Source organism: Undibacterium sp. Xuan67W, assembly GCF_049340165.1.
GTDB lineage: Bacteria > Pseudomonadota > Gammaproteobacteria > Burkholderiales > Burkholderiaceae_D > Undibacterium.
This window is the reverse complement of the sequence record NZ_JBMPPN010000012.1, coordinates 57672-115342: the sequence shown is the minus strand read 5'-3', so window position 1 is coordinate 115342 and position 57671 is coordinate 57672. Positions and strand designations below refer to the sequence as shown.

At 49.0% G+C, this 57671-nt stretch carries 56 protein-coding genes and 1 tRNA gene (2 of these 57 cut by a window edge); 37 read left to right on the top strand and 20 right to left on the bottom strand.

Features of this window, described 5'->3' with window-relative positions; genetic code table 11:
- Together ACO0LE_RS12550 and ACO0LE_RS12545 are read right to left on the bottom strand one after the other, a co-directional pair.
- On the bottom strand, positions 1-2545 hold the 5' portion of the coding sequence (locus ACO0LE_RS12550; protein ID WP_422960687.1) for a PAS domain S-box protein. The gene continues 170 nt to the left of window position 1, outside the view; only the first 2545 of its 2715 coding nucleotides appear in the window; it begins with the start codon at positions 2543-2545; its stop codon lies off the left edge, out of view.
- A gap of 222 nt (positions 2546-2767) precedes the next feature.
- Entirely contained in the window at positions 2768-3487 is a 720-nt protein-coding gene (locus tag ACO0LE_RS12545; RefSeq protein WP_422960686.1) for a Crp/Fnr family transcriptional regulator, read from the bottom strand.
- A gap of 325 nt (positions 3488-3812) precedes the next feature.
- Here ACO0LE_RS12545 and ACO0LE_RS12540 point away from each other — a divergent pair, with 325 nt between their 5' ends.
- The 8 genes from ACO0LE_RS12540 (at position 3813) to ACO0LE_RS12505 (ending at position 8812) form a co-directional block, all read left to right on the top strand.
- Positions 3813-4376 (top strand): DUF1003 domain-containing protein, encoded by a 564-nt coding sequence (locus ACO0LE_RS12540; RefSeq protein WP_422960685.1) that lies wholly within the window; start codon positions 3813-3815, stop codon positions 4374-4376.
- Positions 4377-4593: 217 nt separating this feature from the next.
- Positions 4594-4905, top strand: a complete 312-nt coding sequence (locus ACO0LE_RS12535) for a BON domain-containing protein (protein ID WP_422960684.1) — start codon at positions 4594-4596, stop codon at positions 4903-4905.
- Positions 4906-5002: 97 nt separating this feature from the next.
- Positions 5003-5224, top strand: coding sequence for a glycine zipper 2TM domain-containing protein (locus tag ACO0LE_RS12530; RefSeq protein ID WP_422960683.1), 222 nt, complete (start codon positions 5003-5005; stop codon positions 5222-5224).
- Positions 5225-5508: 284 nt separating this feature from the next.
- Positions 5509-5655, top strand: coding sequence for a lmo0937 family membrane protein (locus ACO0LE_RS12525; RefSeq protein ID WP_422960682.1), 147 nt, complete (start codon positions 5509-5511; stop codon positions 5653-5655).
- 263 nt (positions 5656-5918) lie between these two features.
- The gene (locus ACO0LE_RS12520; RefSeq protein WP_422960681.1) at positions 5919-6134 is read left to right on the top strand and encodes a CsbD family protein; all 216 of its coding nucleotides are present in this window, start codon (positions 5919-5921) and stop codon (positions 6132-6134) included.
- A 79-nt stretch (positions 6135-6213) separates the two neighbouring features.
- Complete coding sequence (locus tag ACO0LE_RS12515) at positions 6214-6777, top strand: hypothetical protein (RefSeq protein ID WP_422960680.1); 564 nt, start codon at positions 6214-6216, stop codon at positions 6775-6777.
- 200 nt (positions 6778-6977) lie between these two features.
- Positions 6978-7289, top strand: coding sequence for a BON domain-containing protein (locus ACO0LE_RS12510; RefSeq protein WP_422960679.1), 312 nt, complete (start codon positions 6978-6980; stop codon positions 7287-7289).
- Between the two features lie 380 nt (positions 7290-7669).
- The gene (locus ACO0LE_RS12505; protein ID WP_422960711.1) at positions 7670-8812 is read left to right on the top strand and encodes an AI-2E family transporter; all 1143 of its coding nucleotides are present in this window, start codon (positions 7670-7672) and stop codon (positions 8810-8812) included.
- Positions 8813-9173: 361 nt separating this feature from the next.
- Here ACO0LE_RS12505 and ACO0LE_RS12500 read toward each other — a convergent pair whose 3' ends face one another.
- A complete protein-coding gene (locus ACO0LE_RS12500; RefSeq protein ID WP_422960678.1) occupies positions 9174-9563 on the bottom strand; it encodes a hypothetical protein in 390 nt (129 codons plus the stop codon).
- Positions 9564-9811: 248 nt separating this feature from the next.
- On the opposite strand from ACO0LE_RS12500, the gene ACO0LE_RS12495 reads away from it, so the two are divergent.
- Complete coding sequence (locus ACO0LE_RS12495) at positions 9812-11131, top strand: aspartate aminotransferase family protein (protein ID WP_422960710.1); 1320 nt, start codon at positions 9812-9814, stop codon at positions 11129-11131.
- 401 nt (positions 11132-11532) lie between these two features.
- Positions 11533-12732, top strand: coding sequence for an acyltransferase family protein (locus tag ACO0LE_RS12490; RefSeq protein WP_422960677.1), 1200 nt, complete (start codon positions 11533-11535; stop codon positions 12730-12732).
- A 79-nt stretch (positions 12733-12811) separates the two neighbouring features.
- Here the strand turns inward: ACO0LE_RS12490 and yegQ are convergent, their stop codons facing one another.
- The 11 genes from yegQ to ACO0LE_RS12435 form a co-directional block, all read right to left on the bottom strand.
- Complete coding sequence (gene yegQ, locus ACO0LE_RS12485) at positions 12812-14203, bottom strand: tRNA 5-hydroxyuridine modification protein YegQ (protein WP_422960676.1); 1392 nt, start codon at positions 14201-14203, stop codon at positions 12812-12814.
- Positions 14204-14292: 89 nt separating this feature from the next.
- Positions 14293-15156: a DMT family transporter gene (locus tag ACO0LE_RS12480; RefSeq protein WP_422960675.1), complete on the bottom strand. Its 864-nt coding sequence runs from the start codon at positions 15154-15156 to the stop codon at positions 14293-14295.
- Positions 15157-15282: 126 nt separating this feature from the next.
- Positions 15283-17121, bottom strand: coding sequence for a translational GTPase TypA (gene typA, locus ACO0LE_RS12475; RefSeq protein ID WP_422956348.1), 1839 nt, complete (start codon positions 17119-17121; stop codon positions 15283-15285).
- A 171-nt stretch (positions 17122-17292) separates the two neighbouring features.
- The gene (gene truB / locus ACO0LE_RS12470; protein WP_422960674.1) at positions 17293-18231 is read right to left on the bottom strand and encodes a tRNA pseudouridine(55) synthase TruB; all 939 of its coding nucleotides are present in this window, start codon (positions 18229-18231) and stop codon (positions 17293-17295) included.
- Between the two features lie 73 nt (positions 18232-18304).
- On the bottom strand, positions 18305-18694 hold the full coding sequence (rbfA, locus tag ACO0LE_RS12465; protein WP_422960673.1) for a 30S ribosome-binding factor RbfA: 390 nt from the start codon (positions 18692-18694) through the stop codon (positions 18305-18307).
- Positions 18695-18829: 135 nt separating this feature from the next.
- On the bottom strand, positions 18830-21688 hold the full coding sequence (gene infB / locus ACO0LE_RS12460; RefSeq protein WP_422960672.1) for a translation initiation factor IF-2: 2859 nt from the start codon (positions 21686-21688) through the stop codon (positions 18830-18832).
- A gap of 58 nt (positions 21689-21746) precedes the next feature.
- The gene (nusA, locus tag ACO0LE_RS12455) at positions 21747-23306 is read right to left on the bottom strand and encodes a transcription termination factor NusA (protein WP_422960671.1); all 1560 of its coding nucleotides are present in this window, start codon (positions 23304-23306) and stop codon (positions 21747-21749) included.
- Positions 23303-23788: a ribosome maturation factor RimP gene (gene rimP / locus ACO0LE_RS12450; RefSeq protein WP_422960709.1), complete on the bottom strand. Its 486-nt coding sequence runs from the start codon at positions 23786-23788 to the stop codon at positions 23303-23305. The genes nusA and rimP overlap by 4 nt, the downstream gene beginning before the upstream one ends.
- 227 nt (positions 23789-24015) lie before the next feature.
- Complete coding sequence (locus ACO0LE_RS12445; protein ID WP_422960670.1) at positions 24016-25617, bottom strand: pseudouridine synthase; 1602 nt, start codon at positions 25615-25617, stop codon at positions 24016-24018.
- Positions 25604-26455: an SMC-Scp complex subunit ScpB gene (scpB, locus tag ACO0LE_RS12440; protein WP_422960669.1), complete on the bottom strand. Its 852-nt coding sequence runs from the start codon at positions 26453-26455 to the stop codon at positions 25604-25606. The genes ACO0LE_RS12445 and scpB overlap by 14 nt, the downstream gene beginning before the upstream one ends.
- A gap of 369 nt (positions 26456-26824) precedes the next feature.
- Positions 26825-26901: transfer RNA gene (locus ACO0LE_RS12435), tRNA-Met, on the bottom strand.
- Between the two features lie 253 nt (positions 26902-27154).
- Here ACO0LE_RS12435 and ACO0LE_RS12430 point away from each other — a divergent pair.
- Both ACO0LE_RS12430 and ACO0LE_RS12425 read left to right on the top strand, forming a co-directional pair.
- Positions 27155-27721 (top strand): NUDIX hydrolase, encoded by a 567-nt coding sequence (locus ACO0LE_RS12430; protein ID WP_422960668.1) that lies wholly within the window; start codon positions 27155-27157, stop codon positions 27719-27721.
- A 44-nt stretch (positions 27722-27765) separates the two neighbouring features.
- A complete protein-coding gene (locus tag ACO0LE_RS12425; protein ID WP_422960667.1) occupies positions 27766-28953 on the top strand; it encodes a YbfB/YjiJ family MFS transporter in 1188 nt (395 codons plus the stop codon).
- Between the two features lie 69 nt (positions 28954-29022).
- Here the strand turns inward: ACO0LE_RS12425 and ACO0LE_RS12420 are convergent, their stop codons facing one another.
- A complete protein-coding gene (locus tag ACO0LE_RS12420) occupies positions 29023-30225 on the bottom strand; it encodes an ammonium transporter (RefSeq protein WP_422960666.1) in 1203 nt (400 codons plus the stop codon).
- A gap of 194 nt (positions 30226-30419) precedes the next feature.
- Between ACO0LE_RS12420 and aat the strand changes: the two genes are divergently transcribed.
- The 11 genes from aat to ACO0LE_RS12365 all read left to right on the top strand — a co-directional run bounded on the left by aat (position 30420) and on the right by ACO0LE_RS12365 (position 40082).
- The gene (gene aat, locus ACO0LE_RS12415) at positions 30420-31136 is read left to right on the top strand and encodes a leucyl/phenylalanyl-tRNA--protein transferase (RefSeq protein ID WP_422960665.1); all 717 of its coding nucleotides are present in this window, start codon (positions 30420-30422) and stop codon (positions 31134-31136) included.
- Positions 31136-31858 carry an arginyltransferase gene (locus ACO0LE_RS12410; RefSeq protein WP_422960664.1) on the top strand — a complete coding sequence of 241 codons (723 nt, stop codon included), beginning with the start codon at positions 31136-31138 and terminating at the stop codon, positions 31856-31858. The genes aat and ACO0LE_RS12410 overlap by 1 nt, the downstream gene beginning before the upstream one ends.
- A 168-nt stretch (positions 31859-32026) precedes the next feature.
- Positions 32027-33070 (top strand): quinone-dependent dihydroorotate dehydrogenase, encoded by a 1044-nt coding sequence (locus tag ACO0LE_RS12405; RefSeq protein ID WP_422960663.1) that lies wholly within the window; start codon positions 32027-32029, stop codon positions 33068-33070.
- 82 nt (positions 33071-33152) lie between these two features.
- Positions 33153-34196: an aldo/keto reductase gene (locus tag ACO0LE_RS12400; protein WP_422960662.1), complete on the top strand. Its 1044-nt coding sequence runs from the start codon at positions 33153-33155 to the stop codon at positions 34194-34196.
- Positions 34197-34500: 304 nt separating this feature from the next.
- The gene (locus ACO0LE_RS12395) at positions 34501-35028 is read left to right on the top strand and encodes a GbsR/MarR family transcriptional regulator (RefSeq protein ID WP_354334858.1); all 528 of its coding nucleotides are present in this window, start codon (positions 34501-34503) and stop codon (positions 35026-35028) included.
- 76 nt (positions 35029-35104) lie between these two features.
- Positions 35105-35527: a thiol-disulfide oxidoreductase DCC family protein gene (locus ACO0LE_RS12390; RefSeq protein ID WP_422960661.1), complete on the top strand. Its 423-nt coding sequence runs from the start codon at positions 35105-35107 to the stop codon at positions 35525-35527.
- A gap of 88 nt (positions 35528-35615) precedes the next feature.
- Positions 35616-36104 carry a cell division protein gene (locus ACO0LE_RS12385; protein WP_422960660.1) on the top strand — a complete coding sequence of 163 codons (489 nt, stop codon included), beginning with the start codon at positions 35616-35618 and terminating at the stop codon, positions 36102-36104.
- Positions 36101-36640, top strand: a complete 540-nt coding sequence (locus ACO0LE_RS12380; RefSeq protein WP_422960659.1) for a hypothetical protein — start codon at positions 36101-36103, stop codon at positions 36638-36640. The genes ACO0LE_RS12385 and ACO0LE_RS12380 overlap by 4 nt, the downstream gene beginning before the upstream one ends.
- Positions 36637-37962, top strand: coding sequence for an SDR family oxidoreductase (locus tag ACO0LE_RS12375; protein WP_422960658.1), 1326 nt, complete (start codon positions 36637-36639; stop codon positions 37960-37962). The genes ACO0LE_RS12380 and ACO0LE_RS12375 overlap by 4 nt, the downstream gene beginning before the upstream one ends.
- A gap of 1 nt (position 37963) precedes the next feature.
- Positions 37964-38428: a DUF2269 family protein gene (locus ACO0LE_RS12370; protein WP_422960657.1), complete on the top strand. Its 465-nt coding sequence runs from the start codon at positions 37964-37966 to the stop codon at positions 38426-38428.
- Positions 38429-38696: 268 nt separating this feature from the next.
- Positions 38697-40082 carry a M48 family metallopeptidase gene (locus ACO0LE_RS12365; RefSeq protein WP_422960656.1) on the top strand — a complete coding sequence of 462 codons (1386 nt, stop codon included), beginning with the start codon at positions 38697-38699 and terminating at the stop codon, positions 40080-40082.
- Between the two features lie 186 nt (positions 40083-40268).
- Here ACO0LE_RS12365 and ACO0LE_RS12360 read toward each other — a convergent pair whose 3' ends face one another.
- Positions 40269-41246, bottom strand: a complete 978-nt coding sequence (locus tag ACO0LE_RS12360) for a peptidylprolyl isomerase (RefSeq protein ID WP_422960655.1) — start codon at positions 41244-41246, stop codon at positions 40269-40271.
- 198 nt (positions 41247-41444) lie between these two features.
- Here ACO0LE_RS12360 and ACO0LE_RS12355 point away from each other — a divergent pair, with 198 nt between their 5' ends.
- Positions 41445-41936 (top strand): pilin, encoded by a 492-nt coding sequence (locus ACO0LE_RS12355; protein WP_422960654.1) that lies wholly within the window; start codon positions 41445-41447, stop codon positions 41934-41936.
- Positions 41937-42243: 307 nt separating this feature from the next.
- Here the strand turns inward: ACO0LE_RS12355 and ACO0LE_RS12350 are convergent, their stop codons facing one another.
- Positions 42244-42474, bottom strand: coding sequence for a hypothetical protein (locus tag ACO0LE_RS12350; protein WP_422960653.1), 231 nt, complete (start codon positions 42472-42474; stop codon positions 42244-42246).
- Between the two features lie 298 nt (positions 42475-42772).
- Between ACO0LE_RS12350 and ACO0LE_RS12345 the strand changes: the two genes are divergently transcribed.
- From ACO0LE_RS12345 to cobA, 8 genes are all read left to right on the top strand, one after another.
- Entirely contained in the window at positions 42773-43135 is a 363-nt protein-coding gene (locus tag ACO0LE_RS12345) for an antibiotic biosynthesis monooxygenase family protein (RefSeq protein ID WP_422960652.1), read from the top strand.
- A 446-nt stretch (positions 43136-43581) separates the two neighbouring features.
- On the top strand, positions 43582-44355 hold the full coding sequence (locus ACO0LE_RS12340) for a sulfite exporter TauE/SafE family protein (protein ID WP_422960651.1): 774 nt from the start codon (positions 43582-43584) through the stop codon (positions 44353-44355).
- 76 nt (positions 44356-44431) lie between these two features.
- The gene (locus tag ACO0LE_RS12335) at positions 44432-46138 is read left to right on the top strand and encodes a nitrite/sulfite reductase (protein WP_422960650.1); all 1707 of its coding nucleotides are present in this window, start codon (positions 44432-44434) and stop codon (positions 46136-46138) included.
- A gap of 35 nt (positions 46139-46173) precedes the next feature.
- Complete coding sequence (locus ACO0LE_RS12330; protein WP_422960649.1) at positions 46174-46695, top strand: DUF934 domain-containing protein; 522 nt, start codon at positions 46174-46176, stop codon at positions 46693-46695.
- A complete protein-coding gene (locus ACO0LE_RS12325; protein WP_422960648.1) occupies positions 46692-47405 on the top strand; it encodes a phosphoadenylyl-sulfate reductase in 714 nt (237 codons plus the stop codon). The genes ACO0LE_RS12330 and ACO0LE_RS12325 overlap by 4 nt, the downstream gene beginning before the upstream one ends.
- Before the next feature lie 13 nt (positions 47406-47418).
- A complete protein-coding gene (gene cysD, locus ACO0LE_RS12320; protein ID WP_422960647.1) occupies positions 47419-48354 on the top strand; it encodes a sulfate adenylyltransferase subunit CysD in 936 nt (311 codons plus the stop codon).
- Positions 48354-49679, top strand: coding sequence for a sulfate adenylyltransferase subunit 1 (locus ACO0LE_RS12315; protein ID WP_422960646.1), 1326 nt, complete (start codon positions 48354-48356; stop codon positions 49677-49679). Before cysD ends, ACO0LE_RS12315 begins: the two co-directional genes overlap by 1 nt.
- A 13-nt stretch (positions 49680-49692) precedes the next feature.
- Positions 49693-50412, top strand: a complete 720-nt coding sequence (cobA, locus tag ACO0LE_RS12310; protein WP_422960645.1) for a uroporphyrinogen-III C-methyltransferase — start codon at positions 49693-49695, stop codon at positions 50410-50412.
- Between the two features lie 34 nt (positions 50413-50446).
- On the opposite strand, the gene ACO0LE_RS12305 is transcribed toward cobA, so the two are convergent.
- The 3 genes from ACO0LE_RS12305 to lptF are packed head-to-tail and all read right to left on the bottom strand — an operon-like array spanning position 50447 to position 53094.
- Positions 50447-50815 carry a sirohydrochlorin chelatase gene (locus ACO0LE_RS12305; protein WP_422956325.1) on the bottom strand — a complete coding sequence of 123 codons (369 nt, stop codon included), beginning with the start codon at positions 50813-50815 and terminating at the stop codon, positions 50447-50449.
- 9 nt (positions 50816-50824) lie between these two features.
- Positions 50825-51955, bottom strand: coding sequence for an LPS export ABC transporter permease LptG (lptG, locus tag ACO0LE_RS12300; RefSeq protein WP_422960644.1), 1131 nt, complete (start codon positions 51953-51955; stop codon positions 50825-50827).
- Positions 51952-53094, bottom strand: coding sequence for an LPS export ABC transporter permease LptF (gene lptF, locus ACO0LE_RS12295; protein WP_422960643.1), 1143 nt, complete (start codon positions 53092-53094; stop codon positions 51952-51954). The genes lptG and lptF overlap by 4 nt, the downstream gene beginning before the upstream one ends.
- Positions 53095-53142: 48 nt before the next feature.
- Between lptF and ACO0LE_RS12290 the strand changes: the two genes are divergently transcribed.
- From ACO0LE_RS12290 to ACO0LE_RS12270, 5 genes are all read left to right on the top strand, one after another.
- Positions 53143-54642: a leucyl aminopeptidase gene (locus tag ACO0LE_RS12290; RefSeq protein ID WP_422960642.1), complete on the top strand. Its 1500-nt coding sequence runs from the start codon at positions 53143-53145 to the stop codon at positions 54640-54642.
- Between the two features lie 179 nt (positions 54643-54821).
- A complete protein-coding gene (gene xth, locus ACO0LE_RS12285) occupies positions 54822-55586 on the top strand; it encodes an exodeoxyribonuclease III (protein WP_422960641.1) in 765 nt (254 codons plus the stop codon).
- 41 nt (positions 55587-55627) lie between these two features.
- On the top strand, positions 55628-55819 hold the full coding sequence (locus ACO0LE_RS12280) for a hypothetical protein (protein ID WP_422960640.1): 192 nt from the start codon (positions 55628-55630) through the stop codon (positions 55817-55819).
- A gap of 36 nt (positions 55820-55855) precedes the next feature.
- Entirely contained in the window at positions 55856-56212 is a 357-nt protein-coding gene (locus ACO0LE_RS12275; protein ID WP_422960639.1) for a hypothetical protein, read from the top strand.
- Between the two features lie 450 nt (positions 56213-56662).
- Positions 56663-57671 carry the 5' end (the start) of a two-component regulator propeller domain-containing protein gene (locus ACO0LE_RS12270; RefSeq protein WP_422960638.1) on the top strand. Its footprint extends 2225 nt past the window's final position, so 1009 of the gene's 3234 nt are visible here — the first part of the coding sequence; it begins with the start codon at positions 56663-56665; the stop codon falls past the right edge of the window.

Genomic DNA, 57671 nt, shown 5'->3' with positions numbered 1-57671 from the left:
TGACGGGGATATGTGCCGTATCCGGGTCCTCATGCAAGATTTTCAGTGCGCCATAACCACTTAACCCGGGTAAATTAATATCCATCAAAATCACATCCGGCTGGTAGGTACGCGCCAATTGGATGCCCAGATGCGCATCGGTTGCTGTTAACAATTTAAGGTCTTTACGACGCTCTATCAATTGTTTGATCAAGGCCATATTGGCAGGATTGTCCTCGACATAAAGCAAAGTGCGCTGAACAGGCGTAGCGTCACAGGCTAACGATTCTGGTGTGGGCGCGGCATGGCTACCCTCTCCCATTTCACCAAACACAAGCTTAGGCGCACTCGATGCAGCCAGTTCAAACCAGAATGTACACCCGACGCCAACCGTACTATCAACACCGATCGTACCGCCCATCAGTTCAACTAACTGCTTTGTCACCACTAGGCCGATGCCTGTACCCTCTTCACCACCTGATTCTTTTCCGAGACGATTAAACGGTTGAAACAATTGCGTAAGTTGACTAGGCTCCAAACCCATACCGGTATCACGTACGCTGACACGGATTCTGTTTTCACCATTGAGCTGGCATTGGATAATGACGGCACCGTGGTCACGATTATATTTAATCGCATTGGATAAAAGATTGATCAGCACCTGCTTGACCCTGGTACGGTCTGCATGTACATAAAACATATTCTCAATACTGGGAAAGGTCATCTGGATATGGCGTTTCTGGGCCTGCGTCTCCATCATAGAACGGCAATCCTGCAATACATCCGTAAGTGACATTGACTCGTGGGACATGGTGACTTTGCCAGATTCAATCATCGCCAGATCCAGGATTTCATTGATCAGGCGAAGCAAATACCAGCCCGCCTGTAAGATCTGATCAATCGATATTTTTTGGGCAGGCGTCGGTGACGGCGTCTCGGACTCCATCAATTGTGCGAACCCGAGCACGGCATTAAGCGGCGTGCGCAACTCATGACTCATGCTGGAGAGAAACTCAGACTTGGCAAGATTCGCCTTCTCGGCGGCGGCCCTGGCATTTTCTAGTTCTACATTATTTTCTTGAAGGGTATATTCAAATTGCTTACGCTCAGTGACATCGCGAGCAGCAGCAAATACCCCTTGCAAATTGCGGTCACGATCGTAGAAAGTAGTCGCGTTGTAGGATACTACGGTTTCTTTTCCGTCTTTTGAATGGGCGGTCAATTCATAATTCGTTACTTTACCCTCACTGAGAACGCGGGTGATTGCCGCTTGTGCTCGCTCGGGATCAGTAAAATAATTCTTGAATGGTACACCGATCAATTCATCTCTAGTACAGCCGGTCAACGCTTCCATCTGCTGATTGACGTCACTGATAATGCCTTTCAGATCTGTCGCCATCAGTGCATCAATATTGGATTCAACTAAGGAACGGGTATAAAACTGCTGATCACGCAGGCGTTGATCCAGCAATGCTTGCTCGGCTTCGACTTTCTTGCGTGCTGTATTGTCCGTACCAATCAGGAGGTAGCCTATCACCTTGTCAGCCTCATCCCGCAATGCAGATACTGAAACGATCGCTGGAAAACGGCTATGATCCTTGCGGATAAAAGTCATTTCGTAAATATCTTCGATTCCCCTTGATGCCTTAAAAACCAGCGCTTCAAAACCGGGAGAAATCGAGGTCTCCGATGCAGCACTCAAGGCCGCAGCGCGGGCAATCACTTCGTTCTCGTCAGATATATTGGAAGGTGTAATCTGGTTCACAACGTCAATTGCCTGATAGCCGAGCATATGCTCAGCGCCGACATTGAAAATCTGAATCACGCCTTGTGCGTCGGTCGCAATGACAGAAAAATTCGCACTATTAAAAATCGCATTTTGCAGCGCCTCTGCTTTTAGCAAAGGCTGGCGACCATCCAGTATTGCTCGCTCCATGGCCGAACGTCCACGCGCTGCACTTCGGACACGCAATGCAAGCAGGGGCAAGAATATAAGTAACAACACCACGCTGACAATCATCATTTTGAGACGGAATAATTCGCTGCCTTTACGGGCGGCCAACAATGTCTGCTCTTCTGACATCGCTTCAGCAGTCAAGGTACGAAAATGTGTTGAAGCGTTACGTGTTGTTTTAAACAATTCTGGTGCTATCGCGAGGCCTTGCGCATCAAACATGGCTTGATTTTCGCTAAGCATCCGTACACGTTGATCTAATAAAAGAGCTAACTGCTTAATTCGAACTTGTTGTCCGCCATTATCACTTGTCAGGTTTCCTAGCTGAGTAATGATTGAGGTCAGTTGTGTCACAGCGACGTCACGGTCGACAAGAAAGCTTTTTTCCTTTGTCAAAAAATAAGCCCACTGCCCGTTCTCAGCACGATCAATTTCCGAGCCAAGCTTATTGAGTTTAGACACTACTTCACGTGTATGTTCTGCCGAGGAATAAGACGCAATTGGCGAAGCGATGTTCCACGCAATACCCTCGATGAAGATAAGCACCGCGAGTGTTATTCCGATACCAATCAGCATGAGCCGTTCGACCGATATTTTATTGAAAGCGACCATACATCCTGACGTTGAAAACTATGTTAGAACTCTCCATCGTGCTAGACAAGAATACTAACGAGAGCGCTAACCTGGCTCAAACAAGGTGACGGCAACGCCGTAACGCCAGCAAGGCGCTTAAATCAAAATCTGTAGTACGTACTTTTAATCCGTGCCTTACCATGTAAGCGATCGCAACAGGTTATTGTTAGCATCAGTCTGATGACAATCAATCTATTACCATCAACGTTGCTTTACGTCCGATAACAAGCGGGCAAACTCTTTTTTAACAACCTCATAGCACTCGCATACTTTGTCCTCTAGTCCATCTCGGTCCACTACGGTAATATGACCACGGCGATAACTGATATAGCCACCATGCTGTAATTTACCCGCTGCTTCGGTAATTCCCTCACGCCTAACACCCAAGGTATTCGCAATCAGCTCTTGCGTAATGGTGAGTTCATTCGACGGTACGCGATCCAATGTCAGTAATAACCAGCGACATAATTGCTGCTCTACCGAGTGGTGTCGGTTACATACCGAGGTTTGCGACATCTGGGTAATCAAGGCCTGGGTATAGCGTAGCAACAAGCGCAATACAGGGCCGGCACGATTAAATTCTTCCATCAAGATCGGTGATTTCAGGCGATAAGCATGACCACTGGTCTGGACTACGGCACGACTTGGGGTTGAATTACCGCCCATGAACAGAGAAATTCCCAGAACGCCCTCATTACCGACGCCAGCAATCTCCGATGAACCACCGTCTTCTAACAAATAATGCAGCGAGATAATCGAGGTCGTCGGAAAATACACGTGCTGCATCTTACCGCCGGACTCATAGAGTACATCGCCGAGCAACATCGGAACTAACTCAAGATGTGGCGATAGGCGATCATATTCGGCATCAAGCAATGCCGCTAACAAATGGTTTTGATTGGGATCGTGCGCACTGGGCATAGGGAAATTCTGTTTCCAGTCATAAGAGGAAATGGAGAAGCAAGATGTGGCGGGAGGATGACACAGTGATAGTGCCAATCAGACACGGCAACACATCCCATGTACATCTCTTCACTATATTCTCCGTATGGCAATATGATCTGTGCGTTAGCGCACATAAGAGATCGGCACGCCCAATTAGTCAAAATATCTCTTGACTGAAAACTCTTTTTTATTATGGCATCCGGCTCAGATCAAACGATCTGAATGTACGCCAGCGAACCTACATCCGCTTCAACTATAGCTACAATCCTGCGCCTGAACCAACAGCCCAAGGTGAGTTGTCATGCAAAAATTAGATGAAATCGCGAAAAAATTATTAGGAAAATCCTACTCAGAGCTAGATGAGCGTAGTCAAAAAGTAACACGTCATGTCGCCGAACGCAAACATATTGCGATAGATACAACGCAACAATTTGAGGGAAAAATCACACGAGGTCAGCGTGCCGCCGATGCGGTAGCGAAGTTTGGCGGGTCTTGGACGTTCATCAGTATTTTTGGTGCAGTGATGGTGATCTGGGTGGTGCTGAATTCTTTTATTCTGATTAGATACAAAAGTGGTTTTGATCCCTACCCTTACATTCTACTCAATCTATTTTTATCAATGCTGGCGTCCATTCAGGCACCAATCATTCTGATGTCGCAAAATCGCCATGCCGAAAAAGACAGGCTTGATGCTGAACATGATTATGAAGTTAATTTGAAAGCAGAATTGGAAATCATGCTGCTGCATGAAAAAATCGATTTACTGCGCGACGTTCAATGGAATGAACTGCTCGTCATCCAGGAACAGCAACTGCAAATGATCAAAACTCTGATCGGTAAAAAGACGATGGCGACACCTGAATAGCGGCCAAATCAAATACAACATAAAACTAATGTGTGTGCGTTGGCGTACAGAACCAATGTTATCTATGCCTCATTCTAGGTTTATCGCTTCACCGCATATCGATCTGTGACAGCGATGTAACGACTATGTTTCGTCATTTCGCTTAACCAAGACAGCACATCAGTTCACTCACCAAACTACTCTCATTGACATATTCTACTTAAGGAAATTTTCTATCATGAAAAACATTACCTCCGCCTCCACATTGATCGCAGCCCTGTTTCTTACCACTATCGTCGGTTGTGCAGCAACATCGAAACAGGAAAGTACAGGTCAATATGTAGACGATACCGTCATCACCAGCGCAGTAAAGGCATCGATTTTAAATGAGCCAACATTGAAGGTGAATGAAATCAATGTAGAAACCTACAAAGGCGTAGTTCAATTAAGCGGCTTCGTGCGCTCCGAGGACAATATCGCTACTGCGATCAGAATAGCGCGCGGCGTCAGTGGTGTAACCGCCGTAAAAAATGCGATGCGTTTGAAATAAATCACATTATGTACAAGTTGTTGCGAGCAGCATTTTAGGGCTGTACTCAATCAACAATCATGTCAAATTTCAACTCAATAGAGACCAAGGAGTCACAATGAATAGCTTCAATCACATCATCACAATGTCAGCAGCAATCACACTCGTAATCAGCATGAGTGCTTGTTCTAACATGTCGACTAAAGATAAAAATACCGCCGTTGGTGCCGGTGCCGGTGCCGTCGTCGGTGCCGTACTCACCGGTGGTAGCGCAGCCGGCACCGTGGGTGGTGCAGCTGTTGGCGGCGTAATCGGCAATCAGGTTAATCCCAAAAAATAACTTGCGCCGTACGGATCTCGCCAGCGCCATCAATATCACCATCCGCCCTTAATTGATTTCAATCAAATAAGGGCCTTTTCATTTCACAACGATTTTCATCTCTGCTCCAACTATTTCTGATGGCGTCGTTATTGACACCGCCACTCTGTACGTCAGCGCACAGAACTCCTTTGTTATTCCTTAGATACTCATTTCCACGATGTCATTAGAACTGGTTAGGCACCCAAAAAATCCTGACCTGATATCGAGACGACTCATCCATTTGATTCAATAAGGAGACCATCATGCTCTATACCATCGCTGTCGTTTTACTCATTTTATGGCTACTCGGCTTAGTCACGTCTTATACGATGGGCGGCTTCATTCACATCTTGCTTGTGATCGCAGTCATCATGATTTTATTGCGCTTGATTAGCGGGCGGGGAGTTTAGTTTTTCTGGAAATTAAATCAGCGAATGTGCACCAACGAACAGAATAGTGATCGCCCGCAACGTAAAGTGAACTCATCTGAGCAGATTAATGTTTGTCTTGAAATCGAGTTTGTAAGAATTATTGTGAATGTTGTAGCCCCCAAATATGGTGACAACATCAAAAATTCAAAAGAAAAAAAGACAAATCATCTGTATCCATATTTAAGAACTGCGGCGGTCTCGCCGCCACTTTTTTCGATGAATTGCTTCACAAGGAGATGATGATGAACTGGGACGTAATTGAGGGAAATTGGCTCCAATACAAAGGCCATGTTAAAGCACAATGGGGCAAGCTGACGAATGACCATATCGACGTGATTGCAGGTAAGCGCGATCAGTTACTTGGCTCAATTCAAGAGTCTTATGGAATAGACAAAGACGAAGCGGAAAAACAGGTCGCCGCCTTTCAGAAATTTTTAAAAGAAAGCCGGACTTCCTGATATTCAAAATTCTTCATTCAATTTTTTTACCTACATTTTCTACATACGGGTAACTAGTACATCACTTATAAGGCATAAAATGAACATCATTAAACTTAACAACATTATTGCAACAGTCCTGATCGGCACCGCCACAATCGCGTGCAGCACCTATGCTAATGCAGCAACAGACGAAGCAAAGGCGACATATAAGTCGACTAAGGAATCGGCAGAAGCGGATTACAAAGTAGCACGCGAAAAATGTAATACGCAGTCCGGCAATCCTAAAGATGTCTGCATAGCAGAAGCAGAGTCTATGCAAAAGCATACGAAAGCCAAAGCAGAAGCTGAATACAAAAATACGAATAGCGCACGTACCGATGCTCGCAAGGCGATGGCAAATGCTGACTATGATGTCGCAAAAACCAAGTGTAATGCCAGCACAGGAAACGTAAAAGATGTCTGTATCAAAGAAGCAAAAGCCGCGATGGTCGCCTCCAAAGCGGACGCCAAGGCAGACAAAAAAGTGGTGGCAGCTCGTACCGACGCTCGTGACGACAAAGTCGACGCCAACTACAAAGTCGCGATTGAAAAATGTGATGCCTTAGCCGGCGCGGCGAAAGACAGTTGTGTCGCTACGGCCAAAACACAATTCGGTAAATAACAACACTTGTCCTCTCCTGTTTATTTGTATGCATGGATTCGCTTCAGTTCATTTATGTGCATTCATATGAATCCATGCGTAATGAATACAGGTATCAGCAGTAGCGTTTCAATGCATCATTTCCGTGACGGGTTCGTCCAGACTTATCTCAGTACGAACACAAAAAAGAACGATTAACTTAATTATGAAAGATTATGATCATGAACATTCCACAACGTGTAGCAACCGCCCTTCTCTCTTTTATGCTGATCAGCGTTGTAGGTTGCGCCTCGTCACCAAAATCTGAAGGAGCCGGTGAATATGTTGACGATACTGTTATCACCACCAAAGTCAAAGCAGCGATCCTGAACGAGCCAATGTTGAAATCACGTGAGATCAATGTTGAATCCTACAAAGGTATCGTTCAATTAAGTGGCTTTGTCAGTTCACAGCCGGATATCGATAAAGCGGTAGAAATCACCCGTAATATCAAAGGTGTGAAATCCGTTAAAAACGATATGCGTATCAAATAACAGCATACCCTCCGCCTCTAACCGGGGATAAGTGAGGATAGCTGGACACCGATGGATCTACGAGCTGTTTTTTGCCGTAGCTCACCGGAGCAGAAAAAGCGGACATTGTGGCAACAAGGTCGGAAAAGACATCAAGTACTGGCTGTCTTATCCCATCAGCTTATACACAATGTCCGCTTCCTATTTGGCGATCGGTTTAACGACCAGACATCGCACATAATAAAAATAACAGGACAATAAAAATGACCACTCCTGCTCAGGAAGAAACCGAATTCCCCATTTCATCCAGAACGCCCTCTGAGTCGGAGGAGACTTCCGGAGCACAAACGACGGAAGCGCCGGAAGCGACGAAATCACCAGAAGTATCCGGGGTACCAGACATGCCTGAGACATCCAATACACCACTAAGTACCAAAGGCGGACATATCCATATTCCTGTGAACGCTCGCGGTCTGGCACTGGCAATTCTGGCGACAATCGCATTTGTGTTCGCACTGCAGTCAGCTCAGCATTTTTTTATTCCCCTCATATTTAGCATACTGATTTCTTACACACTTAATCCTGTCGTGGTCTGGCTTGAACATATACGGATTCCACGCGCTGCCGGTGTCGCTCTAGTCATGATCTCGATACTAGGCGGTAGTGGACTGGTCGCGAACTCACTTCGTGCGGAATTTAATTCTATTCTGGTGCGGCTACCTGATGCCGCTCACCAGATATCACAAGCCATTACGAAAACGGAAGATGATCAGCCGACCACGATGCAACAGATGCAGGCGGTAGCGACTGAGATTGAAAAAGCGACTAGTCAAACCAGTAGCGGTGCACGCCCAGGCGTACGTCAGCCCACCACAGTGATTGTGGCGCGTCCGGCATTCAAGGTGCAGGATTGGCTATGGGCTGGCTCGATGGGTGCAGCTGGTGCGTTGGGTCAGTTAATGATGGTGATTTTTCTGGTATTTTTTCTGTTACTGTCAGGCGATAGTTTTAAACGAAAACTCGTCAAAATCACCGGCCCCTCTTTATCCTCGAAAAAAATCACTGTCCATATTCTCGATGACATCAACAAGTCGATCCAGAGTTATATGTTCATGCTCCTGGTGACCAATCTGCTACTCGCTTTGCTGCTATGGGTGGTGTTTCGTCTGATTGGGCTGGAGAATGCGGGCGCATGGGCGGTGGCGGCAGGCTGTTTGCATATCATTCCGTATTTTGGTCAGATCATCATTACCGTGGCGGTCGGTGCTACGGCGTTCATGCAATTCGGATCACTGTCGCAAGCCATGCTGGTAGCTGGCTCATCTCTAGCGGTATCCGTGCTGGTCGGGACATTTATCACGACCTGGATGACGGGCAAGATCGCCAAAATGAATGCGGCAGCCGTATTCATAGGCTTATTATTCTGGGGCTGGTTATGGGGAATCTGGGGTCTGCTGCTCGGCGTACCAATCATTGTCGCGGTGCGTGTCGTATCCGAGCGTATCGATGGTTTGCAATCTGTAGCGGAATTATTAAGCGAGTGATGTAAAGCATCGTAGGAAAAATATGCTCAGACCGGGACAGGGATAAGTGAATGGAAAATAAAGCGGGAAATAAACCCAGAACTAATTCTGGCCAATAATCCCTGAGATAAAAAGGGAGGGAAATCATATACTCCCCTATTTTTTTTATAATTTACCCCTAAGTCCGCAAATAAATAAAGGTACCTCTAATTATACTAGGGCAAGTATAGTCAGAAACGCCGTTAATTACGCTACAAATCTCACGCTAAAAAAACCTACATATCCTGCCGTACCCGTCTCAATTTTTGGGCACCTTGGAACCTATGTACGTTTTCACTACATCTGCAATGCCAGCTCTGAAGACACTGAAAAAATACGCCTGCTAGCTTTTATTCGGTGGCTCTATCGCCGTACTATTTTGATGATCGCTACTGGCCTCAACCATCTCTGGCGCGACTTCGATCCGAGTAATACCGGAATTGACAGAGATAGGATCACTCGAAGGAAAAGACATTTCAAGTGCGTCATCGAGTAAGGTTTCTTTGGCTTTATCCTCCTCGCTCTCCACCTGTTCCGCCAGAGTCGCGATGGCAGCGGCCCATTTAACGAATTTCAGCATGCCGAAATCGCGGATCGTCTTGACGTGAAAAGCCTTGTTTAATACCTCGGCATCCTTAGCACTGACGCCTTGCAAAGCACTGACTGGCGCATCAGCAAGTTCGATGAAGTTTAGCTTTTCATAGGCTTTATCGACACATTTAATGATGTTCATATGGGACCTCTTTCTTATCTATAGTCGGGGCAACTCTGCTGTTGACAGTGCAGGATCAGAATGCGCGCTGGCGACTTTCTGTTCTGTTCGTTGGCGCACGCATGGATGCAATACGACCAATCAAAGACAGCGTCGCTGATACAGGGTATTTCCAAATTAAATCTGGCGAACTCTTGAGTAAGCTGACTGGTAGTGCCACAATCCAAAGTCGCCAGCAATTTCTCGCCAACCTCCTAGGGACCAGAATCATGACTACACCGCTGAACACCGAGCATTTTTGGATGCCGTTTTCTGCTAATCGCCAGTTCAAGAGCAAACCGCGCCTGATGGTGGCTGCGGAAGGCATGTATTACACAACGGATGATGGCCATCAGATTCTGGATGGCACCGCAGGACTATGGTGCGTCAATGCCGGGCATGGTCATACAAAAATTGTCAGCGCGATTCAGCAACAGGCGGCACGCATGGATTTTGCGCCGACCTTTCAGATGGGACACCCGTTGGCGTTTGAGGCGGCCAGCAAACTCGTATCCATAGCGCCCGAGGGATTAAACCGCGTGTTCTTCTGCAACGACGGATCTGAAGGCGTCGATACCGCGCTGAAGATCGCTCTGGCATATCACCGGGTGCGCGGAGATGGTATGCGGCATCGCCTGATCGGACGCGAACGCGGCTATCACGGCGTGGGTTTTGGCGGCATTTCGGTCGGTGGCATTGCAGGTAATCGCAAGCATTTTGGGCCTGCACTACCCGCTGTCGATCATCTGCGCCATCCGCTGAATATTGCAAAAAATGCCTTCAGCCGCGGCCTGCCTGAGCACGGTGCCGAGATGGCGGATGAACTGGAACAACGACTGCTCGCCTTGCATGACCCCTCCACTGTAGCGGCGGTCATTGTAGAACCGCTACAGGGGTCGACAGGTGTCATTTTGCCGCCCAAAGGCTATCTGCAAAAACTCCGTGCTATCTGCGACAAGTACGGCATCTTACTGATTTTTGATGAAGTCATTACCGGATTCGGCCGATTGGGGACGCCGTTTGCTGCCGACTACTTTGGCGTCATACCAGACATGATCGTCTGCGCCAAAGGCCTGACCAATGCCGCCGTACCGATGGGTGCGGTGATCGTGAAACAAGCGATCCATGACGCCTTCATGAGTGCCGCACCGGAAAACAGCATCGAGTTCTTCCACGGCTATACCTACACTGCACATCCACTCGCTTGCGCCGCCGCAATTGCGACGATTGATGTTTATCAGGAAGAAAAATTATTTGACCGTGCAGCGTCGAACGCCAGCCATTTTGAGCAAGCGGCGCACAGCTTGCAGGGCCTGCCCTACGTCAAAGATATCCGCAATCTGGGTCTGGTCTGCGGCATTGAGCTTGAGAGTATTCCCGGTAAAGCCGGTACCCGAGCCTTTGACGTATTCCTGAAATGTTTTTGGGAAAAAGGCGTGCTGATCCGGACGACCGGCGACATCATCGCGCTGTCACCGCCACTGATCATCACGCCTGCGCAGATCGACACGTTGTTTGGCGCGATTGCCGATATATTGAAAGCGCAATAGCAAATGCGTTAATTCAAACACGGAATCAACACCCCAATCCGCATATACCATGCGGCTGCTGGCATGAAATCATACTGACAGCCGCATTTTTATTAGTGTATGCAAATGAAAATTTCAAAAAACATCCAAGTTGAAAAAACCTATCGATAGGACTTACGCGAAAACTAAGACCTCTCATCACAGAGATTCAAAGATAAGGAGACACAAAGAAAAGGCCCGGGTAACCGTCCCATAAAATATCGATTCAAGATTTTTTAGAAGCTCCCAGATTTATTTAACGCAAAGGGAAGGCTTCCACGATAAAAATAGTTTGTCGCTATTGCCAATTTTCAGCCGCTTACTGTTACGCTGTTCATCCGTTTGGCCCTACCATTTCGACTTACTTTTATCTGCACGCTCCCATGACAAAAACCACCCTCTCCCACCGTATTAACGGTCTGGATACCTTGCGTGCAAGTGCGATTTTGCTGGTGCTGATGTATCACTATATGGTTTTTGTGAGTCATGAAGCGAGTTTTGGGATATTGAGTGAAATAGGCTGGGCCGGAGTAGATTTGTTTTTTGTATTGAGCGGCTACCTGATCGGCAATCAGATTTTTTCTGTAATACAGTCAGATCGTTCGTTCTCGTTAAAGAGATTTTATATCCGGCGCGCCTTGCGGACGCTGCCGAATTTTTACGTGATTCTGGCGATTTATTTTTTATTCCCTCTGGCCGTGGGCGGCAATCCGGTAACGCCTTTATGGAAATTTTTGAGCTTCACACAGAATTTTAATTTACGTCCAGGCTCGGCGTTTTCTCACGCATGGTCACTTTGTATTGAAGAACAGTTTTACCTTGTATTGCCAGCACTTGCCCTGCTCGTGCATCGTCTCAGTAAATCAGTGAAGACCGGCTGGATACTGTTAATTAGCCTGATGTGCGCTGCGGTGTTGTTACGCAGCTGGATGTGGCGTGATGTCGGTAGTGATGGAACTTTATATTACGAGACGATTTATTATTCCAGCCTGTGCCGCTTTGATGAATTATTACCAGGTGTGGCGCTGGCGATGCTGAAGAACTTCCATCCTGCGACATGGCAACGCGTACAGGCGCATGGACAAGCCACATTGCTGAGCGGGCTTGCATTGTGTCTGTTGAGCTTCTATCTGTTTGTCAATTACAGCTATGTGGATGGCCAAGGTTTTTTGTGGTTCACCACGGCGTTTGGTTACAGCTTGCTAGCGATCAGTTTTGCCTTGCTGACGATGGCTGCACTGAGTCCGAATTCATGGCTCTACCAGTGGCGCATTCCGGGTGCGGCACAACTTGCGATGTGGTCATATGCGCTCTATCTGGCGCATAAACCGTTGATGAATGTGCTGATCTCTCCCTTGACTCAACACGGCGTGTCTGTAACCAGTGCTAGCGGCATTAGCATCATGTTTGTCGCTAGTTTGCTGGGCGGCTACTTGTTATTTAGTTTGGTAGAAACACCGTTCATGAAACTACGCGACCGATTTTTCCCGACTAATTTTGCAAAAGCGACCGCAACAGAAAGCACAAACAAGCTGAGTTCCACCGCGAGTTCTGCAATCACATCTCATTCATCAACAGGCTGATACCAGATGATGGGCCATGATAATGAACCATGAACCCATCCCAGCAAGCGTATGCATTTAGTCATCATGTAAGAGAGCATCAAAGCATCTTTGCCAGCAGTGCCTGGTCAAACCGTTGATCGCAAGGAATTCTGACTGTATGACCTGCACCGGCTACGATTTGCATTGGCGCATTAGCCGTGGAGGTCATCGCCGTCAACGCAACAATCTGGTTACCTGAGGGATGAATGATCTCGATCTGATCACCGACCGCAAAACGATTTTTTACCTCTACGTCTGCCCAGCCATCCTTTATGGATAAGACACGTCCTACGTATTGGCTGCGATGTGCTTTCGACACACCTTCCATGTAGTTTTGATGCTCTTGCGTGTGATGGCGCTGATAAAAACCGTCGGTATAACCACGATTTGCCAGCCCGTTTAGTTCACCCAATAACTGCTCATTAAAAGGCCGGCCAGCTACCGCATCATCAATCGCCCGACGATAAACCTGCGCAGTCCGGGCAACGTAATACAGTGATTTTGTACGTCCCTCAACTTTTAAAGAATCCACACCGATCCGTGCCAGACGCTCGACATGCTCAACTGCGCGCAAGTCTTTTGAGTTCATGATGTAGGTTCCATGCTCGTCCTCCAGTATAGGCATGAACTGACCTGGCTTGCTGCTCTCTTCTATCAAATACGGACGATCTGCTAGTGGATGCCGCTGCATATCGCCCATCGCGGAAAAAGACTGATTAGCCTCCTCCAGCGCTTGCTGATAGTTGAACTGTATGGTTTGTACTGGTGTCTCTTTACTTGCACGCGCAAGATCACCTGTCTCGTTTTCCTGTGCGTTCTCCACCTTGTAATCCCAGCGACAGGAGTTCGTACAAGTTCCTTGGTTCGGATCGCGGTGATTAAAATATCCTGACAAAAGACAACGCCCAGAATACGCAATGCATAAAGCCCCGTGAACAAATACTTCCAGTTCCATTTCAGGACAGCGTTGACGAATCTCTTCGATTTCATCCAGTGACAATTCACGCGACAAAATCACGCGAGTAAGCCCCATCATGTGCCAGAACTTGACGTCAGCCCAATTGGTTGCGTTGGCTTGTACAGATAAATGGATATTCACTTCGGGCCACTTTTCACGCACCATCATGATCAGGCCAGGATCTGCCATGATCAGAGCATCCGGTTTCATCGCGATCACGGGAGCCATGTCGTTCAGATAGGTTTTGAGTTTGGCATTGTGCGGAAAAATATTACTGGCAACGAAAAACTGTTTACCACGTGCATGCGCACCGCTAATACCTCGTTGAAGAATATCGAGTGTGGAAAATTCGTTGTTACGAGCGCGCAAGCTGTAACGTGGCTGACCGGCATAGACGGCATCCGCACCGAAGTCGAATGCGGCGTGCATTTTTTCCAGCGATCCGGCGGGTAAAAGAAGTTCAGGTGCTTTGAGTGGGGAGGCTTGATGCATGGCAGGGCAATCCGAAAAGAAAAATGTTCGCGATTCTATAACTGACTGCCCCGCATCGACAAATATAAACGCAGACTATTTGTCCTGCATCAATCCTCCCGCATCGCCGCCAATTCATTGAACACCAAAGCAAGTAATACGATGGCTCCGCCGACCAGTGTCGCCTGAGCAGGCACCTCATCAGCGCCAAGCCATGCCCATATCGGCGCCAGCAAGACCTCAAGTAAAGACAGCAAAGCAATCTCCGGTGCGCTCAGACTCGCCGAAGCGCGCACCATCAGCATGCAAGGAAATCCCAATTGAAAAAAACCGAGAATCGCCAAAATAGTAATGTCATGCAAGGACGCCTGAAACGGCAAAGCAAATGGCAGCATCATGAGTGCAGAGATAGATCCGCCCATAAATACAGCGGGGATCAGATCAACCGTATGCCCGGCTTTTTTCAATAAAATCACATTGACTGAGGCCGCAATTGGCACGCCAAGTCCGATCAGCATGCCAAGCAAACCACGCTGATCAACTTGCGAAATACTGCCTGCGAACATCCAGCATATACCGGCACAGGCAGCAGCAATAGCGAGCCAGGTTCTGCCTGGAATATGCTGACGCAGTATCAGCCATGCCAGAAAAGCGGTAAATAAGGGCGACAGACTTTCCATGATTGAGGTGTTGGCAACTGTCGTCATGGTAATTGCAATCATGAAGCAGCTATACATCGTCGCCCACATACATCCAGAAAGCAATCCTATCTTGCCAAGCAATCTCAGACGGGGAATGAAGGCTTTTTTATATTGCCTCAGCATGGCGACTGCGACAAATATGGCGGCAAAAAAACTGCGCCAGAAAGTCACTTCAAAATCGCGGGCACCATCAAGATGTCGCGTCAATACACCTGCGATACTCCATAAAGTTGCCGCGCAAATCATCAGGATCACCGCACGGCGATGACTCATGTTGTTCATCATAACTATCCAAATAAAAAACCCGTTTGACTGCTTGCGTAGGCAAGAGCGAAACGGGTTAATTCAGTACGACGCGGAACCACGCCGCATCGAACTAAAGAGCGATTACAAAAGCAATTACGCTACGTCGCGAGAAGCACGCTTACGCTCATGTTCTTTCAAGAAGCGTTTACGCAAACGGATACTCTTCGGTGTGACTTCAACCAATTCGTCATCCTCAATGAATTCAACTGCGTATTCCAGACTCATCTGAATTGGTGGTACCAGGCGTACCGCTTCATCGGTACCAGAAGAACGCACGTTGGTTAATTGCTTACCTTTGATCGGATTCACAACCAGATCGTTATCACGTGAGTGAATACCGATGATCATGCCTTCATACACTGGGTCGTTATGCACGACGAACATACGACCGCGGTCTTGCAATTTCCAGATAGCGTAGGCAACTGCTGCGCCATCATCTTGGGAAATCAATACACCGTTACGACGGCCAGCCATTTCACCTTTAGTGTTATCAACCGGTGCGTATTCATCAAACACGTGACTCATCAAGCCAGTACCGCGGGTCAATGTCATGAATTCGCCTTGGAAGCCGATCAGACCACGCGCTGGAATACGGTATTCCAAACGCACACGACCTTTGCCGTCCGGTTCCATATTTTGCAGGTCACCACGGCGGCGACCGAGTTCTTCCATTACGCCGCCTTGATTATTTTCTTCAACGTCAACTGTCAAGTTTTCATACGGCTCGTGGCGTACGCCATCGACCATTTTGAACACAACGCGTGGACGGGAAACCGCTAATTCGAAACCTTCACGACGCATGTTTTCGATCAAAATCGTCAAATGCAATTCGCCGCGACCAGAAACTTCATAAGTCGAATCATCGTTTTCAGCCTGCACAACACGCAACGCCATGTTCGACTTCAATTCGCGATCTAAACGATCACGGATCTGACGTGTAGTCACGAATTTACCTTCACGACCAGCTAATGGTGAGTTATTCACCATGAAGTTCATCGTCAATGTCGGTTCATCAATCTTCAACATTGGCAAACCTTCCGGTGTATCCGGTGCGCAAATGGTTGAGCCGATGCTGATTTCTTCAATACCGTTGATCAGCACGATATCGCCAGCCAGTGCTTCGTCAACCTGAACGCGGTCCAGGCCTTTAAACGTCAGTACCTGGTTGATACGAGCCTTGGTTGGCTTGTCATCCGGGCCGTTCATCCACACGACATCTTGCAGTGCCTTAACGCGACCACGCAAAATACGACCAACACCAATCTTGCCGACGTAAGAGGAGTATTCCAGTGACGTGATTTGCAATTGCAATGGGCCATTAGGATCATCTTCACGCGCAGGAACGTGCTTCAGGATAGCGTCGAACAGTGGTTCCATATTGCCATCGCGTACTGTATCTTCCAAACCAGCGTAGCCTTTGAAACCAGAAGCATAAACGATAGGGAAATCCAACTGTTCATCGGTCGCGCCGAGTTTGTCGAACAATTCAAATGTCGCGTTAACGGCTTTTTGCGGATCAGCGTTTTCACGGTCAATCTTATTCACAACAACGATAGGCTTCAAACCTAAAGCCAGAGCTTTACGCGTTACGAAACGCGTTTGTGGCATCGGGCCTTCTTGCGCGTCGACTAGCAACAACACACTGTCAACCATGGACAACACACGCTCCACTTCACCACCGAAATCCGCATGACCTGGAGTATCAACGATGTTGATGTGCGTGCCTTTGTATTCAACGGCGCAGTTTTTAGAAAGAATCGTGATACCACGTTCTTTTTCAATATCATTGGAGTCCATGACGCGATTATCAACTTGCTGGTTGTCGCGGAAAGTACCGGATTGACGCAGCAATTGGTCAACCAGTGTAGTTTTGCCGTGATCGACGTGAGCGATAATGGCGATGTTGCGGATAGCGCGTTTTGTATTTGACATGATAGCGAAAAAGAATAGGGAAATTCGGGTAACCCAAGATTATAGCATGCTGTACTGCACAACATTCCAATATTACGCAAAACTCCCATTATTTCAAGGAGTTACTACGCGTTGATGACAATTTCATGCAATTTTCCGAGCTAAATTGCAAGTTTGAAAAACTTCTATGAATTAAACGTCAGAACTGGTGGAGATCAGTCGCTCCGGCGCGAGTATCGTGTAGTCCTGCAATTGGGCTGAGCCAAGGAGTTGCTGGTCAGCCTGACGGTATACACGGACACGGCCGATGTCGGCAGGCACTAAGATGTCCTCTTTACCCAGGGCCAGTCGCTGGCCTTGCAGGAATCTTTTCGCAAGTTCATCGCTTAATTCGATTTTAGGAAAACTCGACAATAATGCATCAACGGGAGCCAGCAAAGAAAAGCGTGATGCTTCGTCCATCTCCGTCAGTGCATCAAGCGTAATCGATTTCTCCAGCACCAGATGACCAACATGCGTGCGACGCAGGGCTTGCAAGTGCGCGCCACAGCCAAGCGCTTTACCAATGTCTTCCCCCAACACGCGAATATAGGTTCCTTTGCTACAGCAAACATTTAAGGTCAGGAACGGCGCTTCATAGTTGACCAGTTCCAGCAAATGAATGCTTACGGCTCTTGCCTCACGTTCAAGTGTGATACCGGCGCGCGCATATTCATACAAAGGTTTGCCATCACGCTTCAGCGCAGAATACATCGGCGGCACTTGTTGAATATCACCGCGAAATTGCTCCAGCACATGCTGAATCTGCTGCTCACTGGCCGAAACAGAAGATGTCTCAATGACCTCGCCCTCCGTATCGCCCGTTGTCGAGCTGATACCAAGATGTACGATAGTCTGGTAAGTTTTATCCGCCTCCAGCAAGTCTTGCGAAAACTTAGTCGCCTCACCAAAACACAAAGGTAATAAGCCGGTAGCGAAAGGATCCAGAGTTCCGGTGTGCCCCGCCTTTTGCGCATTGAATAAGCGCTTGGCTTTAATCAGAGCATCATTGCTCGACAAACCAACAGGCTTATCCAGCAACAAAACGCCATGCACAGGAACACGAATACGCTTCTTAACGGGATTATTCATAGGCAATATCAGGAGGGAACTTCAGCAGAACCCGTTATGTGAACGGGTTCTGACTTTACAGACAGGTAGAGCGTTATTCTTCGCCGTCGTCTTTTGCACGCGTTGCGTTAGCTTCGTCGATTAATTTAGACATGGCGATACCACGCATGGTCGACGTGTCATGCACAAAGTGTAATTGCGGCAATGTGTGGATATGCAAACGCAAACCTAATTGATTGCGCAAGAATCCAGCCGCTTTTGACAGGCCATCAAGTGTATTTTTGATCGCAGCAGGATCATCTGCCAGTGTCGTGAAAAACACTTTGGCATGCGCATAATCCGGCGTCAATTGAATCTCCGTCAGCGTGATCATACCAACGCGCGGATCCTTTAATTCTGACCAAATAATTTCCGCCAGATCACGCTGAATCTGGTCTGCAACCCGCAGCCCGCGTCCGGGAATATTTTTACTATGTTTTGCCATAAAACCTAAATGCGCAAGGTGGACATTTGGTTCGTGGATCACCAGCTAAACGCTCTGGCTCTACACAAACATCAATGTCCACCCCGCCTTATTACTTCAATCGTTACTTCAATAAATACTTGTTTCCGGCATCAATTACAAAGTACGTGCGATTTCCTGGATTTCAAAAATTTCCAATTGATCACCGACCTGAATTTCATTGTAGTTCTTCAATGACAGACCGCACTCCATACCTGCACGAACTTCTTTCGCATCATCTTTGTAGCGCTTCAGAGAATCCAGTTCACCCGTCCAGGTCACCACATTGTTGCGCAACAGACGTACGGAAGAAGTACGCTTGATGACACCATCGATTACCAGGCAACCTGCGATTGCACCGACCTTACTGACCAGGAATACTTGCTTAACTTCAACCATACCAATGATCGTTTCGCGCTTTTCTGGTGCCAGCATGCCTGACAATGCCGCCTTAACTTCATCAACAGCATCGTAAATGATGTTGTAGTAACGGATGTCAACGCCATTGGACTCTGCCAGTTTACGTGCTGACGCATCAGCACGTGTATTAAAGCCGATGATGACCGCTTTGGAAGCCACCGCCAGATTAACGTCGTTCTCTGAAATACCACCCACTGCCGCGTGCACAACTTGTACCCGGACTTCGTTGGTCGACAATTTCTGCAAAGACTGAACCAAAGCTTCTTGTGAACCCTGAACGTCTGTTTTGACAATGATAGGCAAGTTTTTGACTTCGCCTTCACCCATGTTTTCAAACATGTTTTCCAGTTTAGCGGCTTGCTGCTTGGCCAGTTTGACGTCACGGAATTTACCTTGACGGAACAGAGCGATTTCACGCGCTTTGCGCTCGTCAGTCATGACCATGACTTCTTCACCGGCAGATGGTACTTCGGTCAAACCTTGAATCTCTACCGGAATAGATGGACCGGCTTCAGTGATGCTCTTACCATTTTCATCCAGCATCGCACGAACACGACCATAGGAAGAACCTGCCAGCACCACATCACCACGCTTCAATGTACCGGACTGAACCAGAATTGTTGCAACAGTACCGCGCCCCTTATCAAGACGGGACTCAACAACCAGACCCTTAGCTGGTGCGTCAACCGGCGCTTTCAGCTCCAACACTTCCGCTTGCAATAATACCTGCTCCAGCAAGGCATCAATACCTTGACCTGTCTTTGCAGACACAGGAACGAATGGAGAATCACCGCCGTACTCTTCCGGAACAACGCTCTCGGCAATCAACTCTTGCGTTACACGATCAGTGTTTGCGCCTGGCTTATCGACTTTATTAATTGCAACAACCAGCGGCACGCCTGCAGCTTTCGCATGTGCAATCGCCTCTTTCGTTTGCGGCATAACACCGTCGTCCGCAGCGACAACCAAAATGACAATATCCGTTGCCTTCGCACCGCGAGCACGCATTGCCGTAAAGGCTTCGTGACCTGGGGTGTCAAGGAAAGTGATCATGCCACGTGGTGTTTCAACGTGATACGCACCGATATGCTGCGTAATACCACCAGCTTCACCAGACGCCACTTTAGCGCGACGGATGTAATCGAGCAAAGATGTTTTACCGTGATCAACGTGACCCATAACCGTCACGACAGGTGCGCGCGGAGTGGATTCGTAATCAGCGTGCTCGGCCGTATCCGTCAGCATCGCCTCAGGATCATCAAGTTTCGCCGCGAATGCTTTGTGACCCATTTCTTCAACCAGAATCATTGCTGTTTCCTGATCGAGAACCTGATTGATCGTACACATCTGACCCAACTTCATCAGATGCTTAATCACTTCAGAAGCTTTAACCGACATCTTGTGCGCGAGTTCAGCAACTGTCAGTGTCTCAGGAACAAAAACATCCTTGACGATGGCCTCAACAGGAGCCTGGAAATTGGTTTCACGATCATCGTTCTGATGTGAACGACGGCCTTTAGGGCCGCCCTTCCAGCCATCGCGTCCACCGGAAGTATCGCCACGAGTTTTGATGCCAGCGCCACGCTTTTTAGCATCTTCTTGCCATGTCGAAGAAACATTCGCAGACTTGATCGATTTTTTATCAGCCACAACTGCTGGCTTTTTCTCATCTTTTTTATCCGTCGCTGGTTTTTTCTCACCGGCTTTTTTATCTGTAGGCTTATGCAACGTGCCTTCGGCAACTTTAGGCGCAACAACCGGTTCAGGCGCTTTCACAGGTCGGCGGGCAGCACTCATCATTTCTTTGATTTGTGCGACTTCATCTGCCACTTTTTTTCTGGCAATCTCTGTTACCGCTGCGCGCTCTGCTGCTTCTTTTGCATCAGCGACCGCTTTCTTTTTACTATCGTCAGCAATGACCCGCTTTTTGTCTTCTTCAGCTGTTGAAGGAGCGACGACCGCTGCTTCAGGCGCTGCTTTTGCAACTACCTTGCTAGCCTGCTCTGCCTTTAGCTTTTCAGCTTCGACTTTAGCAGCAGCTTCTGCTGCCAGTTCAGCCTCACGCAATGCTTGAGCCTGAGCTTCTTTTTCTGCTTCTAGCTTAGCCAGATGCTCTTGCTTCTTGATCAGTTCAGCTTCTTGCTGAGCAATCATTTCAGCTTCTTTACGAGCTTCTTCTTCATGACGTGCGATCTCAACCGGATCAACGACAATAGAAGCAGCTGCGCGAACCGGTTCTTCAGCGGCAGTTTCATCACGTTTAACAAAAGTACGTTTTTTGCGAACTTCGACCTGAATCGTACGTGACTTTCCTGTGGCATCTGCCTGCTTGATTTCAGTTGTTTCTTTGCGTGTCAGAGTGATTTTTTTCTTATCTGCGTCCGCAGCTACACCGTGAGAGCGACGCAGATGTTCCAGCAATCGATCTTTATCTTCTTTTGACAGCGCATCGGACGTCGAGCTTTTACTGACGCCTGCGGCACGCAATTGCGTGAGCAGCAAATCCGCTGACATCTTCAGCTCGGTGGCAAATTGGGCTACATTGTTACTCGCCATTCAGTCCTCTTTTTCTGTGTGCGCCTGATAAAACGCTTTAATGATCATAAACTCGGAATTATTTTGCTTCTACGAGTTTCCACGCTGCAGCCAACAAAGCCTTCGCATGATCATCATATTTAGCGTCGATGAGCTTCATCTCATCATCAGTCACATCTTCAAATGCATCTTTAATCAATTGGCGCGCACGTTCAGCAGATAAGGCCAAAATCGCTCCAAATTCGTCATACGCCAAGCCGCCAAAAGCATCCAACGTCTTGATACCAGCCAGACCTAACTTGCCGGCGATCACACGAGTCATACCCTCGAGATTGATCAGCGCATCCTCTACACCCTCGACACCTTCTTCAGAGGCGATTGCCTCAGTCAGCAAGGCATCTCTGGCACGATTACGCAATTCGTTGACGGTATCTTCATCGAAAGCGTCAATTTCCAGCATCTCGCTGATTGGCACATAAGCGATTTCTTCCAGGCTAGAGAAGCCCTCATCGACCAGAATATCGGCAACCTCTTGGTCCACGTCGAGTTTTTCCATGAACAAAGCACGAATACCGGCAGTTTCCTGCTCAGCTTTATTCGCAGACTCTTCTGCTGTCATGATGTTGATTTGCCAGCCAGTCAACTCAGCCGCCAGGCGTACATTTTGGCCACTGCGACCAATTGCAATCGCCAGATTTTCTTCATCAACAACCACGTCCATACCATGCTTCTCTTCATCAACCATGATAGAAGAGACATTCGCCGGAGCCAGAGCACCGATCACGAATTGTGCCGGGTCTTCAGACCACAAAACGATGTCTACACGTTCGCCGCCCAACTCACCAGTTACAGCCTGCACACGTGAGCCACGCATACCGACGCAAGTACCGATAGGATCAATACGCTTATCGCTAGTGTAAACTGCAATTTTGGCACGTACGCCGGGGTCACGCGCAGCGGATTTAATAACCAGTGAGCCTTGTTCAATTTCCGGCACTTCGAGCTCAAACAATTTCATGATGAACTCTGGTGCTGTGCGAGACAGGATGACTTGCGGACCACGGGCATTGCGATCAATACGCAAAATGTAAGCGCGAACGCGATCACCGACACGCAGATTTTCTTTAGGAATCATCTGATCACGAGGCAGGCGCGCCTCAATCTTACCGGACTCCACCACAGCTTCGCCGCGCTCCATGCGCTTAATGGTACCTGTGACCAAGGAATCACCACGCTCCAGGAAATCAGCCAGAATTTGCTCACGCTCGGCATCACGGATGCGCTGCAATACAACTTGCTTCGTATCTTGCGCAAAACGACGACCCAACTCAACGGACTCGATCGGCTCTTCGATGCACTCATCGACTTCAATATCTGGATATTGCTCAACTGCCTCGAAATGCAAAATTTCCTGATCCGGCAGTTGCAAACCTGCATCATCCGGCACAACGCGCCAGCGACGATAAGATTTGTACTCACCTGTATCCCGATCAATTTCTACGCGAATATCAACTTCGCCTTCGTAACGCTTCTTTGTGGCCTGTGCCAAAGCATGCTCCAGCGCACCAAAAACGATATCTTCATCGACGTTTTTTTCACGCGCCAGCACATCAACCAATAGTAAAACTTCGCGACTCATGCTTTGCGACTCCTAAAATCCACTTGCGGCACCAACCGTGCCTTATCCACATCGGCGAGCGTAAACTCCAGCATTGCCGCCCCGTCTTTACCTTCAAATTCCAACTTCAACGTATCACCTTCAGGCTCATGCAATACGCCTTCAAATGTTTTGCGATTTGCCGCACCCACCATAGGCAAACGCAATTTAATTGTCGCTTTCTCACCCGCAAAGCGCGCAAAATCTGCTAATTTCTTGAGCGGCCGATCCAAGCCAGGAGAGGATATCTCCAGACGTTCGTAAAGCACATTTTCGACCGTCAATACGTGCGACAACTGGTGACTGACTTTCTCACAGTCTTCGACTGTAATATTGCCTTTCTCCAGATCAGCAGGAAGATAGTCGATGTACACCCTGAACAAGCCACGCTCTGCCCGCTCAAAATCCACCAGATCGTATCCAGTACCATTCACGGTTTTTTCTATTAATTCCAACAACTGCAAGAGTGTTCTCCGAAAAGTGCCAGATTTACCTAAGCTGCGCGCATCACAGCATTGTTTCGCTAAAGCATTAAAACGCTTCGCCAAAAAAAAATGGGCAAAGCCCATCTTTTTTACAACGCCAGCATCGATTGCAAATGATGGAGGCAAATCTTCTAACTCCAAGATTATAAACGATTATTTACTCTATCGCAATGGAAAAACGAAGTAAATACTGGGTAAGCAACACATTAACCGCCCTTAGAGCGGCGACGCGCCGCAATACCTTGACCGATAGCCTGACCACTACCACGCGCAGTACCTCCATTGACCACACCGCCAGAACGTCGCGGACGCCCGGCATCAGGAAATCCCAGCGCAGTTTGCAAAGGATCTGGCTGACGAGGACGTTTTTTTCCCTGAGCATCACCATTCGTACCGCGAGGCGCACCAAACTCCGCGCGTGGCGCATTAAAGCGACCAGCTGGCTTATCAAACGGATTCACCGGACGACCGGGAGCTCTATTGCCATTAGGGCGGGCAGCAGGATCTTTGCCAACAGGCTTATCGCCGCCGACTTTCTCCAACCCGCTGAGCTTCAGCAAACTGCGTACAGCATCCTCTTCTAGCTCATCCCAGCGACCACGCTTTAGACCAGAGGGCAGTGTCATTGCACCGTACCGAGTACGAATCAGACGAGATACCGTCAAACCAACTGCCTCGAACATACGACGCACTTCGCGATTACGACCCTCGCCGATAACGACGCGATACCATTTATTAACGCCTTCGCCACCGCCATCCATAATTTTGGAAAATTGTGCCAGACCATCTTCAAGCTCAACGCCTGCCAATAATTTCTGGCGCATTCCCTCCTCCAGATCACCCAGTGTACGGACCGCGTATTCACGCTCAATGCCATACCGCGGATGCATCAGACGATTTGCCAGATCACCGGATGTCGTGAACAACAACAAACCCTCGGTGTTGTAATCAAGACGCCCGACTGCCAACCATTTACCGACCTTCATTTGCGGCAAACTGGCAAACACAGACTGGCGACCTTCAGGATCACTGGTGCTGACAATTTCCCCGGCCGGCTTGTGGTAGATCAGCACGCGCGGCGGTTTTTTACTGATTTTTCTTTGGATTGGCTTGCCGTTGATACGCACCGTATCCGTAGGCAAAATACGCTGACCAATGTGTGCCGGCTCCCCATTGACAGAAACGCGCCCGGCAACAATCAGGTCTTCCATATCACGACGAGAACCCAAACCAGCCTCCGCCAGCACCTTATGCAATTTAGGCGCATCGTCTTCGGCCGTCAAATCCCGACGCACAGGCTTAGCATTGCGCCCTTTGGCTTTATTCGCTGCATCAGCATCTGCATCAAATGCCTCAGATGTGACAAATGAAAATACATCATCCGCATTATTGGCAACTGGTTTCACACCCTGTCGCGCTCCGCGCGCCTGACTTGGATGTCGCCCTTTACCCGCATGCGAAGAGCGATTCCCAGCCCGCTCATCTCTTGGCCCACGCGCCCCCTGCATTCCTGCTACCTCGCGACGCGGCGACTCACCGCGCTCGGTTCGCTCACCCTGCGCCCGCGGCGCACGCGGCTTACGAACCACGCCTTCAGATGCTCCTTTACGGTCAGGTGCCGCCACGTCGATTGCAGCTACCGCTGAAGCCAAAGCATCTGCCTCAACCACATCCGACTTCGGTCGCGAGCGACGCAGATTACGCGGGCCTCTAACGCCACGCTTGGCGGTCTTCGGCGAAGAATCATCACTACCCGAGGCTTCTCCGGCAACGCTGGACTTAATATCGTCTGGATTATTTGTGTTCATTATTCTGTTCTAAATTTGACTGACTTAATGCCGAAGCATTCACATCGGATTCCGATGTCAACTCTTGACTTACCACCCCAACACTCACGTCGGCTTTTTGCGTGTCGTTTTGAGTGCCATTATTGGCCGTACTTAGTATTTCACTTTCCACCTCAACCTCTGTCGAGACAGACACCATCAGGTTTGCCACTCCCTCTGGCACTATTTCTGCAAGTTCATCCTGAAGCGGCAACATTTCCTGCTCAGCAAACATGTTCACCCCAAGTGCATCCAATTCCTGAACACCCTCTTCAGCAACATTATCTTTAGTCACCTGCTGCAGAGGAGGCAACTGATTCAGAGAGGACAATCCCAAATCATCCAAAAACTGTTTCGTCGTCGCAAACAATGATGGGCGACCAGGCACATCTCTATGCCCTATCGTTTCTATCCAGCCACGATCTTCTAATGTTTTGATCATCTGGGAGGCCACAGTAACACCGCGAATCTCCTCTATATCACCACGCGTCACAGGTTGACGATAAGCGATAATCGCCAGCGTCTCCAGCGTTGCTCTTGAATATCTGGGAGGCTTTTCAGGATTTAAGCGATCTATATAAGCACGCATCTCGGGACGGCTCTGAAAACGCCAGCCAGTAGACAAGCCCACCAGCTCAATACCTTTGTCCGACCAGTCAATACGCAAATCTTCCAGCATCGATTTAATCGTATCAGCACCAACTACTTCATTGGAATCGTCACTGTCCTGAAACAGTTTTTTCATCGTATTGACGGTAAGCGGCTCATGCGCGCATAGCAAGGCGGTTTCGAGAACTCGCTTGGCCTCAGCAGTATTCATGCAAACTCTTTAGCACATTGATTAGTTGATCTGATGAAGCATAGAACGGCACTGAAAGAAGCTCTTCAGCCAAAACCTGTTCTTTAATTTATGTCACTCTATAAGGTGACGGATGCCATCTAGGCGAACAATTACTGTTTGGCATTAACCAAAAGGATCATTGGTTATGCGTTCATTTCGCTGCGTGCATTTCATCACCGGATCAAGATCATTGTGCACTAGCGCACCACCAAACCGATCCAAACCATGATGAAACTTATTAAGCAACTTCGACACTGGATTGTAGTCCAGAATTTCGACTCAAATCAAAGAATAATCATCCGGCTAATAAAAAAGCCACGTTAATACGTGGCTTTTTTATTGTAATTCTGGTTGCGGGGGCAGGATTTGAACCTACGACCTTCGGGTTATGAGCCCGACGAGCTGCCAGACTGCTCCACCCCGCGTCTGAGAAACAAGACTATATCCGACTTTGCTGCTTTGCGCAATGACTTTCTCAGTTTTGTCTGTGCATCGCCGATGTTACACGCAAGTTTCCGGCGTTTTATGCGCACCTATACCACGCCTGAATTTGCCCTGGGATCGACAAAAATGACATCCTGATCTGGAGTGATACACTTAGGCTTGAATTACACTTCGCTCATCCGGTCGCGTACTTCACTTATGTTAATCCCTTCACCCAATTCCACTGTTTGTGCTATGAAATTTTGCTCCGAATGTGCATCGCCTGTTGTGATCGAAATCCCCGCTGACGACACTCGTGAGCGCCATGTCTGCCCCAGTTGCGGCACCATTCATTACCAGAATCCCAAAGTGGTCGTCGGCTCTATTCCAGTATGGGAAAATGACGGCGAAATACAGATACTCCTGTGCAAGCGTGCGATCGAACCGCGCTATGGGTATTGGACCTTGCCAGCAGGATTCATGGAGAATAATGAAACCACCAGTCAGGCAGCGCAAAGAGAAACCGTTGAAGAAGCCGGCGCCAATATCGCACTACATGAATTGTTCTCGATTCTGAATGTGCCGCACGTACATCAGGTTCATTTATTCTACCGGGCGACCTTGCTCGATACCAACTACCAAGCTGGTACCGAGAGCCTGGATGTGCAACTATTTACGGAAGAAAATATCCCCTGGGATGACATCGCCTTCCCAACAGTGAGTCATACCCTGAAGTTCTTCTTCAAGGATCTCGCACTGGTGAAGCAAGGCGGCGAATATAGCTTGCACGAACACGACATCTTTAAGCCGATGCGCAGCTAATTCAGTATTCACCACCTTCCCGTCATCAGCACAAAGAGACCCAGATGAATCCACAAGCTGAACGCATTAAAGCATTAAGTGCGGGTGTCTTCAGCTTGATTCTTGCCGTTGGCATCGCCCGGTTTGCCTACACGCCACTGTTAACAGTTATGCAGCAACAAGCAGGGCTGGGCATTTCTGCCGCCGGCTGGCTGGCGACATTCAATTACGCAGGCTATCTCAGCGGCGCATTGATCGCCTCCCAGATCAATGACTTACACCTCAAGGACAAACTCTACCGGACCGGCATGATATTAGCGGTAGTCAGCACGATCATGATGGGATTAAGCAGTAACCTCGTTATATGGATTATTTCCCGCTATCTTGCTGGATTATGCAGCGCTGCCGCTATGTTACTGGGCACTGGACTGATATTAAACTGGCTCATCCGGCACAACCACCGTAGTGAATTAGGTATTCATTTTTCCGGCCTGGGATTAGGTATTGCAGGCTGCGCTGCCGCAGTCGCACTCATGAGCCAGTCGCTCGACTGGCGCCAGCAATGGTTTGTGTTTTCTGCGATCGGATGTGTTCTGCTGATACCCGCACTACGCTGGCTGCCAGCACCAGATAGCAGTGCGCTAACGACCAGTGGCAAAGCGATGGAAGACAATCCACCTAGCGCTTTATTCTTAAAAATATTCATGGCAGCTTATTTTTGCGCAGGTGTGGGCTATGTCGTCAGTGCAACCTTTATTGTTGCCATCGTTGATCGCCTGCCCGGCTTAGCTGGAAAAGGAACCTTGGTGTTTTTTGCCATCGGCATTGCGGCAGCTCCCGCCTGCATCATCTGGGATCTGGTCGCGCGCAAAGTGGGAGACCTGAATGCATTATTGCTTGCCGCGATTCTGCAAACCGCCGGAATTTTATTACCCGTCGCGGTTGGCGGCCTCAATGCGGCGATCGCTGGCGCACTGCTGTTTGGCGGTACTTTTATCGGCATGGTTAGCCTGGTACTGAGCATGGCAGGTCGCTACTATCCGACGCGCCCGGCGAAAATGATGGGCAAAATGACGATTTCCTATGGCGTGGCCCAGATCATCGCACCTGCGATCACCGCCTGGTTCGCCGCACATCAAGGCGGCTATGCATCGGGTTTATATCTGGCGGCTGGCGCGATGATATTCGGCGTCGGACTATTATTTGCCTTAAAAGCCTTAGAAAATCGTGAGCTCAGGCAGCTAGCGGATTAATCTCGATCTGGCTTACACGCAGTTCCATCAACAGCTAATGTCAACGCGCCAGCAATACTCTCACCGAGGCTACCAACTCGTCTCACGCTCCGCTGTCGAGCTGATCTTATGAATACTCAGGTCCGCCCCTTCAAACTCCTCCTCAGGCTCCAAGCGAATTCCAACGATTTTTTTTAATCCACCGTAAATCAGCACACCGCCAGCAGCAGCGATGGCAACACCCAGCAACGTGCCGATCAACTGCGACATCAGGCTAACCCCACCGATACCACCCAGACTTTTCAAACCAAAAATACCGGCGGCAATTCCACCCCATGCACCGCATAATCCATGCAAAGGCCAGACACCCAGCACATCATCTATTTTCCATTTATTCTGCGTCCAGGTGAACATCACCACAAAAATTGCTCCCGCAATGCCGCCCGTCATAAGTGCGCCAAGAGGATGCATTAAATCGGATCCTGCACAAACAGCAACCAATCCGGCTAAAGGCCCGTTATAAACGAAACCAGGGTCATTTCTGCCCAGCACCAATGCAACCAAGGTTCCGCCAACCATGGCCATCAAGGAATTGATTGCAACCAGCCCATTCATCTTATCCAAGGTTTGCGCACTCATGACATTGAAACCAAACCAGCCCACTGTCAGCACCCAGGCGCCTAATGCCAGAAAAGGAATACTAGAAGGAGGATGCGCGGCAATAGCACCATTTTTCATATAGCGACCACGTCGCGCACCCAAAAGAACGACCGCTGGCAAAGCTACCCAACCACCAAACGCATGCACCACGACAGATCCGGCGAAATCATGAAACTCTTCTGAGAACATTGCCTTCAACCAAGCCTGAATACCAAAACGTTGATTCCACGCAATACCCTCAAAAAATGGGTACAAAACACCAACCAGCAAGGCGGTAGCAACCAATTGCGGGTAAAACTTGGCGCGTTCAGCAATACCTCCTGAAATAATTGCCGGAATCGCGGCAGCAAAGGTCAACAGAAAAAAGAATTTCACTAACTCAAAACCATTTTTTTCTGCCAAAACGTCAGCCCCGGCATAAAACTGGATACCATAGGCAACCGTGTAACCAATAAAAAAGTAAGCAATAGTCGATACGGCAAAATCCACCAAAATTTTAACCAAGGCGTTAACCTGATTTTTCTTGCGTACCGTTCCAAGCTCTAGAAATGCAAATCCGGCATGCATCGCTAAAATCATGATTGCGCCTAGCAAAATAAATAAGGCATCTGCGCCGCTTTTATGTGCGTCCATTACAAAAATCTCCCGATAAAAGTGCATTTTTAAATGAATAATGCACCTTAAAAGCAAAATTTATTCCAATTCGGTGCAAAATTTAAGTCCATGATTTATATAAAGAATTTTTCTGTGATTTTTTACCTCATAAGATCTGCACCAGAAAATGGCGTTTTTTTGGTGCAGTTACCAATCCGCTGCCAGGCCGTAGCATGATTCCTTGGCTAGAGGTTGATACGCCGTTTCCTGATGTTGAAACGGCGTTACTAGAAAAAGACGGCGCAGCAGGATTGCTGGCGGCTGGTGCAGATTTATCGGCCGAGCGATTGCTGGACGCCTATCAACACGGCATCTTTCCCTGGTTTTCAGAGGGGCAGCCTGTTTTATGGTGGTCTACTGATCCGCGCATGGTATTAAAAACAGCCGATTTCAAGTTATCCGATAGTCTGAAAAAGACACTCAAAAAAACCGCCAAAGATCCTCGCTGGGAATACCGCTTCGACAGCGCATTCGAACAAGTCATGCGTGCCTGTGCCGCACCACGCCGCGATGGCGCCGGCACCTGGATATCGGAAGAGATTATGGCGGGGTACTGCGCCCTGCATGCCGCGGGCTACGCTCACTCGTCCGAAGTCTGGCTTGATGGCGAGCTGGTTGGCGGTGCTTATGGCGTTTGCATAGGCCGCATGTTTTACGGCGAATCGATGTTTGCAAGAGTCAGCGATGCGTCAAAGATCGCCCTCGCCCATCTGGTATTTTTCTTACGTGAAAACGACGTGGAAATGATAGACTGCCAGCAGCAGACCGCGCATCTGGCGTCTCTGGGCGCCAGGCCGATCAGTCGCAGCGATTTCATCGCTCACCTGCAACATGCAATTTGCCTGCCGCCTATTTTGAGCTGGACGCCGATTACCTGGATGAATAAGTAGTGACTCAACTCAACGAATTACCATTTTCCAGCATACAGTTTTATGCAACCGCACCCTATCCATGCAGCTATCTGGATGGACTGCAAGCACGCTCGCAGGTTGCGGCTCCCGCGCATTTGATCAATGCCGATACCTATTCCGAATTAATCAAAAACGGTTTTCGCCGCAGCGGGATTTTTATTTACCGCCCTCATTGCGATACCTGTCAGGCCTGTACGCCAGTACGTGTGCGCATCCGTGAATTCACTACCAATCGCAGTCAGCGCCGCGCTCAAAGCAAGCACAGCAATCTGGTAGCCCGTGTTGCATCACTCACCTATTCGCACGAACATTACGAGTTGTATCACCGCTATCAAAATCAACGCCATGCAGGTGGCGGCATGGATCACGACAGCCGTGATCAATATGCGCAATTTTTATTGCAAAGCCGGGTAAATACACGTCTGGTCGAGTTCCGCGACGAGCAGGATATTCTGCGCATGGTGAGTATTATTGACATCCTGAGTGATGGCCTATCGTCGGTTTATGCTTTTTATGATCCGGACGATCACGCCGCATCGTACGGCACTTTTAACGTGCTCTGGCAGATCAAACAGTGTCGCGAGCTGAACTTAGCGTATTTGTATCTGGGTTACTGGATCGCCGCCAGTCCAAAGATGGCATACAAAACCAACTTCAAGCCACTGGATGGATTACTACAAGGACACTGGCAAGCACTTTAATCAGGTCGTAGCAACTCGGGCGACACATCCCAATTCGCATGCGATCTACCCGAAACCACGAATACCTGTCACCGCAACATATACTGGGTGATGTATGTTTTTAATCACCATATATAAATTGCGGAATCAAGCCTATTTTTACCTATACTCCCCCTAATTAATAAAATCATGCCTGATAAATTATTCTATGCCTTAGCGCGGCCGCTACTCTTTTCGATGGACGCAGAAGAGGCGCACAACTTCACTCTACCCGCCCTGCGACGCTCGGCAGCGTTGGGCCTGACCAAACTCATTGCCAAACCCGCCAGCGATCCACGCACGGTCATGGGCATTACCTTCCCCAATCCGGTTGGCCTAGCAGCAGGCCTCGACAAAGACGGTGCGTATATCGATGGCCTGGCGAGCCTGGGTTTTGGCTCGATTGAAATCGGTACCGTGACACCCCGTGCGCAGGCAGGCAATCCTAAGCCGCGCATGTTCCGTCTACCCAAGGCCAACGCCATCATCAACCGCATGGGATTTAATAATGGTGGCGTTGATGCCTTCGTCAACAATGTGCAGGCGTCGCGGTTTTATCAGGACAAGCAAGGCGTCCTGGGGCTGAATATCGGTAAAAATGCCGATACACCGGTCGAACGCGCTGCTGACGACTACCTGCTCTGCCTGGCAAAAGTCTACCCCTACGCCAGCTACGTGACGGTCAACATCTCATCACCGAACACCAAAAATCTGCGCCAGCTGCAAGGTGCCAGCGAAGTCGATGCCCTGTTATCACAACTCAAAGACGCGCAACAACGACTCGCCGACCAGCACAAACGTTATGTACCCCTGGCATTAAAAATCGCTCCTGACATGGATAGCGAACAAATCAAGAACATCGCCGAAGCGCTGTTACGTCACAAGATCGATGGCGTCATCGCCACCAACACCACAATCACCCGCGATGCGGTCAAAGGTCTTGAGCACGGAGAAGAAGCTGGCGGATTGTCAGGTGAACCGGTGTTCGAATTATCCAATCAAGTGATACGCGCACTCAAATCCGAGCTTGGCGACACCTTGCCGATTATCGGTGTCGGCGGCATTTTTTCCGGAGAAGATGCGCAAGCCAAAATGCGCGCAGGTGCTGCCTTAGTACAGGTATATTCAGGCCTGATTTATCGCGGCCCGGCACTGGTCAGGGAGTGCGCTGCAGCTTTGCGCAATTCACGCTAAAGTAACTGGGTTTTCTGTACCGACCTCCCCCTCTGTGCGGAGCCAGATAACCCTCATTCCTCCCATCACGACTCTCTTATTTATGCAAACGACACAACTCGGCACCAGCAACTTACACGTATCCAAAATCTGTCTAGGTACCATGACTTTCGGCGAGCAAAATAGCGAAGCCGACGCCCATAGCCAGCTTGACTATGCCTTGGAACGCGGCATTAATTTTATCGATACCGCCGAGATGTATCCAGTCATGCCACGTGCCGAAACCCAAGGCTCCACCGAGCGTTACATCGGCACCTGGCTCAAAAAATCTGGCAAGCGCAAAGACATTATTCTGGCTACCAAAGCAGCAGGCCCGTCACGCGGCTTCGGCTGGATACGCAATGGGGATACGGACCTTTCACCTGCCAACATCCGAGCCGCCGTTGAAACCAGCCTGCAACGACTACAAACCGATTACATTGATCTGTATCAACTGCACTGGCCAAGTCGCAATGCACCAATCTTTGGGCAAAAATCCTTCGACCCGGCGCTGGAACGTCCGTCGGTAGCGATCGCCGACACATTAGGCGCACTCGACGAACTCGTCAAAGCAGGCAAGATCCGCCAGATCGGCGTATCCAACGAAACCGCCTGGGGTGTCGGCGAATTCGTCAAGCAAGCCGGACAACAATCCGTTGCCCGTATTGTCTCCATTCAAAATGCCTACAACCTCGTCAACCGCAGCTTTGAACAAGGTCTGGATGAAACCTGCTTCCGCGAAAACGTCGGCCTGCTTGCCTACAGCCCGCTCGCTTTCGGCCAACTTACCAATAAATACAATGAAGATGCCAGCGCCGCTGGCCGACTGACACGCTTTCCGGCAACCTGGAGCCCACGCTACATGCGCCCGACTGTCTTCGAGGCCAGTCGCCGCTATGCCGAACTGGCCCGCACCCACGGGCTGACGCCAACGCAACTCGCCCTCACCTGGTGCTACTCACGCTGGTTCGTCGCCAGCACAATTATTGGCGCCACCAATCTGACGCAGCTCAAAGAAAACATCGACGCCTTTGACATCCAGCTGCCGGATGAGCTGATCGCCGGCGTCAACGCGATTCATGCAGAGTTGTGCAATCCTGGGCAATAAAATAACGTGCTAACCCGCCCCCCCCCTCGCCTGATGTTCACAAGAACTACTTGGAAGACTCAGTTGAGGTAATTTTTCCATAACGATAGCGGACCGCATCACGTCCGCTATCGCGTTATCCCAGCTCGTCAGCAGCAATCAAGCAGATAATTACCCCTAGCACTGGAATCTGACAGCAATACAAGCCTGACAAAAAAAACAGTAGCGAAATAGTACGTACGTAGCACAAAAACATCATAAAGCCATTGACGGCTGTTATTTTAAATTCTATTATTTCTGCAATGACAGAAATAAAGGAAATATCATGCAACTCACTCCCACAATGCAAAAGTACATTCTCCATTGGGGCGAAATGGGTACTCGATGGGGAGTCAACCGTACTGTAGCTCAAATCCATGCGCTGCTTTTTCTGTGCAACAAACCACTGCCAGCCGAGGATATTGCCGATACGCTAAATGTCGCCCGCTCCAACGTCAGCAACAGTCTGAAGGAATTACAAAGCTGGGGGCTGGTAAAAATTACCCATGTGCTGGACGACCGGCGGGATCATTTTGTAGCCTTGCAAGATGTCTGGGAGATATTTCGCGTGATCAGCGAAGAACGTAAACGCCGCGAAATTGATCCGACCCTGACTGTATTGCGGGAATGCGCCTTGGAGGCAGAAAACGATCCTGGATTGGAAGCGGCGACTAAAGCCAAAATGGATCAAGTGCTGGCTTTTTTAGAAATGCTGACCGCTACCTATGAAGACTATAAACATCTGCCACCGGCAACCTTGCAGCGCTTCTTAAAAATGGGCGGTAAGGTGGCGCGCCTGATCAGTAATGATTGATGCTCAAGCTTGCTCATGAACTAATCATGAGCAAGTAAAAATATCCGAAACAATTTTGACACAAGGAGCAACTAAAATGAGCGCCATAAGCACCCCAAAACTGACATTGTATTTCGATGGCAATTGCCCTTTCTGCGCGGCAGAAATGCATAGACTAAAAAATTGGAATAACGCTGGCAATCTGGCGTTTACCGATATCGCTGCCGGTGATTTTTCACCTGATTTTTTGGGGGTGACGATGCAGGCGCTAGGTCAGGAATTGCATAGCCTGACGGATCAAGGTGAGCTGTTGGTTGGGCTAGACAGTATGCTGGTCGCTTATACCTTGGTGGGTCGTGCATGGATGGTTGCGCCTTTACGCATACGCTTGCTGCGTCCTGCACTGTCTAGCCTATATCGCAGTTTCGCCCGTAATCGCTACCGGATGTCAGCCTTACTCGGTTACAAAATACCGGCCTGCGATGAAGGCGTATGCCGCAGAGAGAATCCGTTTCTATAATCGGTGTTTTATCTCCGCTTTTTTTTTCGCTTTTTTTTTCACCCGTTATTTCTGTCTATACAGAAATTAGAGACACAAAATGAATTCCATGACAAAAAACACAAAAAGAATCTGGCTAGTCAGATGGATGTACGCCGCTGCCGCGATGCATTTGTTGGTCGGGGCTTTACTGCCCTGGATCGCCAATGCGCCCATCTTTAATCACTACCATCACGGGATAGAACTCGCCTTCTGGGGTGATGCCTGGAATAGCCTGAGTGCACTGAGTGCTACAAGTACTTCGACGATTCGTGCCCAGCAAGTCTGGTGGATATCGCTGTTTGGGCCGACGGTGCAATCCACCGCGATCTGGATGGGCGCACTGGTCTATTTTGGCGATCAGCAACGTAGCAGCTTTGCCTGGAAAGCATTGATCAGTGGGATAGCCGTCTGGGCGCCGCAAGACATGCTGATCTCGTTACAAGCTAACTGCTGGAACCATGTCTGGGTTGACCTGTTCGCGGTAATCAGTATGTTACCGCCGCTGATCTGCCTATGGCGCGAGGATCAAACCACTTTGACAAAGGCAGCATCATGATTAGCATTCTATGGATTTTAGTGGCGCAAGGTGTCTTAGGTGCATTAGATGTGCTGATCAACCACGAGCGGCGCGAAGGCTTGCCGCAACGACCTAGCGCCATTCTGGAGCAGGCCATCCATGGCGCGCGGGAACTCTTATATGCCGTTGTATTTGCCGGTCTTGCCTGGTTTGAGTGGCACGGGATCTGGGCATGGCTGTTCGCTGGCATATTAGTGATTGAAGTAGTTCTGACAGCCTGGGATTTTGTCGAAGAAGACCGGACACGATCACTATCAGCAACCGAGCGTGTCATGCATCTAATGTTAAGCATGGGTGGCGGTGCTTATTGCGCCTTGCTGATCCCCATTTTGCTTCGATGGATAGCTTTACCGGATGCCTTGCATAAGACTCACTACGGTATCTGGACATGGATACTAAGTGCCATGAGTATCGGCGTATTCGTTTGGGGATTGCGTGATGCCTGGGCATCGTGGTCACTTCGCCCAGTCAGTGCCGCAACTTTCCGAGATTCTTACCACAGGGAGTTCGTATGAACATTCTCGTAACAGGCGCCGGCGGACTCATTGGCAGCCATCTTGTTGCTGCTTTACATGCAATGGGCAAGCGGGTCATCGCGGCCAGCCGTAGCAAACCTGCGGAGCTTCCTGACGTCGAATGGCATGCTATCAATTTTGCCAGCATGACCAGTGCCGATGCCTGGCTACCGTACTTACGGGAGATTGATGTGGTGGTAAATTGCGTCGGCATTATTCGCGAAGTGCACGAAGGTGACTTTGATCTGCTGCACTACGCAGCACCTGTCGCTCTGTTTGCCGCATGTGAACAACTTGGTAGGCCTCGTGTCATTCAAATTTCCGCATTGGGCAGCAAGGCAAACGCATCGACCGGATACTGGCGTAGTAAAGGACGGGCGGAAGACGATTTACGGCAACGTAATCTGACAGCGACCATCATTCGCCCCTCATTGGTATATGGTGACCAGGGTGCCAGCAGTACATTATTTCTGAGCCTTGCGACCTTGCCGTTGCTGGCAATGCCAATGGCTCATCATGCGCTGGTGCAACCCATTCATATCGATGATCTGACCAGCGTATTGTGTAAACTGATCTGCACAGAGGAAGAGGTTTGGTGCGAACTTGCAACTGTTGGGCCGCGCGCCATGAGTATGGCCGCCTACCTGTCAGCATTGCGCGACGGTATGAAGGCTGCCCCAGCAAAGGTACTGGAACTGCCACTGCCGGTAGCAAGGGTCGCCGCCGCCATTGCAGAACGACATCCTGCCAGTGCCCTGACACCAGAATCACTAATCATGTTGACCGAAAGCGCCGATGGCTCTAACACTGCCGATGCGCAAGCAATGACCAGCCTGCTCGGCTACGCACCACGCGATCCGGCAAATTTTACGAGAGCAGAACAACGCTATCCCGCCGTACTCAGCTGGGGCCTGCCAATGATGCGTATGACGCTCGCAGCATTGTGGCTGATCACTGCTTATGTATCGTGGTTTTGCTGGCCGCAACAAGAAAGCATGCACTGGTTAGCCGCCTGTGGCATACCGGCTCAATGGCAACAGTCAAGCTTACTGGCAGCAAGCCTGACGGATGCGACAATCGGTCTGGCACTAATGTTTTGCTACTGCCGCTGGTTATGGCCTTTGCAATGCGGACTGGTCGCAACGTATACGATAATCCTGACAATTTTTTTACCTGAATTCTGGCTACACCCGTTTGGACCACTGAGTAAAAATATTCCCCTGCTGGCAATCATGTTCGTCATGTGGCGCATCAGCGGAGCAACGCCCGAGCTGGCAATGCCACTGGTATCCGTTCACTCACCTCAAAATTCGGTTAAATAACATGGACTATCTCACCATCAAAACCCTGCATATTCTGTCCGCTACACTGATGTTTGGCACAGGATTCGGCACCGCTTTTTATATGTTCTTCACTAATCGCAGCGGCAACATAGAAGCCATCGCTGTGGTTACCCGATGGGTCGCTCGTGCAGACTGGTGGTTCACGACGCCAGCAGTGATTATTCAACCGCTATCCGGTTTCTGGATGATACGGCTCGCTGGATTTTCTCTTGATTCAGTCTGGATCGTCTGGTCGCTGGGCCTGTACATCATGGCAGGTATCTGCTGGCTCCCCGTCATCTGGCTGCAACTAAAGATGCGTGATATGGCAACGCTGGCCGCGCTCAAAAAAACGACACTCCCCGATCAATACTGGCGTTATGAAAAAATCTGGATCGCCCTGGGATTCCCAGCGTTTTCTGGATTATTAGTCGTGTATTGGTTGATGGTACATAAGCCGGTATAGGCAGTGAGCATGTAACATCATTTATCGCTAATTGGATATGACGGTAATTTTGTTCGAAAAACGGTGCGCTTAATCTGCACTCTTAATCTGCGCTCTTAATTTGAATACGTAAATTACGTATTCAAATTGCGTAAGCACCAAGTGCCCTGATTTTGTTGCCCCTCAATAAATTTTATTTTTTAGACAACAAATCTACGCTAAAATAGCGGCGAATTTTATTCACAAATCCCGCTGTCATCATTAACGAAGCCACATCGAAAGAATCGTAATGCAAAGCACTACACCTGATATTACGTCTGAAATTACGCCTAAAACAATCATCAGCACGCCACCAAAACAACGCGCTGATTTGATTCCTTACGCCAATGAAAATACCTTATTTATCATCATGGCAGTCGTTTCTGCACTAGGATGGATATTATTGACACTTTGTACTATCGGTCTGATCTGGATCATCATGCTGATGCTATATGTGGTTGGACTTGCTGCATTTTCGTATTTTATTTCTTACGTGCGAGGTAACGGTGTTCGTGTAACTGCAGAACAATTCCCGGATTTGCATGCACGCTTCGAGACTTGTTGCCACACGGTAGGCATGAAAAAGCGTCCTGAGTTTTATCTCGTGACGGGAAACGGCGTATTAAACGCCTTCGCTACTCGCTTCCTGCATCGCTATTACGTGGTTCTGTATTCAGAAATTATTGACGCTTTGGAGGACGATCCTGAAGCCTTGAATTTCTATATCGGCCATGAACTTGGCCACATCGCACAAAAACACCTGGTACATCACTGGTGGCTGGTATTTGCGCGCTGGATTCCTCTCTTGGGTAGCGCATACTCACGCGCCAGAGAATACACCTGTGATCAATACGGTTTGCTGTGTACCAATAACAAACGCAGTGCAGTACGTGCATTATCAGTTCTGGCCGCCGGCAGTCAACGCTGGAAAACCATGAATACGCAAGCCTATATTGAGCAAACAGCACAGACAAATGGGTTTTGGATGTCACTCAACGAGCTCACGGCCGACTACCCTTGGTTATGCAAACGGGTGGCGCGTATTCAACTTGAGCGGAAAGAAAAATTCCCTCGCCGGAATGTCTTGGCTTGGATCTTTGCTACCTTAATTCCAAACACAGGATTTGGTCTGATAGGAGCAGTCATTGTATACATCTATCTAGGCATTTTTCTGGTACCTATCGGCCTTGCGGCGTACAGTAGCTATTCTGCGAAAGAGAAAATTGCTGCTGAGCGTGAAGCGCAAGCACCCGTCAGAAATCAACTCAGCAAAGCTTATGATGCCGGTATGATCGCCGCCGAATTGGTACTGGAGAACTACAAACAAGAACATTTAGTCCCTGATTCATTGGACAGACTCGGCTTTAAAAATCCAGAGCCTGACATCATCAAGACGGCCTCTATTGACCCTCAAGCGCAAATCACCTTAGAACTTAATCCGCCATTGAACGACAAAATGCTCAAATTGACTTTATCGACAGACGACGATGATGAAATGATCTGGGTATGCACAATCAGCGGCAAAGTTCATCAAGCCGCGTTACCTGAAGGTTGTTCGAACCCCGACGCTGTCACAGAAAGCGATAGCAAATCCGAATCATCGTTATTTTGGAAACTGTTCTCGAAAATGCTGTGATTTTTTGAGTGTGTATTAAGGTCTCAGCTCGTCATCTATTGGCATCCATGCGCTACCAATAAATGATGGCCAATGACTACAAGTAGTTACTGACACCGCCAACACGCATAGTAAAAAAGCCTGAGAGGACTTGATGTTCTCTCAGGCTTTTTACAATCACCACTCGGCTTGGCATGACAAGTCTGGCTACTGCGCAGGACTCACCACCACCGGCACATTACACAGATCAATGTGCCCTGCCGGAACTTTATACCAGTCACCACCACGGTTACGCTGTGCCTCAACGATGGATTTAAATGTCGGTGTGTCGGTACGAATGATTTCTAATTTGCTGCGCTCGGCCTGGGGCACATCGGCGGCAATACGAATCGATGTTATTGGCGTCATTTCTTCTGGTTTTTCATAGAAGCCCAAGGCACCTTTACCACGTGGCATCGTGGTCAATAACTCCATGCCCTGCATCACGCGCCCTACCACCGTGATATTGCGATCTAACTGACGCGGTGCCTGACCGGTGATGACATAGAGCGAAGTTCCATCGCCGCTATTTGACTCGTTGCCACGAGCGACACCAACGGCCGCATAGCAATGCGCGAGCCAGGCGGTGCCGTTTTTCGGATCGCGCCCAGCAGGAAAACCATTGGCGTGTCCAACCTGAGGTGCATAGCCATCGACATCGGGTAAGTGCGTGAACGGAAGTTTTTTGTCGTATTTGACGGTAAACTCCGGTTCAAGATTTTTGCTGGCAGTTTTGACTTCACGCTTTTTAGCTGGATTTTCATCTTCGGGGTCTGCCCATTGCACGACATAATTTTCTTGTGAACGAACGATCGCCAGCCCGTTGAAATATCCCTCCCTGACCAGAGCTTTGATATTTTTCGCATGATTCGGCGCAAAGTCGGGTGCCAGTTCCATCACGACACGACCTTTTTCCAGTTCCATATATAAGGTATTTTCAGGATCGAGCGCGCGCCAGTCTGCGGCGCTGGAGGCCTTAACCAGGTCAGCCATTGCAGGTTTCGCTTTAGGTTTAGATTCTTCCGCAACCGCATACGAATGCGGCATCCATCCCAGAGTGCCGAGTAAAGTACAGACGATAAAAGGGACCGTCAAATAGGTAGATAAGTAAGTGGATGAGCAGCTAGGCTTGAGCGAACGACGCATGTAATGACTCCGGAGTATGGATGCACAATGAATGGAAAGCCGGGTTGATTGCTTTGTGAGCAGGCATATGACGGTACGCGATAGGCGACAATTTGTCCAGACGCAGAAAAATGTAGATTCTCACTGCTGAGCCATGCAGGAGGAGCGGGAACCTGAGTTAAACTATATTTAATTCAGCTCAACTGCCTTGATCCCAATATGAAAAAACTACATTCAGGATTTACCTTAGTTGAAATGATGGTCGTGATCGCCGTCATCGGGATACTGGCAGCGATGGCCTACCCTTCATTTCAGTACCGGATCATACAAAAACAAATCGAATCGATTACACCATTGACCGACGTCGCAAAAAAACCAGTGGCAGCAATATGGGCCGCGACACAAAAAATGCCTGCGGATAATGCGGCAGCCGGATTGCCAAGTGCCGACAAAATGGTCAACAACTTTGTCAGCAGCGTCAGCGTTACCGACGGCGTGATCAACGTAACATTTGGCAATCAGGCAAATGGCGTCATTAAAGGAAAAGTCCTGACCATGCGGCCAGCGGTCGTTGCCGATGCGCCTGTGGTTCCTGTGGAATGGGTCTGTGGCAGCGCCGATGTACCGGAAAAGATGACAGTCAAAGGCATAGACCAGACCACTATTCCGCCCGGGATGCTGCCGTTTAGTTGCAGGAAGCGTAGCAAGTAAGCGGGCGTAATAGGCAGGCTATAGGCTGGCGGTATTTTATTGAACCTCATGTCAAACCCGATCACTATTTTTCACGATTTTCTTGGTCACACTTCACCCTGGATATCCGGATGAATCTGGCTATGTTTTCTTTAACCTGAAAATTCGCCCGATGAACCGCGTTTGATCAACTTCATTCTCGAATGAATAAGTGAATGGATAAGTAGATAAATAGGTAGATAAACAGTAGAACACGTTTATTTTATGCGGCTCGCAGCCACATTTCAGCCGGAGAGCCGCATGATTATTGCGGATTCTGTTTCAGCTCTCACTGTCCCGATTTTAATTTAATGCATTGCGCATCCTTGTAAGGGCCGCTTGCCTTGTCCCAGCCTTCACCCGGCGAGGTTTGCGAACAGACCTCAGTCGTCTCGATTTTGCTGCGCCATTTGTACCAATCTGCAGGAGCGGCAGATATTGCAACCGGAACAGACAGGCAAAATACAACGATCAACAGATTGCCGATTTTTTTCATTGAATTTTTTACTACGTTTTTCATTGCATTTATCATTATCCACAGCGCCTTTGATCTGTCCTGATCATAAGAACGGCTATCATCACTAGCGCTGGAGGACTTGTTGTGCCAGAGAGCTTTTGGCAAAATTGACCGCTGCTTGAAACTGCACCGCGTCATGAACACCTGCAAGTTAGCGACAAATCCAGTAATACATTATACGTTCGATATTACTGAAGGCAGTTTTCGCTGCCAATCGCGGCAAGGAATCACGTACCATAAACTCACAGACAAGAACCATGCACGCACCAACCCACTCATTTTTTTATCTGCGAACACGACAATGACAACCAAGACACCTCAGCCTGGTGCAGTAATGACGGAACGTTGTCCGGGTTTCGCCGTGCTATACCGCTGGCGACTGCACCCGGGATCAGAAGCCGGATTTATTGAAGCCTGGACACGTATTTCTGAGCTGTACCTGACTCAACGCGGCTCACTGGGATCGCGCCTGCACAAAGGCGACGATGGAATCTGGTATAGCTACGCACAATGGCCTAGTGCCGCAGCCAGGGATGCTGCTTTTGCGAGTGCCTCTTTAGATGCAATGGCGGCGGCGCAAATGCGTGTTGCAATCGCCGAGAGTCTGCCAGAAGTGATATTGGCGCCGGTGTCAGATTTGCTCAAGCTGGCAAATGAGGCCTAGCTTGAGCAATAAGACTTGAACAGCCGAGATGATTGCCACGAATATTATCCATTGACTATTCAGGACTTACGCAAAACGATCAGTGACTTACCGCCAGTCACATTGAACCCGCAGACTTGACGCGGCTTACAAAGGATTTTCGTGCCAAAAGGCGCACTCAGCTTAGGGATTCGCTCACGGATTCATTTAGGGAATTTTTAACAAGCCTTTAATCGATATTTTCTGGAGCCGCTTACTCCTGCCTTTTTTCTAAGTGTCTCATTATCTTTGTGTCGCTGGGGTAAGCGGTATTGGTTTTTGCGCAATTTTTACTATTTATTCATGTCGACATCGGTATTCTTGAAACAAATTTACTTATATCAAAACCACATATAAGCAAATAAATACTAAGTAGTTTGGAATAAAGCCCTTAGCTATTACGATTCCTCCTCTTAATGTGAGGTGGTATGACTTTAACCTATGTGATTTCTGGATTTGCGGTGGGTACGCTGGTCGGCTTGACTGGAGTAGGCGGCGGATCATTGATGACGCCTTTGCTGACCTTATTGTTCGGCGTGTCGCCTAGTGTCGCCGTCGGCACCGATCTAGCTTTTGCATCGATCACCAAGGCTACCGGCACATTCACACATCGCTTGCGCGGTACAGTGGACTGGCATGTTGTGCGTTTGCTGTGCTATGGCGCATTGCCTGCGGCGTTGATCGCCACGCTGAGCCTGAAGTATTTTGGCACGCTGAATAAAGAAATCGGTCAGGTAATCCGCTATTCCATTGCCGGATCTGTCTTGCTGACTGTCATCGCATTGCTGTTCAAGGCTAAAATGTTAGCTTGGCTCAATCGTCATCCGGAAAAACAATTGCATGGCACGTCCTTGGCCGTAGCGACAATTGTTTCCGGTGCTTTGCTCGGTACGCTGGTTACGATTTCATCGATCGGTGCAGGCGCGATTGGTGCGACTCTGCTGGTGATGCTGTATCCGCGTATGTCAGCAGCACATATCGCCGGGACAGACATTGCCTATGCGGTACCGTTGACGGCTATCGCTGCGGTAGGTCACTGGTGGCTGGGATCGATTAATTGGGAATTACTCGGGACATTATTGCTCGGCTCTTTGCCAGGTATCACAATAGGATCCATGGCTGCACGCGCTGTACCAGAAAAATTTTTACGCGGATTGCTTGCCACGACACTGACGCTGGTTGCTGCCAAGCTGGTTCTATAAGCTGCCGTCCGCAATTATTTGCAACGATTGTTTATCATTATTTCGTCACCCTTCAAGCGAATTTTAGGATTAGATTATGTATCGCTACGATCAACACGATCATCAAATCATCAAAGAACGGATTGCCCAATTCCGTGATCAGGTAAGTCGCCGGATTTCAAATGAGCTGTCTGAAGATGAGTTCCGTATCCTGCGCTTGCAAAACGGTTTATACATGCAGCGTCACGCTTATATGCTGCGTGTGGCGGTTCCCTACGGCATGCTATCGTCGGCGCAAGTACGTAAATTTGCGCATATCGCGCGCAAATATGATCGTGGCTATGGTCACTTCACGACGCGTCAGAATATTCAGTACAACTGGATCAATCTCGAAGACACACCAGATATTCTGGAAGAATTAGCCTCGGTAGAAATGCATGCCATCCAGACCTCCGGTAACTGCATGCGCAATATTACGTCGGATGAATTTGCCGGTGTGGCTGCGGACGAAATCATTGATCCGCGTGCCTATGCTGAAATTTTGCGTCAGTGGACGACTTTCCATCCTGAGTTCGCTTACTTACCGCGTAAATTTAAAATCGCCATCAATGGATCGAAAGAAGATCGCGCCGCGATTGCGGTGCATGACATTGGTCTGACAGTCGTCTATAACGAAGCTGGCGACGTCGGCTTTAAAGTCATGGTCGGTGGCGGCATGGGGCGTACACCTATTCTTGGCAGTGTCATACGTGAGTTCTTGCCATGGCAGCATGTGATGACCTACCTGGAAGCGATCCTGCGTATTTATAACCAGTATGGTCGCCGCGATAATATCTACAAAGCACGTATCAAAATTCTGGTGAAAGCAATCGGCGCTGAAGAGTTCGCCCGTCAGGTGGAAGAAGAATGGCAAGACATTAAAGATGGTCCTGCCACATTAACGGAAGCCGAATTAAAACGCGTCGCCAGTTACTTCACGACACCGGACTACGAGACCTTAGCCGCCAGCGATGCGACATATGAACAGCATCTGGCGGACAATAAAGCCTTCGCCAACTGGGTCAAACGTAATGTGAAACCGCACAAAGTTACTGGTTACTCTGCAGTTGTTTTATCCCTGAAAAAGCCCGGTGTGCCTCCGGGTGATGCGAGTGCAGAACAAATGGATTTTGTGGCTGATCTGGCGGATCAGTTCAGCTTCGGTGAGTTGCGTGTTACGCATGAACAAAATCTGGTGTTGTCTGATGTCAAGCAGTCCGATTTGTTCAAGGTATGGCAAGAAGCCAAGGCACATGGTCTGGCAACGCCGAACATCGGCTTGCTGACCGATATGATCTGCTGCCCGGGCGGCGATTTCTGCGCGCTGGCGAATGCTAAATCGATTCCTATCGCACTGGATATTACCGATCGTTTTAATGACCTCGACTACCTGCATGACATTGGTGACATCGAATTAAACATGTCCGGGTGTATCAATGCCTGCGGCCATCATCACGTCGGCAATATCGGTATTTTAGGCGTAGATAAAGATGGCAGCGAGTGGTATCAGGTTTCTATCGGTGGCGCTCAGGGCAATCATGCGGCTATCGGCAAAATTATCGGCCCGTCGTTCGCGGCTGGCCAAATGCCGGAAGTCATTGCCCGCATCATTGAAGTGTATGTCAGAGACCGCCTGGAGAACGAACGCTTTATCGATACAGCCCAGCGGCTGGGAATTGCGCCGTTCAAGGAATACGTCTATGCCAGTCCGATCAAAACCACAGAGCATCATGGCGAAGATGCTGGCTCTGCTGTCACATATTAAATCCGGCACTTAGACGAAAGCGCAGAAAGAAGATCATGAGAGAAATTATCAAAGATAAAGCGATCGTTCAGGATGACTGGACCATCTTGAGCCTGGCGGAAGATGAGACACCGGATGCCGTTGTTGTGCCACAAGGCAAGGTCATTGTCCCGCTTAAAGTCTGGCTGTTACAGCGAAATAGTCTGGTAAGCCGCACGGATATTGGGGTCTGGTTTAGCAGCGATGAACAAGCCAAGGAATTAAAGGACGATATCGCTCATTTTAGTTTGCTGGCAGTGGACTTTCCCAAATTTGCCGACGGCCGTGGCTATTCGATCGCTTACAACTTACGCACCCGTTTTGGCTTCGCCGGCGAACTACGTGCCATTGGCGATGTCTTGCGCGATCAGCTGTTTTATATGCAGCGTGTTGGATTTAATTCTTTTGCGACACGTCCAGATAAAAATATCCGCGATGCGATCAAAGGTCTGACTGATTTTTCAGAAAAATATCAGACCTCATGGGATGAAAAAAATCCCCTGTTCCGCCGCGCAGAACGCAGTGGAGCCGCGCAATGAGCGATTTTGACTCACGTCTGGCAGATACCCGGGCGATCTTGGCACGTATTGCAGCGGACTTCGCGCCTGCGGTATTTGCTTCGAGTCTGGCTGCTGAAGACATGGTACTGACCGATCTGATTTTGCGTCACCAACTGGCTATCGGCATCTTCTCTTTAGAAACCGGTCGTCTACATGCAGAAACTCTGGGCATGCTCGACAAAGTGAAAGAGACCTATGGCAGCGACATCGTCCTGTTTAATCCCGAGGCCAGTGCAGTAGACGCCTATGTTCAGCAACATGGCTTGAATGCATTCTATGACAGCGTCGAAATGCGTAAAGAGTGCTGCCGTATTCGTAAAGTCGAACCGCTCAATCGTGCTCTGGCAGGCAATAAAGCATGGGTCACCGGCCAGCGCCGCGCGCAGGCTGCTACCCGCACTGAATTAGCGGTGCAGGAAGACGACACAGCACATGGCATGCAAAAATTCAATCCGCTGGCGGACTGGTCAGAAGAAGATGTCTGGCACTATATTCGCAGCAACAATGTGCCTTACAATCCTTTGCATGACAAAGGCTACCCGTCTATTGGATGTGAGCCTTGCACCCGTGCGATACAAGCTGGCGAAGATGTGCGTGCTGGTCGCTGGTGGTGGGAAAATCCTGACTCCAAAGAATGCGGATTACATGTCGTCGATGGCAAGCTGATCCGAATCAAACAAGTAAGTTAAGCGAAAATTAATGATGAATACAGTTGCGGAAAACCATTTTATTGATGCTGCGAGCAATCGCCATCTGGACTGGCTGGAATCGGAAGCGATCCATATCATGCGTGAAGTGGCAGCAGAGTGCAGTAATCCTGCCCTGCTCTTCTCAGGTGGCAAAGATTCAGTTGTCATGTTGCGTATCGCCGAAAAAGCCTTCCGTCCAGGCAAGTTCCCGTTCCCGCTAGTGCACATCGATACAGGACATAATTTTGAAGAGGTCATCACGTTTCGCGATAAAAAAGTGGCGGAACTGGGTGAGCGGCTGATCGTCGGCTCCGTCGAAGATTCCATCAAGCGCGGCACAGTGCGTCTGCGCCATCCGGCCACTGACTCACGCAATGCGGCACAGGCCGTAACGCTGCTGGAGACAATCGCCGAACATAAATTCGACGCCTGTATGGGCGGTGCTCGCCGTGATGAAGAAAAAGCCCGCGCTAAAGAGCGTATCTTTTCTTTCCGCGATGAGTTCGGTCAATGGAATCCTAAAGCCCAGCGCCCGGAACTCTGGGACCTGTATAACACCCGTGTTCACCCTGGTGAAAACATGCGCGTCTTCCCGATTTCAAACTGGACTGAGCTCGACGTCTGGCAATACATCGCCCGTGAAAAATTAGAACTGCCACCGATCTACTTTGCGCATGAACGCCAGGTGATTCCGCGCAACGGTTTGTTAGTCCCGTTGACGGATCTGACACAGGCACGTGATGGTGAAACGGTAGAGACTCAGGTCGTACGTTTCCGGACTGTCGGTGATATCTCATGCACCTGCCCGGTATCGTCCGATGCCGCGACTGTAGAAGCCATTATCGCGGAAACAGCAATTACGCAGATTACCGAACGCGGCGCGACCCGCATGGATGATCAGACCTCAGAATCCTCAATGGAAAAACGTAAAAAAGAAGGATATTTCTAATGAGTACAGTAACTTCGGCCGCACCTGCGATCCAAGATGCGACAAGAGAACGCGGCCTGCTACGCTTTATTACTGCTGGCTCCGTTGATGACGGTAAGAGCACATTAATTGGCCGCCTGCTGTTCGACAGCAAGGGTATTTTCGCCGACCAACTTGATGCCATGTCACGCGCTAAACATAAGCGCACCGTAGGCGACACCATCGACTTATCCCTGCTCACCGATGGTCTGGAAGCCGAGCGCGAACAAGGTATTACGATTGACGTTGCATATCGCTACTTCGCGACACCGAAACGCAAATTCATCATCGCCGACACACCAGGGCATGAACAATATACGCGCAACATGGTGACTGGCGCATCAACCGCCGACGCTGTGATCATTCTGATCGACGTGTCTAAGGTCAAGCTGGGTGACGATGGCAGTGTCGACTTGCTGGTACAAACTAAACGCCACTCTACGATTGCCCATTTGCTGCAGATTGAGCATGTGATTGTGGCTGTCAATAAGATGGATCTGGTCAATTATGATCAGTCCGTATACGACCGTATTATCGGCGCCTATCAAAGTTTTGCAGAGCAATTGGGATTGAAAGATATTCGCCCGATTCCGCTGTCAGCTCTGGCCGGTGATAACGTTGTTACCGCTAGTGATAAATTGTCCTGGTATCAGGGGCCAACCTTGATTGAGTTACTGGAATCCTTGAGCGTCTATGACGACTGCCATGACGAGCCATTCCGCTTTCCGGTGCAATTAGTTGCACGCCATAATGGTCATGAAGCGAATGATTTCCGTGGTTATATGGGGCGTATTGAAGCAGGCAGAGTCAGCAAAGGCGATAAGTTGCTTGTCCAGCCTAGCGGTCAGACTGCAACGGTAAAAGATATCCTGACACTGGACGGTTCGCTGGAATCCGCGGTAGTTGGTCAATCGGTCACGATTCTGCTCGATGAGTATCTGGATATTTCACGTGGCGACATGCTGGCATCCGCTGATCGACCGGCAAGTTTGCTAAAAACTGTGCAGGCAGACTTATGCTGGCTGTCCGAAGATGCGCTGGATATTCGCCGCAGATATTGGCTCAAACACACGACCAAACAAGTCGCGGCTAAAGTCAGTGCGATTGATACGCTGCTCGACATCAATACGCAAGAGCGTCGGGCTGCAGAAAACCTGAAGCTCAATGATATTGCCCGTGTCACCATCAACGTACAACAGCCTTTGGCTGCTGATGGCTATGATGATTTACGTTCAACAGGCGCATTTATCCTGATTGATGAAGTCACGCATCAGACTGTTGCCGCAGGCATGATACGCCTCGCCTGAAGCGAATAACAGCATGCAAAAAGCCGGCGGCAAAGTCTATCTTATTGGTGCCGGCCCTGGCGCTGCTGACCTGATTACGGTTCGCGGCGCCCGGATTCTGGCGCAGGCAGAAGTTGTCTTGCATGATGCGCTGGTCACATCAGAGATGCTGGAACTTTGTCCACAAGCGGTCAAAGTCTCCGTCGGCAAACGCAGTGGCCAACGCTCTGCAGCCCAGTCGCATATCAACGAACAAATCCTGAGTTGCGCACAACAATATGGCATCGTCGTTCGTCTTAAAGGTGGTGACCCGATGTTATTTGGCCGCGCCGATGAAGAGCTAATTGCGATGGAACAGGCAGGCATCGATTACGATATCGTCCCTGGCATCACCACTGCCGTTGCAGCTGCAGCAAGTGCCAGACAACCACTCACTAAACGCGGCATCGCACGCAGCGTAGCGTTTTTCACCTCTAGCACGGCGCCAGGCGAAAACGCCGACACACGTATCCCCGACTGCGATACGCTCATTCAATATATGGGTGGCAAAGAAGCTGCGTTGACCGCGCAGCGACTGCTAGCATCAGGTTATGCGATCGATTTGCCGGTTGTTGTGATCGAGAATTGCAGCCGTTCAAATGAACGCGTCTTACGACTCAATCTTGGTGACCTGGAACAAGGCCTGAGCGCCTGCGAAGGCCCGGTTCTGGTGATGATAGGTGAAGCGATGCGAGCGCGCGAACCAGCGCTCTAGGTTCAAAACATCATTGCTTTAGCTGTCGCCCTGCTCACAATGCATGGACACAATAATCGCTGATAGCCGCCAGCACCGTAGCATTCTCTCCAACGGCTTCAGCGACCTTGATCGTCAATGAGGGATAGCTATTTCGCAGTTCATCAAGAATCAGCGGCAGGTCACGTAATACATGACCACCTTGCCCTAAAAAAATCGGCACAATACTAATATCCGTCACGCCATCCGCTACAAACTGAGCGACCAGATCAGGCAAACCCGGCGTCATAAATTCCAAGAATGCCAAAGCAACCGTAACATCTGGCAACCGGCTTTGTGTGAGTTTTTGCAGTCGTTCAAACGGCGCAGCCCAACGTGGATCACGCGCCCCATGAGCAAATAATATTTGTGCTTTTTTTTGCATTATCTTCTCTTATCTTCGCTCTACCATCCATAGCGCTGTCATGGCCATGAATAAAAATACCATACTCGGTACCAATGCCGTAATTAGGGGTGGCCAAGTATTTAATAACCCTACATGAGAAAACAAACTATTCATGAGGTAAAACACCATCCCGATCATGATCCCGCTAAAAATTTTCAGACTGATACCTCCGCTGCGCGCATGCAGGTAGGCAAACGGCAATGCCAGCGCCATCATGACGAGAATTGCAAACGGATAGGTGACTTTCTTCCAGAATGCGATGGCATACCGCTCTGTGCCTTGCTTGTTGTCGGATAAATGTTTGGTGTAAGCCGCCAGGTCATAGGCGGACATGCGGTCTGGGTCAACAAATAATACGGACAGAATATCGGGTGTAATTTCAGAAGCCACATCCAGACTCGCCAGCTTGATGCTCGCTACGGTCGAAATATCTTGCATCAATAAGCTCTTAGGGAAAGAAGTCTGAGTTACATTCGATAAGCGCCAGACATTGTCACCGATATATTCTGCATGCTCCGCTGTCACTTCTTTCGATAAATTAAAACGGCTATCGAATTCATAGACCTTTACGCCAACTAATTGCCTGTTAGGGAGAATTTCTTTGACATTCAAAAAGCGTGAGCCGACCACACTGCCCTTCAAACCATTGTCACGCACCAGATCCTTGGTCCACAAACCGGTCCTGAACTCTTGCGCCAGCGACGCGCCGATCGCATTGAGCTTTACTTTTTCTGCCAGTTTGGTTGTCATCGGCGCAACGAATTCACCGAATACAAACGTTAATACAACAAACAGCAAACCAATTTTTGCCAACATAGTGCCTGCCATGAGGGTCGACATACTAGCCGCACGCATGATGGTAAATTCAGAATTGGAGGCGAACTGCGCCAGCACATAAATCGTCCCGATCAACACGGCAATCGGCATGAATTCATAGATATAGCCCGGCAATCCCAACGCCACATACAGCAAAGCATGCTGCAGGCGATAGCCACCTTTATTAACGGATTGCAGTTCACCCATCAGATCAAAGAAGGCAAACAATGCCAGCAATGCCAACATCACAAACAAGACAGCCCGGATAATTTCGACACTAAAATAACGTTGCAAGACTCTCATGATGCGCACTTCGCTTTCGTATCTTTGCCGCGCATGAGGCACTTCAATCTGGACCACAGTACCAGCGGATGATAATGACTATTCACGTACAGACGCCAGGCGAATAGCAAGATCACCACAACAGCTGCAAATAAGTGGATCGGCCACCAGGAATTACCAAAACTAAATCGCTCCTGCACTACCGCAGCCTGCATAATATTCACCAGATTCAGATATAGCACGACCAACAGCAAAGCCACGATCACATTCGCAGAACGCCCTACCCTTGGATTCACGAAACCCAGCGGTATTGCCAGCAACAGCAATACGAAACACATCAAGGGAAGCGAAATTCGCCACAACAACTCGCCGCGATTAAAATTGTTCGGATCTTGCAAGAGCTCTTGCAGGCTCAGTGACTTCGCGGATTTATCACCGGCGGTGGCTTTGGTTTGTCCAGATACCAGAATCCCATAACGTTCAAACTGCATCATCTGAAAATCAGGTTCCGTCGGCAAGCCATCGTAACGACGCCCCTGGCTCATGACCAGGAATTTGTCGCCACGCGCATCTATTTCGATTTTCCCTTCTTTTGCAACGACGACGCTGGAGCGGCCATTGCGGAAGGTATTAATAAAAATATTCTGTACTTTGCTCAAATCCCCGGCAACTTCTTCGACAAAAAAGATTCTGTCGGACGATGCAGACTCCTGAAACTTACCCGGCGAGACCTTGGCAATGTCCTCGCGCTTTTCATAACGCTCCCTGAATTCGGCGCTTTGGCGGTTTGCCCAAGGTGTGGCAACAAAACTCAGTAAGGCGGTAAGAATGACCATGGGCATGCCAAAGCTTAGAACCGGTGCGATCCATTTAGACAAACTGAGTCCAGAGGCAAACCAGACCACCATTTCGGAGTCTTGATAAGTTCGGGTAACCACCATTAAAACCGAAATAAACCCAGTCAAAATGAACAAAACTGGCAAATACTGCAATACTGAAAAGCCGATCAGAGCAATTACGTCAGCCGACGCAACCTTGCCTCCTGCGGCCTGGCCGAGGATTTTGATCAACATAAATGTGATGGTAATTGTGAACAGAATCGTAAAAACAGCACCTGCGGCACTGAGTAATTCACGTCGAAGCGCGCGCTGAAAAATCATGGAGGGTTATAATGTCGGTTTTACGAGACTTACAAAGAGGAGTAATACGTGGACTTTAGCATAAAAACATTCGACGCCAAAAGCACTGTGAATGCCACCAAAACTGGTTGCGTAGTTGTAGGCGTATTCGAAAACAAAAAATTATCGTCATCCGCTGCCGCGTTGGACAAAAAAGGCGAAATCGCCGCTGCCCTGAAATCAGGCGATATTACCGGCAAGATCGGCTCCTCCTTGTTGTTACGCAACGTCGCTGACGTTGCTGCTGACCGTGTTTTGCTGGTCGGTCTGGGCGAAGAAGCGGCTGTTGTTTCTGAAAAAGCCTACTCACAAGCCGTTCAGGCGGCGGCCCGCGCACTCTCCGGCCTGGGTGCCAATGATGCGACTTTGGCGCTACCAGCCGTAAAAGAACGTGACGCGGCATGGTCTATCCGCACGGCGGTTCTGGCATTTCGCGAATCGATTTTCCGCGCTGACGGTTTAAAAAGTAAAAAAGATACTAGTAGCACCGGCGTCAAGAAAATTGCAATCGGCGTTGCGGCCACTGAGGCAACTGCCGCTAAGCACGCCCTGACGCAAAGCGTCGCGCTGGCAAACGGCATGGATCTGACAAAAGAACTGGGCAATTTGCCACCGAATGTCTGCACACCGACGTATCTGGCAACAACCGCGAAAAAAATCGCTACTGAATACAAAATGGGCATAGAAATTTTGGATCGCAAGCAATTGCAGGCGCTCAAAATGAACAGCTTCCTGTCCGTGACAAACGGATCAGATGAACCGCCGAAATTCATCGTCCTAAAACACATGGGCGGCAAAGCCAAAGACGCACCGACTGTGCTGGTTGGTAAGGGTATTACATTTGACTCAGGTGGTATCTCCCTCAAGCCTGGCGCGGGTATGGATGAGATGAAATACGACATGGGCGGTGCAGCCTCTGTCATCGGTACTATGCGCGCTATCGGCGAAATGAAATTAAAACTGAATGTCATCGCCGTCGTTCCTACTTGCGAAAACATGCCTTCTGGTAGCGCAACACGTCCGGGCGACATCGTGACATCCATGTCTGGTCAGACTATCGAGATTTTGAATACCGATGCTGAAGGTCGTTTGATTTTATGTGATGCACTGACGTATGTAGAGCGCTTCAAGCCTGCCGCCGTTGTCGATGTGGCGACACTGACTGGCGCATGCGTTACCTCCTTAGGTCATCACAATACCGGCTTGTTTACACGTCACGACGATGCTCATGACAAACTCGCTGCGGAATTGCTGGTTGCTGGCAAACAAACAGGCGATACCGCATGGCGCATGCCGATTGAAGAAGCTTACAACGAGCAACTGAAATCGAATTTTGCTGATATGGCGAACATCGGCGGCCCGGCTGGTGGCAGTATTACCGCCGCTTGCTTCCTTGAGCGCTTCACCAAAAAATACACTTGGGCGCATCTGGATATCGCAGGTACCGCATGGAAATCGGGCGCAGCCAAAGGTTCTACCGGCCGTCCGGTACCAATGCTGACGGCATTCCTGATCAATCGCGCTGGCTAATTTGTTGTAGACGAAATCGTCGATATGAGCGTGTGCTGACCTGTCAGCACACGCTTTTTTATTTGAGCAGCTACTAGTAGCGCAGTCTGACAACACTTTCAGGTCTGCTAAACTTAAATAACATTTTTAATGAACAACATGAAAAGCTCCCCGTCTGAGAGCTCAAAGGATATACCCACATGAAATTAGTTACCTGGAACGTCAACTCCTTGAAAGTACGTTTACCGCAAGTGCTTACGTGGCTAGAAACGAATCCTGTTGATGTCCTCTGCATACAGGAAACCAAACTGACCGACGATAAATTTCCTCAGGCTGAAATTGAGGCCGCGGGTTATCAGGTTGCGTTTACCGGACAGAAAACTTATAACGGTGTGGCGATTCTGTCGCGCCACCCTATCAGTGACGTACAAAAAAACAATCCTCTCTTTGAAGATGAGCAGCAAAGAATCATCGCCGCCACCATTGCTGGCATACGCATCATCTGCGCTTACGTCCCGAACGGACAAGCACTCGATTCAGAGAAGTATCCTTATAAACTAAGCTGGCTAGAAGCCTTAAAAAAGTGGGTGCAGCAAGAATTACAGCAACACCCTGAGCTCGCTTTACTGGGTGACTACAATATCGCGCCGGAAGACAGAGACGTACATGATCCGGCTGCATGGGAAGGCATGAACCTAGTGTCACCGCCAGAGAGAGCGGCTTTGCAGGCATTAATTGACTTAGGGCTAAAAGATAGCTTCCGAATGTTTGAGCAAGCAGAAAAATCATTCAGCTGGTGGGATTACCGTCAATTAGGATTTCGCCTCAACAAAGGCGTACGAATTGACCATATCCTGCTGTCTGAACCATTGGCAAGCCGCTGCACCGCTTGCGTCATCGACAAGGTACCGCGCAAGTGGGAACAACCCTCTGATCATGCACCAGTGATTGCTACTCTAAGCTGATACCGCATCGTCTCGCCGGAGGCGGCCGAATACCCTGCTCCGTGCGAGATCTCAATCCCGCCTCCCCCTATTACCTCCGCAACGAAGTACGCCTGAGCCCCCGTCCCGTCAATACTGACTACGCTCATCAGGCGAATATTTCGCTTGAGCCATCATTTTCTGCAGTTTGTCGCAAGCGTATTGATGCTCTGAATCGTCCTGCCTATGATGCAGTCATCGATACCAGATATTGACGTACCCACAGAATCCCTACTTTCACTGGAGCCATCATGACAAACACAAAACGTAACTACGCCCTCGCTATCAGCCTTCTAAGCGCATTTTTTGTACTGGTCTGCCTGAGTTATTTTTCTATGGATACCTCGGCGATCACCATTGACGGTGAGCCTGTGCATGGCATCGCAGGTGTTGGCCTGGCTATCGGGGGTGTAGTGATCGGCTGTATTGCGACCTTCTTTGCTCTGGGGGTCACTGGCATAGTATTAGCGGGTGTCAGCATTTTTTTGGTTGCCTTATTCGCGTTCATCGTTGGCGCAATCTTGCTGGCGATCCTCCCAGCTCTGTTACCTTTATTACTGATCATCGGCATCATAAGTCTAATTGCCAGAAAAAATAAACGTCTGTAATGTTAAAGTAATCTCATACAAAGCCAGCGCCGCCCGCTGGCTTTGTTTTTTATGTGGTTTTGACGAGGTAATGTCATGCAAGCCACATTCAAGCTAAGTTCAAGATTGTGCTATCAAAAATAAAAGTTGGTTTTTTGCAACCTTCACTATCACGTAGCAAATTCACATTGCGAAGAGCGCGCCTTAAGTCAGTTATGTAGATTATGATGAGGCTCCAGACAGGCGGACTATATTGATCCATTCTGCCTCCTCCATGCAGTTGATGACGTGATTTAGGTTATGGCAAAAGTAAGTTCGCTTCCGCAAGTTAAAAATCCCCTGAGTTGCGCGTCCGACCGTGACATCGTCACCTGCTTTTACCATGGCTGCACCGCAGTTATTTCCAGACTATTTTTAATAATCTCTTGCCTGCTTTTTAGCAGCAGCGCTGATGCACTTCCTTCGCGCTCGATGAGGTTTGAGAACATCACCAAACTTGCGCCAGGACTGCCTGAAAATGCCATTACGGCCCTGATTCAAGACAAGCATGGTTATATCTGGATAGGCTCCTACATCGGTTTATACAGGTTTGACGGCTATAAGGCGATTAATTACAAACACGATAGTAATAATCCGCATAGCCTGACCGCTGATCGCATCAATGCAATTTATGAAGACGAACAAAGTCAGGTCTGGGTCGGTACTAACGACGGGATTGCCAGGTTTGATCCTGAAATCAATGGTTTTAAAATATTCTCGCCTGTCGCTGGTTCAGAACGAGTGGCGCTGCACAAAGCCATCGTCAAAATCATTGGTGATGGTAAAGGCGCCATGTGGATATTGAGCAAAGATGGCTTACAACACTTCAATCCCAAAACCGGTATTTTTAAAAATATCGTTCATGACAACGACAAAGAGGACAGCATCTCTGGCGACATATTGAACGATATCCACCTTGATGCCAAACAAGGCCTGTGGATAGGTACAGAATCTTCTGGTGTCGATTATCTGCCATCCGGTTCCGGCAGCTTCCAGCATTACATTCTGGATCCAGGACTGAAATCGAATTCCAAATCCAATAATGTCCGGGCGGTCTACATAGATCGCAAACAAATGCTATGGATAGGATCCAGTGATGGCATTTTTGTGTGGAAACCGGGAACTCCCTGGTCAGAACGAAAACATCTCGATAAACCAAAGGGTATTGAGGACTACACTGTCAGGACTTTTTTTGAAGATAGTGCTTCAACGCTCTGGATTGGTACCGAAGCCGGCTTATCATATTGGGACAAAAATACCCAAAAACTAAGCGCTTACGAATACTGGTCAAGTGACCCATATGGTTTGCCAAGCGGCGCCGTCACGCTCATCAATCAAGATAGCTCCGATACCTTGTGGGTTGGTGTATGGCGTTCAGGAGTCAACCGGGTTGATATGGCTAACCGAGGATTTCAACGTTTTTTTCCAAGACCTCCCGATG

Excerpts from the sequence above, each read along its gene's own strand:
- ACO0LE_RS12545 (WP_422960686.1), bottom strand. The coding sequence starts at position 3,487 with ATGCCCAGTGCGCACGATCCCAATCAAAACCATTTGTTAGCGGCATTG.
- aat (WP_422960665.1), top strand. The coding sequence starts at position 30,420 with ATGATTCCTTGGCTAGAGGTTGATACGCCGTTTCCTGATGTTGAAACG.
- ACO0LE_RS12500 (WP_422960678.1), bottom strand. The coding sequence starts at position 9,563 with ATGAACATCATTAAATGTGTCGATAAAGCCTATGAAAAGCTAAACTTC.
- ACO0LE_RS12390 (WP_422960661.1), top strand. The coding sequence starts at position 35,105 with ATGAGCGCCATAAGCACCCCAAAACTGACATTGTATTTCGATGGCAAT.
- ACO0LE_RS12315 (WP_422960646.1), top strand. The coding sequence starts at position 48,354 with ATGAGTACAGTAACTTCGGCCGCACCTGCGATCCAAGATGCGACAAGA.
- ACO0LE_RS12445 (WP_422960670.1), bottom strand. The coding sequence starts at position 25,617 with ATGAACACAAATAATCCAGACGATATTAAGTCCAGCGTTGCCGGAGAA.
- ACO0LE_RS12400 (WP_422960662.1), top strand. The coding sequence starts at position 33,153 with ATGCAAACGACACAACTCGGCACCAGCAACTTACACGTATCCAAAATC.
- truB (WP_422960674.1), bottom strand. The coding sequence starts at position 18,231 with ATGAATAATCCCGTTAAGAAGCGTATTCGTGTTCCTGTGCATGGCGTT.
- ACO0LE_RS12540 (WP_422960685.1), top strand. The coding sequence starts at position 3,813 with ATGCAAAAATTAGATGAAATCGCGAAAAAATTATTAGGAAAATCCTAC.
- ACO0LE_RS12375 (WP_422960658.1), top strand. The coding sequence starts at position 36,637 with ATGAACATTCTCGTAACAGGCGCCGGCGGACTCATTGGCAGCCATCTT.
- ACO0LE_RS12425 (WP_422960667.1), top strand. The coding sequence starts at position 27,766 with ATGAATCCACAAGCTGAACGCATTAAAGCATTAAGTGCGGGTGTCTTC.
- ACO0LE_RS12535 (WP_422960684.1), top strand. The coding sequence starts at position 4,594 with ATGAAAAACATTACCTCCGCCTCCACATTGATCGCAGCCCTGTTTCTT.
- ACO0LE_RS12365 (WP_422960656.1), top strand. The coding sequence starts at position 38,697 with ATGCAAAGCACTACACCTGATATTACGTCTGAAATTACGCCTAAAACA.
- lptG (WP_422960644.1), bottom strand. The coding sequence starts at position 51,955 with ATGAGAGTCTTGCAACGTTATTTTAGTGTCGAAATTATCCGGGCTGTC.
- ACO0LE_RS12345 (WP_422960652.1), top strand. The coding sequence starts at position 42,773 with ATGACAACCAAGACACCTCAGCCTGGTGCAGTAATGACGGAACGTTGT.
- ACO0LE_RS12520 (WP_422960681.1), top strand. The coding sequence starts at position 5,919 with ATGAACTGGGACGTAATTGAGGGAAATTGGCTCCAATACAAAGGCCAT.
- ACO0LE_RS12350 (WP_422960653.1), bottom strand. The coding sequence starts at position 42,474 with ATGAAAAACGTAGTAAAAAATTCAATGAAAAAAATCGGCAATCTGTTG.
- ACO0LE_RS12515 (WP_422960680.1), top strand. The coding sequence starts at position 6,214 with ATGAACATCATTAAACTTAACAACATTATTGCAACAGTCCTGATCGGC.
- ACO0LE_RS12405 (WP_422960663.1), top strand. The coding sequence starts at position 32,027 with ATGCCTGATAAATTATTCTATGCCTTAGCGCGGCCGCTACTCTTTTCG.
- lptF (WP_422960643.1), bottom strand. The coding sequence starts at position 53,094 with ATGATTTTTCAGCGCGCGCTTCGACGTGAATTACTCAGTGCCGCAGGT.
- ACO0LE_RS12340 (WP_422960651.1), top strand. The coding sequence starts at position 43,582 with ATGACTTTAACCTATGTGATTTCTGGATTTGCGGTGGGTACGCTGGTC.
- ACO0LE_RS12380 (WP_422960659.1), top strand. The coding sequence starts at position 36,101 with ATGATTAGCATTCTATGGATTTTAGTGGCGCAAGGTGTCTTAGGTGCA.
- ACO0LE_RS12370 (WP_422960657.1), top strand. The coding sequence starts at position 37,964 with ATGGACTATCTCACCATCAAAACCCTGCATATTCTGTCCGCTACACTG.
- nusA (WP_422960671.1), bottom strand. The coding sequence starts at position 23,306 with ATGAGTCGCGAAGTTTTACTATTGGTTGATGTGCTGGCGCGTGAAAAA.
- ACO0LE_RS12530 (WP_422960683.1), top strand. The coding sequence starts at position 5,003 with ATGAATAGCTTCAATCACATCATCACAATGTCAGCAGCAATCACACTC.
- cysD (WP_422960647.1), top strand. The coding sequence starts at position 47,419 with ATGAATACAGTTGCGGAAAACCATTTTATTGATGCTGCGAGCAATCGC.
- typA (WP_422956348.1), bottom strand. The coding sequence starts at position 17,121 with ATGTCAAATACAAAACGCGCTATCCGCAACATCGCCATTATCGCTCAC.
- yegQ (WP_422960676.1), bottom strand. The coding sequence starts at position 14,203 with ATGCATCAAGCCTCCCCACTCAAAGCACCTGAACTTCTTTTACCCGCC.
- ACO0LE_RS12385 (WP_422960660.1), top strand. The coding sequence starts at position 35,616 with ATGACAAAAAACACAAAAAGAATCTGGCTAGTCAGATGGATGTACGCC.
- rbfA (WP_422960673.1), bottom strand. The coding sequence starts at position 18,694 with ATGGCAAAACATAGTAAAAATATTCCCGGACGCGGGCTGCGGGTTGCA.
- ACO0LE_RS12480 (WP_422960675.1), bottom strand. The coding sequence starts at position 15,156 with ATGAGTCATCGCCGTGCGGTGATCCTGATGATTTGCGCGGCAACTTTA.
- ACO0LE_RS12330 (WP_422960649.1), top strand. The coding sequence starts at position 46,174 with ATGAGAGAAATTATCAAAGATAAAGCGATCGTTCAGGATGACTGGACC.
- ACO0LE_RS12525 (WP_422960682.1), top strand. The coding sequence starts at position 5,509 with ATGCTCTATACCATCGCTGTCGTTTTACTCATTTTATGGCTACTCGGC.
- ACO0LE_RS12360 (WP_422960655.1), bottom strand. The coding sequence starts at position 41,246 with ATGCGTCGTTCGCTCAAGCCTAGCTGCTCATCCACTTACTTATCTACC.
- ACO0LE_RS12490 (WP_422960677.1), top strand. The coding sequence starts at position 11,533 with ATGACAAAAACCACCCTCTCCCACCGTATTAACGGTCTGGATACCTTG.
- ACO0LE_RS12305 (WP_422956325.1), bottom strand. The coding sequence starts at position 50,815 with ATGCAAAAAAAAGCACAAATATTATTTGCTCATGGGGCGCGTGATCCA.
- ACO0LE_RS12510 (WP_422960679.1), top strand. The coding sequence starts at position 6,978 with ATGAACATTCCACAACGTGTAGCAACCGCCCTTCTCTCTTTTATGCTG.
- ACO0LE_RS12275 (WP_422960639.1), top strand. The coding sequence starts at position 55,856 with ATGACAAACACAAAACGTAACTACGCCCTCGCTATCAGCCTTCTAAGC.
- scpB (WP_422960669.1), bottom strand. The coding sequence starts at position 26,455 with ATGAATACTGCTGAGGCCAAGCGAGTTCTCGAAACCGCCTTGCTATGC.
- ACO0LE_RS12495 (WP_422960710.1), top strand. The coding sequence starts at position 9,812 with ATGACTACACCGCTGAACACCGAGCATTTTTGGATGCCGTTTTCTGCT.
- ACO0LE_RS12505 (WP_422960711.1), top strand. The coding sequence starts at position 7,670 with ATGCCTGAGACATCCAATACACCACTAAGTACCAAAGGCGGACATATC.
- ACO0LE_RS12420 (WP_422960666.1), bottom strand. The coding sequence starts at position 30,225 with ATGGACGCACATAAAAGCGGCGCAGATGCCTTATTTATTTTGCTAGGC.
- xth (WP_422960641.1), top strand. The coding sequence starts at position 54,822 with ATGAAATTAGTTACCTGGAACGTCAACTCCTTGAAAGTACGTTTACCG.
- ACO0LE_RS12355 (WP_422960654.1), top strand. The coding sequence starts at position 41,445 with ATGAAAAAACTACATTCAGGATTTACCTTAGTTGAAATGATGGTCGTG.
- infB (WP_422960672.1), bottom strand. The coding sequence starts at position 21,688 with ATGGCGAGTAACAATGTAGCCCAATTTGCCACCGAGCTGAAGATGTCA.
- ACO0LE_RS12325 (WP_422960648.1), top strand. The coding sequence starts at position 46,692 with ATGAGCGATTTTGACTCACGTCTGGCAGATACCCGGGCGATCTTGGCA.
- ACO0LE_RS12335 (WP_422960650.1), top strand. The coding sequence starts at position 44,432 with ATGTATCGCTACGATCAACACGATCATCAAATCATCAAAGAACGGATT.
- ACO0LE_RS12430 (WP_422960668.1), top strand. The coding sequence starts at position 27,155 with ATGAAATTTTGCTCCGAATGTGCATCGCCTGTTGTGATCGAAATCCCC.
- cobA (WP_422960645.1), top strand. The coding sequence starts at position 49,693 with ATGCAAAAAGCCGGCGGCAAAGTCTATCTTATTGGTGCCGGCCCTGGC.
- ACO0LE_RS12395 (WP_354334858.1), top strand. The coding sequence starts at position 34,501 with ATGCAACTCACTCCCACAATGCAAAAGTACATTCTCCATTGGGGCGAA.